At 64.2% G+C, this 56911-nt stretch carries 55 protein-coding genes and 1 pseudogene (1 of these 56 only partly in view); 31 read left to right on the plus strand and 25 right to left on the minus strand.

The genetic code is table 11. The features are described 5' to 3' along the window. The coding region (locus ACIBO2_RS24205; RefSeq protein WP_397299329.1) for a CHAP domain-containing protein at positions 1-797 on the minus strand (797 nt) is incomplete at its 3' end. A gap of 247 nt (positions 798-1044) precedes the next feature. Further along, a complete protein-coding gene (locus ACIBO2_RS24210; protein ID WP_358556620.1) occupies positions 1045-2922 on the minus strand; it encodes a BTAD domain-containing putative transcriptional regulator in 1878 nt (625 codons plus the stop codon). Positions 2923-3391: 469 nt separating this feature from the next. On the opposite strand from ACIBO2_RS24210, the gene ACIBO2_RS24215 reads away from it, so the two are divergent. Beyond that, positions 3392-3805 carry an RNA-binding S4 domain-containing protein gene (locus ACIBO2_RS24215; RefSeq protein ID WP_358556617.1) on the plus strand — a complete coding sequence of 138 codons (414 nt, stop codon included), beginning with the start codon at positions 3392-3394 and terminating at the stop codon, positions 3803-3805. Between the two features lie 330 nt (positions 3806-4135). Here ACIBO2_RS24215 and ACIBO2_RS24220 read toward each other — a convergent pair whose 3' ends face one another. Both ACIBO2_RS24220 and ACIBO2_RS24225 read right to left on the minus strand, forming a co-directional pair. Then, complete coding sequence (locus tag ACIBO2_RS24220; RefSeq protein ID WP_358556614.1) at positions 4136-5512, minus strand: hypothetical protein; 1377 nt, start codon at positions 5510-5512, stop codon at positions 4136-4138. 271 nt (positions 5513-5783) lie between these two features. Continuing rightward, positions 5784-6731, minus strand: a complete 948-nt coding sequence (locus ACIBO2_RS24225) for a TIGR03620 family F420-dependent LLM class oxidoreductase (protein WP_358556611.1) — start codon at positions 6729-6731, stop codon at positions 5784-5786. Between the two features lie 137 nt (positions 6732-6868). Between ACIBO2_RS24225 and ACIBO2_RS24230 the strand changes: the two genes are divergently transcribed. Continuing rightward, the gene (locus ACIBO2_RS24230; RefSeq protein ID WP_397299333.1) at positions 6869-7765 is read left to right on the plus strand and encodes a LysR family transcriptional regulator; all 897 of its coding nucleotides are present in this window, start codon (positions 6869-6871) and stop codon (positions 7763-7765) included. Positions 7766-7911: 146 nt separating this feature from the next. Here ACIBO2_RS24230 and ACIBO2_RS24235 read toward each other — a convergent pair whose 3' ends face one another. After that, positions 7912-8517 (minus strand): PadR family transcriptional regulator, encoded by a 606-nt coding sequence (locus tag ACIBO2_RS24235; protein WP_358178723.1) that lies wholly within the window; start codon positions 8515-8517, stop codon positions 7912-7914. A 65-nt stretch (positions 8518-8582) separates the two neighbouring features. On the opposite strand from ACIBO2_RS24235, the gene ACIBO2_RS24240 reads away from it, so the two are divergent. Further along, positions 8583-9785: an FAD-dependent oxidoreductase gene (locus tag ACIBO2_RS24240; protein ID WP_397299335.1), complete on the plus strand. Its 1203-nt coding sequence runs from the start codon at positions 8583-8585 to the stop codon at positions 9783-9785. Positions 9786-9829: 44 nt separating this feature from the next. On the opposite strand, the gene ACIBO2_RS24245 is transcribed toward ACIBO2_RS24240, so the two are convergent. Genes ACIBO2_RS24245 through ACIBO2_RS24255 form a run of 3 tightly spaced genes read right to left on the minus strand, consistent with a single transcriptional unit; the run spans position 9830 to position 13486 of the window. Beyond that, on the minus strand, positions 9830-11056 hold the full coding sequence (locus ACIBO2_RS24245; RefSeq protein WP_397299338.1) for a hypothetical protein: 1227 nt from the start codon (positions 11054-11056) through the stop codon (positions 9830-9832). Positions 11057-11114: 58 nt separating this feature from the next. Next, positions 11115-12557 carry a sulfotransferase gene (locus ACIBO2_RS24250; protein WP_397299340.1) on the minus strand — a complete coding sequence of 481 codons (1443 nt, stop codon included), beginning with the start codon at positions 12555-12557 and terminating at the stop codon, positions 11115-11117. Next, the gene (locus ACIBO2_RS24255) at positions 12554-13486 is read right to left on the minus strand and encodes a hypothetical protein (protein ID WP_397299342.1); all 933 of its coding nucleotides are present in this window, start codon (positions 13484-13486) and stop codon (positions 12554-12556) included. The genes ACIBO2_RS24250 and ACIBO2_RS24255 overlap by 4 nt, the downstream gene beginning before the upstream one ends. 143 nt (positions 13487-13629) lie before the next feature. On the opposite strand from ACIBO2_RS24255, the gene ACIBO2_RS24260 reads away from it, so the two are divergent. Then, positions 13630-14358 (plus strand): class I SAM-dependent methyltransferase, encoded by a 729-nt coding sequence (locus tag ACIBO2_RS24260; protein ID WP_397299345.1) that lies wholly within the window; start codon positions 13630-13632, stop codon positions 14356-14358. On the opposite strand, the gene ACIBO2_RS24265 is transcribed toward ACIBO2_RS24260, so the two are convergent. Further along, complete coding sequence (locus ACIBO2_RS24265; protein ID WP_397299348.1) at positions 14355-15023, minus strand: HIT family protein; 669 nt, start codon at positions 15021-15023, stop codon at positions 14355-14357. The genes ACIBO2_RS24260 and ACIBO2_RS24265 overlap by 4 nt on opposite strands. A gap of 335 nt (positions 15024-15358) precedes the next feature. Here ACIBO2_RS24265 and ACIBO2_RS24270 point away from each other — a divergent pair, with 335 nt between their 5' ends. From ACIBO2_RS24270 to ACIBO2_RS24280, 3 genes are all read left to right on the plus strand, one after another. Beyond that, on the plus strand, positions 15359-15595 hold the full coding sequence (locus ACIBO2_RS24270) for a S4 domain-containing protein (RefSeq protein WP_397299351.1): 237 nt from the start codon (positions 15359-15361) through the stop codon (positions 15593-15595). Positions 15596-15606: 11 nt separating this feature from the next. Then, on the plus strand, positions 15607-16053 hold the full coding sequence (locus ACIBO2_RS24275) for a nitroreductase family deazaflavin-dependent oxidoreductase (RefSeq protein WP_397299354.1): 447 nt from the start codon (positions 15607-15609) through the stop codon (positions 16051-16053). 291 nt (positions 16054-16344) lie between these two features. Then, on the plus strand, positions 16345-17499 hold the full coding sequence (locus tag ACIBO2_RS24280; protein ID WP_397299357.1) for an HNH endonuclease: 1155 nt from the start codon (positions 16345-16347) through the stop codon (positions 17497-17499). A gap of 444 nt (positions 17500-17943) precedes the next feature. Here the strand turns inward: ACIBO2_RS24280 and ACIBO2_RS24285 are convergent, their stop codons facing one another. Next, positions 17944-18627 (minus strand): ATP-binding protein, encoded by a 684-nt coding sequence (locus ACIBO2_RS24285; RefSeq protein WP_397299360.1) that lies wholly within the window; start codon positions 18625-18627, stop codon positions 17944-17946. A 200-nt stretch (positions 18628-18827) separates the two neighbouring features. Between ACIBO2_RS24285 and ACIBO2_RS24290 the strand changes: the two genes are divergently transcribed. Both ACIBO2_RS24290 and ACIBO2_RS24295 read left to right on the plus strand, forming a co-directional pair. Continuing rightward, entirely contained in the window at positions 18828-19643 is an 816-nt protein-coding gene (locus tag ACIBO2_RS24290) for a helix-turn-helix domain-containing protein (RefSeq protein WP_397299363.1), read from the plus strand. Further along, positions 19631-19837 (plus strand): DUF397 domain-containing protein, encoded by a 207-nt coding sequence (locus ACIBO2_RS24295; RefSeq protein ID WP_397299366.1) that lies wholly within the window; start codon positions 19631-19633, stop codon positions 19835-19837. Before ACIBO2_RS24290 ends, ACIBO2_RS24295 begins: the two co-directional genes overlap by 13 nt. A 248-nt stretch (positions 19838-20085) precedes the next feature. On the opposite strand, the pseudogene ACIBO2_RS24300 reads toward ACIBO2_RS24295, so the two are convergent. From ACIBO2_RS24300 to ACIBO2_RS24315, 4 genes and pseudogenes are all read right to left on the minus strand, one after another. Beyond that, positions 20086-20533 (minus strand): annotated as a pseudogene (locus ACIBO2_RS24300) (nitroreductase family deazaflavin-dependent oxidoreductase). Positions 20534-20652: 119 nt separating this feature from the next. Next, positions 20653-20844 (minus strand): hypothetical protein, encoded by a 192-nt coding sequence (locus ACIBO2_RS24305; RefSeq protein ID WP_397299369.1) that lies wholly within the window; start codon positions 20842-20844, stop codon positions 20653-20655. After that, the gene (locus ACIBO2_RS24310; protein WP_397299371.1) at positions 20841-21995 is read right to left on the minus strand and encodes a hypothetical protein; all 1155 of its coding nucleotides are present in this window, start codon (positions 21993-21995) and stop codon (positions 20841-20843) included. The genes ACIBO2_RS24305 and ACIBO2_RS24310 overlap by 4 nt, the downstream gene beginning before the upstream one ends. Positions 21996-22096: 101 nt before the next feature. Then, positions 22097-22420 (minus strand): PadR family transcriptional regulator, encoded by a 324-nt coding sequence (locus tag ACIBO2_RS24315; RefSeq protein WP_397299374.1) that lies wholly within the window; start codon positions 22418-22420, stop codon positions 22097-22099. Positions 22421-22745: 325 nt separating this feature from the next. On the opposite strand from ACIBO2_RS24315, the gene ACIBO2_RS24320 reads away from it, so the two are divergent. The 6 genes from ACIBO2_RS24320 to ACIBO2_RS24345 all read left to right on the plus strand — a co-directional run bounded on the left by ACIBO2_RS24320 (position 22746) and on the right by ACIBO2_RS24345 (position 27665). Continuing rightward, positions 22746-23270 carry a hypothetical protein gene (locus ACIBO2_RS24320; RefSeq protein WP_397299377.1) on the plus strand — a complete coding sequence of 175 codons (525 nt, stop codon included), beginning with the start codon at positions 22746-22748 and terminating at the stop codon, positions 23268-23270. A gap of 358 nt (positions 23271-23628) precedes the next feature. Then, positions 23629-25569, plus strand: a complete 1941-nt coding sequence (locus ACIBO2_RS24325) for a hypothetical protein (protein ID WP_397299380.1) — start codon at positions 23629-23631, stop codon at positions 25567-25569. A 26-nt stretch (positions 25570-25595) separates the two neighbouring features. After that, a complete protein-coding gene (locus tag ACIBO2_RS24330; protein ID WP_397299382.1) occupies positions 25596-26144 on the plus strand; it encodes a hypothetical protein in 549 nt (182 codons plus the stop codon). Positions 26145-26147: 3 nt separating this feature from the next. After that, a complete protein-coding gene (locus ACIBO2_RS24335) occupies positions 26148-26447 on the plus strand; it encodes a hypothetical protein (RefSeq protein ID WP_393481175.1) in 300 nt (99 codons plus the stop codon). A gap of 291 nt (positions 26448-26738) precedes the next feature. Next, positions 26739-27476, plus strand: a complete 738-nt coding sequence (locus ACIBO2_RS24340) for a MerR family transcriptional regulator (RefSeq protein ID WP_397299385.1) — start codon at positions 26739-26741, stop codon at positions 27474-27476. Positions 27477-27479: 3 nt separating this feature from the next. Beyond that, positions 27480-27665 carry a hypothetical protein gene (locus ACIBO2_RS24345; protein ID WP_397299388.1) on the plus strand — a complete coding sequence of 62 codons (186 nt, stop codon included), beginning with the start codon at positions 27480-27482 and terminating at the stop codon, positions 27663-27665. Positions 27666-28168: 503 nt separating this feature from the next. Here ACIBO2_RS24345 and ACIBO2_RS24350 read toward each other — a convergent pair. Further along, positions 28169-28387, minus strand: coding sequence for a hypothetical protein (locus tag ACIBO2_RS24350; RefSeq protein WP_397299391.1), 219 nt, complete (start codon positions 28385-28387; stop codon positions 28169-28171). Between the two features lie 96 nt (positions 28388-28483). Here ACIBO2_RS24350 and ACIBO2_RS24355 point away from each other — a divergent pair, with 96 nt between their 5' ends. The 3 genes from ACIBO2_RS24355 to ACIBO2_RS24365 all read left to right on the plus strand — a co-directional run bounded on the left by ACIBO2_RS24355 (position 28484) and on the right by ACIBO2_RS24365 (position 31000). Next, positions 28484-28756, plus strand: coding sequence for a GntR family transcriptional regulator (locus ACIBO2_RS24355; protein ID WP_397299393.1), 273 nt, complete (start codon positions 28484-28486; stop codon positions 28754-28756). Positions 28757-29009: 253 nt separating this feature from the next. Continuing rightward, a complete protein-coding gene (locus tag ACIBO2_RS24360; protein WP_397299396.1) occupies positions 29010-29219 on the plus strand; it encodes a hypothetical protein in 210 nt (69 codons plus the stop codon). Positions 29220-29596: 377 nt separating this feature from the next. Then, the gene (locus ACIBO2_RS24365) at positions 29597-31000 is read left to right on the plus strand and encodes a hypothetical protein (RefSeq protein WP_397299399.1); all 1404 of its coding nucleotides are present in this window, start codon (positions 29597-29599) and stop codon (positions 30998-31000) included. A 200-nt stretch (positions 31001-31200) separates the two neighbouring features. On the opposite strand, the gene ACIBO2_RS24370 is transcribed toward ACIBO2_RS24365, so the two are convergent. The 4 genes from ACIBO2_RS24370 to ACIBO2_RS24385 all read right to left on the minus strand — a co-directional run bounded on the left by ACIBO2_RS24370 (position 31201) and on the right by ACIBO2_RS24385 (position 32356). Then, complete coding sequence (locus tag ACIBO2_RS24370) at positions 31201-31530, minus strand: hypothetical protein (RefSeq protein ID WP_397299402.1); 330 nt, start codon at positions 31528-31530, stop codon at positions 31201-31203. A gap of 69 nt (positions 31531-31599) precedes the next feature. Further along, positions 31600-31782, minus strand: coding sequence for a hypothetical protein (locus tag ACIBO2_RS24375; RefSeq protein ID WP_397299405.1), 183 nt, complete (start codon positions 31780-31782; stop codon positions 31600-31602). A 12-nt stretch (positions 31783-31794) separates the two neighbouring features. Beyond that, positions 31795-32046 (minus strand): hypothetical protein, encoded by a 252-nt coding sequence (locus ACIBO2_RS24380; RefSeq protein ID WP_397299408.1) that lies wholly within the window; start codon positions 32044-32046, stop codon positions 31795-31797. After that, entirely contained in the window at positions 32015-32356 is a 342-nt protein-coding gene (locus ACIBO2_RS24385) for a multiprotein-bridging factor 1 family protein (protein WP_397299411.1), read from the minus strand. The genes ACIBO2_RS24380 and ACIBO2_RS24385 overlap by 32 nt, the downstream gene beginning before the upstream one ends. Here ACIBO2_RS24385 and ACIBO2_RS24390 point away from each other — a divergent pair. The 3 genes from ACIBO2_RS24390 to ACIBO2_RS24400 all read left to right on the plus strand — a co-directional run bounded on the left by ACIBO2_RS24390 (position 32291) and on the right by ACIBO2_RS24400 (position 37700). Then, positions 32291-32788 carry a hypothetical protein gene (locus ACIBO2_RS24390; protein ID WP_397299914.1) on the plus strand — a complete coding sequence of 166 codons (498 nt, stop codon included), beginning with the start codon at positions 32291-32293 and terminating at the stop codon, positions 32786-32788. The genes ACIBO2_RS24385 and ACIBO2_RS24390 overlap by 66 nt on opposite strands. Positions 32789-33084: 296 nt before the next feature. Then, complete coding sequence (locus tag ACIBO2_RS24395; RefSeq protein ID WP_397299413.1) at positions 33085-35106, plus strand: site-specific DNA-methyltransferase; 2022 nt, start codon at positions 33085-33087, stop codon at positions 35104-35106. Further along, positions 35103-37700: a DEAD/DEAH box helicase gene (locus ACIBO2_RS24400; RefSeq protein ID WP_397299416.1), complete on the plus strand. Its 2598-nt coding sequence runs from the start codon at positions 35103-35105 to the stop codon at positions 37698-37700. The genes ACIBO2_RS24395 and ACIBO2_RS24400 overlap by 4 nt, the downstream gene beginning before the upstream one ends. A 687-nt stretch (positions 37701-38387) precedes the next feature. Here ACIBO2_RS24400 and ACIBO2_RS24405 read toward each other — a convergent pair. Beyond that, entirely contained in the window at positions 38388-38747 is a 360-nt protein-coding gene (locus ACIBO2_RS24405) for a transposase (RefSeq protein ID WP_397299418.1), read from the minus strand. Positions 38748-38940: 193 nt separating this feature from the next. Between ACIBO2_RS24405 and ACIBO2_RS24410 the strand changes: the two genes are divergently transcribed. The 8 genes from ACIBO2_RS24410 (at position 38941) to ACIBO2_RS24445 (ending at position 52498) form a co-directional block, all read left to right on the plus strand. Beyond that, the gene (locus tag ACIBO2_RS24410; RefSeq protein ID WP_397299421.1) at positions 38941-40077 is read left to right on the plus strand and encodes a hypothetical protein; all 1137 of its coding nucleotides are present in this window, start codon (positions 38941-38943) and stop codon (positions 40075-40077) included. Beyond that, positions 40074-41903, plus strand: a complete 1830-nt coding sequence (locus tag ACIBO2_RS24415; RefSeq protein ID WP_397299424.1) for an ATP-binding protein — start codon at positions 40074-40076, stop codon at positions 41901-41903. The genes ACIBO2_RS24410 and ACIBO2_RS24415 overlap by 4 nt, the downstream gene beginning before the upstream one ends. A gap of 284 nt (positions 41904-42187) precedes the next feature. After that, positions 42188-43312 (plus strand): hypothetical protein, encoded by a 1125-nt coding sequence (locus tag ACIBO2_RS24420; protein ID WP_397299426.1) that lies wholly within the window; start codon positions 42188-42190, stop codon positions 43310-43312. Between the two features lie 522 nt (positions 43313-43834). Beyond that, positions 43835-45037: a histidine kinase gene (locus ACIBO2_RS24425; RefSeq protein ID WP_397299428.1), complete on the plus strand. Its 1203-nt coding sequence runs from the start codon at positions 43835-43837 to the stop codon at positions 45035-45037. Continuing rightward, entirely contained in the window at positions 45034-45705 is a 672-nt protein-coding gene (locus tag ACIBO2_RS24430) for a response regulator (protein WP_397299431.1), read from the plus strand. Before ACIBO2_RS24425 ends, ACIBO2_RS24430 begins: the two co-directional genes overlap by 4 nt. Positions 45706-45961: 256 nt before the next feature. Continuing rightward, on the plus strand, positions 45962-49180 hold the full coding sequence (locus ACIBO2_RS24435; RefSeq protein WP_397299433.1) for an efflux RND transporter permease subunit: 3219 nt from the start codon (positions 45962-45964) through the stop codon (positions 49178-49180). Next, on the plus strand, positions 49177-50421 hold the full coding sequence (locus ACIBO2_RS24440; protein ID WP_397299436.1) for a glycosyltransferase: 1245 nt from the start codon (positions 49177-49179) through the stop codon (positions 50419-50421). The genes ACIBO2_RS24435 and ACIBO2_RS24440 overlap by 4 nt, the downstream gene beginning before the upstream one ends. Before the next feature lie 25 nt (positions 50422-50446). Continuing rightward, the gene (locus ACIBO2_RS24445) at positions 50447-52498 is read left to right on the plus strand and encodes an ArnT family glycosyltransferase (protein WP_397299439.1); all 2052 of its coding nucleotides are present in this window, start codon (positions 50447-50449) and stop codon (positions 52496-52498) included. An 87-nt stretch (positions 52499-52585) separates the two neighbouring features. On the opposite strand, the gene ACIBO2_RS24450 is transcribed toward ACIBO2_RS24445, so the two are convergent. Together ACIBO2_RS24450 and ACIBO2_RS24455 are read right to left on the minus strand one after the other, a co-directional pair. Next, a complete protein-coding gene (locus ACIBO2_RS24450) occupies positions 52586-53206 on the minus strand; it encodes a TMEM175 family protein (RefSeq protein WP_397299441.1) in 621 nt (206 codons plus the stop codon). Between the two features lie 121 nt (positions 53207-53327). Beyond that, on the minus strand, positions 53328-54275 hold the full coding sequence (locus ACIBO2_RS24455) for a helix-turn-helix domain-containing protein (RefSeq protein ID WP_358545339.1): 948 nt from the start codon (positions 54273-54275) through the stop codon (positions 53328-53330). A 101-nt stretch (positions 54276-54376) separates the two neighbouring features. On the opposite strand from ACIBO2_RS24455, the gene ACIBO2_RS24460 reads away from it, so the two are divergent. Continuing rightward, positions 54377-55420, plus strand: coding sequence for a saccharopine dehydrogenase NADP-binding domain-containing protein (locus tag ACIBO2_RS24460; RefSeq protein WP_358545341.1), 1044 nt, complete (start codon positions 54377-54379; stop codon positions 55418-55420). 46 nt (positions 55421-55466) lie between these two features. On the opposite strand, the gene ACIBO2_RS24465 is transcribed toward ACIBO2_RS24460, so the two are convergent. Beyond that, positions 55467-55817 (minus strand): hypothetical protein, encoded by a 351-nt coding sequence (locus tag ACIBO2_RS24465; protein WP_397299445.1) that lies wholly within the window; start codon positions 55815-55817, stop codon positions 55467-55469. 80 nt (positions 55818-55897) lie between these two features. On the opposite strand from ACIBO2_RS24465, the gene ACIBO2_RS24470 reads away from it, so the two are divergent. Continuing rightward, positions 55898-56041, plus strand: coding sequence for a hypothetical protein (locus tag ACIBO2_RS24470; RefSeq protein ID WP_397299448.1), 144 nt, complete (start codon positions 55898-55900; stop codon positions 56039-56041). Between the two features lie 272 nt (positions 56042-56313). Here ACIBO2_RS24470 and ACIBO2_RS24475 read toward each other — a convergent pair whose 3' ends face one another. Continuing rightward, the gene (locus tag ACIBO2_RS24475; protein WP_397299450.1) at positions 56314-56574 is read right to left on the minus strand and encodes a hypothetical protein; all 261 of its coding nucleotides are present in this window, start codon (positions 56572-56574) and stop codon (positions 56314-56316) included. A gap of 160 nt (positions 56575-56734) precedes the next feature. After that, positions 56735-56911, minus strand: the 3' portion of a protein-coding gene (locus tag ACIBO2_RS24480; RefSeq protein WP_358545347.1) for a tyrosine-type recombinase/integrase. Its footprint extends 750 nt past the window's final position; only the last 177 of its 927 coding nucleotides appear in the window; its start codon lies beyond the right edge, outside the window; it ends in the stop codon at positions 56735-56737.

Raw genomic sequence — 56911 nt, forward strand, 5'->3', positions numbered from 1 at the left:
CCAGCGATGGGCTTACTGAAAGCGCCCCAGCCAGGACCGATCTCGGTGGCCGAACCGAAATTGTTCGACCCCTTACCACTCCAGACGGTCAACGTCCCGGTAGCGGCCGAGAAGATATCCCCCACCCCATCGGCGTTGAAATCCCCGCCGTCTTGGTTCGAGGGACCGCTGTTGGCCTCGACCGGGGCGCTGTAGCCGACGATGTCGCTGCTCGACCGGGAGTGCGAGTTGGCCTTGGTCCGGTCGCCGCTGTTGCCCTCGATCGTGTAGATGGTGCTCCCGTCGACGCTCTTCACGATGCCGACGTGGTCGATGTCACCGTTCTGCTCCCAGTCGAAGACGACGGCGTCGCCCGGCTGCGGGGTGTAGCCGCTGCCTCTGGTGTGCCAGGTCCCGTACTTGGTCCCGTAGTCCTTGAACGAGCTGGCCCATCCGGTGAGCACGCCACCCTCTAACTCGGGGACGTCGGCGTGGGGGACACCGGCCTTGCGCCAGACGTACTTGGCGAAGTCCGCACACCAGTTGCTGTCGCGCCACTGCACGCCATCGCTGCTGGGGCAGCCGGCGGAGTCCTTCCACGTACGGAAGACACCGGTGTAGTAGTTACACCCGCTGCCCATGGGACTCTCGTGATCTCGGCTGCTGTTGTTCAGCTCGTCCTGGGCGGCGGAGACGATCGCGGATCGGCTCACCGCGAAGGCCGGGGCGGCCATGACAGCGGTGAGGCCGGTGGCCATGATCGCCATGGAGGCCAGACCCGCTGCGAGCCGCCGGCCTGTTATATGGATTTCACCCATCGTGATCCTCATCTCTTGGATTTGTTTTTTTGCGGATGTGCTTCGGTGATTAATTTGGGCATGCTTCCGCCTCCGCCGAACTCCTTTGGAAGTTCGGCGACGATCCGATTAATAAATTCCCTTCCTGCCGCTTGCGGCGCATCCGCATTAACCGACCTGGCGCAGCCACCCTAGGCGAACGGCATTTCATCTCGTTATCGCAGGGAAATTTCCGGCGATAATCGGCAGAACAAATGACGTTGGGCGCCTAGATCGCGGACGGATAGGGCAGCTTCAACCCCGCCGCCGACAGGTCATGGAAATCGGCGTACTCCCGAGCGTGCAGGGCGAGCAGACTGGGCAGGCGATAGCGGAACAGGCCGTCCGGCCGCCGTCCCCACGTCTCGAGCAGCGCGGCGTCCGCGAGCTGCTCCATGAGGTTCTCCGCGCTCGACAGGTCGATGTTCATCAGCGCCGCGCCACTCCAGACGTCCAGCTCCGGGGTGTCCCAGAGCGAGAGCCGGCGGTACAGGGCGGCGGCATCAGGGCCCAGGCCGTTGTAGCCGCGGTCGAAGCTGTCGCGGATCCCGGGCGGCCCACCGTGGCTCAGCTCGTCGAGCCGGTGCAGCGGGTCGCGCAGCCTGGCCAGCAGATGGGAGACGCTCCAGTGCGCCTTCGCGGTGAGCCGCGCCGCGGCCGCGGACACGGCCAGGGGCAGGTTGTCGCAGTACCTGACCACTTTCCTGGCGGCCGCGGGCTCCCACCGTACGCGGTGATCGGCGACGAGCGCGTCGAGGAGTTCGACGGCCGAGCGGGTGTCCAGCGCGTCCAGCCGCAGGCGTACCCGGGCCGGGCTCGATTGGTTGTACGAGCTGGTCGCGAGCACGCCGCAGGTCCCGGACGCGGGGATCAGCCGTTGAACGCGGCGCAGGTCCCGCACTCCCCTGAGCACGACCAGCACCCGCCGTCCGGCGACCGACCGCTGGAACAGCTCGGCCCGCCCCCGCGGGTCCGCCGGGATCTCGTTCTCCGGTGTCTTCAGGGCGCGCAGGAACCGGGCGAGCACGGCCGAGACAGACTCCTCGCCGTCTCCTGTCCGGGTGAGGTCGGCGAAGAGCCTTCCGTCGGGGAACGACTGCGCCACTCGGTAAGCCCAGCGAATCGCCAAAGCGCTCTTGCCTGTCCCCGCTCCCCCGGTGATGAGCCCGACGGCGGCCGACCCTACGTCGGGGCCGCCCTCCAGCAGAACATCGAGGCTCGCAAGCTCCTCCTCCCGCGAGACGAAGGACGGCACATCCGCAGGCAGCCGCGCCTCGCCGGAGCCGGCGGGAAGGTCGGCGTTAAGGGAGACCGATGCCGTGGAGGTCGACGCTGTGGAGGTCGGCAGGAGCGAGGGATCCTCGCGCAGCATGGCGGCGTGCAGCTCCTGCAGCTCCTTGCCCGGTTCCAGCCCCAGCTCGTCGACGGAGTTCTGGCGAGCCTGGCGGAACAGTCCCAGGGCCTCGGAGCGGCGGCCCAGCCGGTAGTTGGCGAGCATCAGGATCGCTCGGGCATGCTCGCGTAGCGGCTGCTCCTGCACGAGCCCGGACAGCTCGGACACGATCTCGCTGTACCTCTCCAGCTCCAGCTGGAGCTCGGCGTACTGCTCGTACGCGTTGAGCCACTGCTGCTCCAGCAGGCTCGCCTCCTCCTGAAGCCGCGAACTGGAGGTGTCAGCGAACGGAGTCCCCCGCCACAGACTGAGCGCCTCCCTGAGCAGAGAGGCAGCCTCGGCCGTCCGCTGGTCCTGGGCGAGATGCCGAGCAGACTCCACCCGGGCCGCGAACTCGACCGCATCGATGCGGTGGTCCCCGGACACGAGCATGTAGCCGGGAGCCGCGGTCACGATGACGTCCTCGTGGCAGCCCGCCTCCTGGAACACCTTGCGGAGACCGGCGACGCAGATGGCGATCTGGTTGCGGCACGTGGTCGGCGGCGCACCGCTCCACACGGCCTCGACGAGCCGGTCGACCGAGACAACCCGGTCGGGTGTGAGCAGCAGCACGGCCAGGACGGTCCGCTGGCGGAGCCCGGTGATGGTGAAGCGGGCGTTGTTCGCGATGACCTCAAGCGGGCCGAGTATGTGAAAACCGAGTGACGAGGCCACGACTTAGCGGTCTCCGTCGTCGTGGGCCGAGGCGGCCTGACCACCGCTCCGCGAGGGAGCCCGCCCTCCTTCCCCGTATCGCAACCATTCCGCCGCCGCGCGCGGCATTTCGGCCATCAATTCCGTTTTCTCCTGTGACAAGCCTTCGATCCCTTCTCGCGATAGCGAAGCTCCCTGAGCCTGGTGAGCAGAAGTGATGGCACCGTGCGGGCGCTGCGGCGACCGCAGGTGGGCATGGTCAGCCCGATGTATAGCTCCGTCGGCAGGCACACTCGGGCGTGATCGGCGGCGTCGCACCAGGGGCGGGAGAGTGTGCGGATGTGACGGGGACGGTGGCTGTGGCCGGCTTCGATGCGATCACGCGCGGCAGCGTGACAGTCATTTCTGGCAATTCCCTGGCAAAGAGCCGGGGAATGAGAACTGCGAAGCTTGGATGCAGGCGACGCGACGATCTCAGTACAGTGTGGGAGTGGCAGGTGAGCAGCTGAGTGCTCGGGTGGACAGCTGGATCTGGTCGGTGCGGCTGACCAGAACCCGATCGATCGCGTCCGACGCCTGCCGGGGCGGTCACGTCCGGATCAACGGAGTACGAGTCAAGCCCGCGCACGTCGTCCGGGTCGGCGACGAGGTCCGACTGCGGCACGAGGGCCACGAACGCATAGTGGTCGTCTCCCGGATCATCACCAAGCGCGTCGGCGCCCCCGCGGCCGCCGAGTGCTACATCGACAAGAGCCCTCCGCCCCCTCCGCGCGAGGAGGTTGTCACGGTGGCCGTACGGGCTCGTGGCGCGGGCCGTCCCACCAAACGCGAACGCCGCAGCATCGACAAGCTGCTCGGACGCCCGATGGCGGAGGGGCGGGGCGCCGGGCTCGACCCGGAGTGAACGGGCATACCGCATCGAACAGGGATCGGTTTCTCCTCCACCGGATCCGCGCGGATACCCGTGACGCCCTGCCGCGCAGGGCTCGGTCCACTCGTTACCTTCTGGCGCCCGCGCCCGTCATAGGAGCGACGGCCGTGTACGCCCACGGTCGTCGGACCAACAACGAGATCGGAGATCAGGGTGCTGACGAACATCAAGAACCAGCGATCTGCCAAATCTCAAACGAGACTCCGCCGCGAACGTCCTCGCCGACGACCGCACCCCGGGGGAACATTACGTCGCCCCCACACTCGTACTCGGCCCGTCCTCTTAATTGCTGCGCGGAGGGGCTCAGGTGGGCAGCAAGGCCAGCAGGGCGACGGGGAAGTTCGTGAAGTCGTCGGGGCGGATGGCGCGCAGGACGGTCGACGCGAGCACCGGGTCGCGCTGGATCATGAGGATGGCGGTATCGGGCTGGCTGAAGAACTGCACGGTCATGGACAGCAGTTCGGTGTCACCCGAGGTATAGAGCTTGGCGGCATAATACTTTCCGCTTCTCTGCTGTTCCTTCTTCGTGTAGTACGCCTCGAACGCCGGCATGGTGCTGACGTCGAAGGCGGGTTCAGGTTTACTTGCATTGGGATAGATATTGACGAGCTGCGTGCCGTTCATTCGCATTCTGATAATCAGGTGCAGGCGCAGCCATTCGACCGCGGGAAGGTAGAACTCGACCTGGTGCCCGATCTCGTGCACCACCGTCGAGACGTCGTCCATCACCGAAAGGCGCACCTTGTTACCCACCCGTGCGGCGTTTGACCGGAACTGCGTCACCCGGCTACCGAGCCAGAACATGCCAGGCTCGACGGTGTCCTCGGTGACCTCGATGTTCGACACGTGCTTCGCGGGGGGCCTGCGCGACGGCTGCACCAGGGCGGCGTAGATGATCATGCCTGTCGGCGCGTTCTTGTAGAACTGCTCGACGTACCCGCTGAAGTGCTTCTGGGCTTTGCACGCGTTGGTGACCACGATGCTGGGCAGGGTGCCGCTCTCGGCGCCGAAGCCGACGGAGAGCTTGCCCGTATACATGGCCTGAACCACCGGGAGGGCCTCCAGGGCCTGAACCAGCGCGGCGCTCTCGTTCTGGGTGGGATCGTTGGGCGTGTGCACCGCCTGGAGAATCTGGTCGGCGGCCTCCACCAAGGGGTCCTTGACCGAGCCAACGGCGTGGTGCTGGATGAGGAGCTTCAGGTCGGCGGGGACGTCCGCATGGTTCAGGTAGAGCTGCCGCTCGCACGCGACGACGTACGTGTCGATGCGAGCGCGTACTGCCACGCCCACCCGCGCGACCTCATGCTCGTTGGCGGCGACGTTGTTGGCCGACGCGTAGGTGTTGGCCGCCTTGAAGGTGACCATGGACGCGTAGGACACGACCGAGGACTTGGCGGCCATGAGCGAGCACTCGTGCATCGCCGCGTCGATGTGATTGTTCAGTATGCCCAGCGCGGGCGCGCCGAGATTGGCGAGCTGGGGATCCGGAACCGCCGCGAGGAAATCCGTGACCGCGCCGTTGCACACCATGTCCTGCGTGATGCCGGCCTCCTTGACGTGGTCCTCCAGACGCGTCAGCAGCAGCTCGAAGGGGACCGGTGCGGCCGCGCCGGGGTCGCGGTTCGTCTTGGAACGGTCTCCGCGCATGCCACTGTCGGGGGACGGTTGGGCGGGAATCATGGCGGGCCCCTTTCGGGAGAGACGCGGTGGCGAATTGCCGGATCCACGCCGAATTGGGGACGGTATTCAGCAGAAAGGATGGCTTTTGAAGCGTAAGCCGGGCACGTCCTCCCGGCAATTGCCCACCGCCATGTGTCCACATGAGGACACTCAACCAAAAATCAAACTTGACCACGCCATAGAACCTGATAGCCCCGATAATATGATTTACCGGAAAAATCCACGCTACTGATCCGCCGACACCGGCACACTGTCGTTCTACCGGCGTTGGTCAGCCGCCGGCGCGCCGGTCCAGGTGGGCGGTGACGTCACGCAGTGCCGGGGCGAGCCGCTCAAATTGGTCCACGCCGACCGAGAAGTCGGTACCGATCGGCTGCATGAGCGTCACGTGATCCGCGCCGGCGGCCAGGTGCTCGCGTACCTTGGCGGCGATGTCGGCAGGGTCGCCGTGGGCGATGATCGCGTCCACCACCCGGTCACTCACCTCGGCGATCTCCTGGTCCGAGTAGCCGAACCGGGCCAGGGCGGCCGCGTACCAGGTCTGGCGGAGGCTGCCCGACACCCACTCCCGTGCGATCGCCCGCGCCCGGTCGCGGTCGCCGCCCGGGACCACGGAGAGCCCGATGACCAGCAATTTGTCCGGGCCAAGCACCTGACGCACCTGCGCGGTGAACTCGGGAGGCCCTCCGGCGGGCATTGCCCCATCGGCGATCTCGCCGGCCAACGCGAGCATCTTCGGGCCGTTCGCGGCGATGATCCGCGGATAGGTCACGTCGGGTGCGGGTGGCGAGGTCGGGCTGTCCATCCGCTCGCGGTAGTCGCGCATCGTGGTCAGCGGGCTGCCGAACTCCCGACCGGTGTCGGCTGCCTGCTGCGGATATCCGACCCCCAGCCCGAGCACGAACCGACCGGGATACGCCTGGGCCAGCACGGCCGCCGCACCATGCATGGTCTGCGGTGACCGGGCCCAGACGTTGGCGATGCCGGTGCCGAACACCATCCGCCGCGTGGCGGCCAGCAGCACTGCCAGCTGTACGAGGGCGTCCTTTCCGCCGACGACCTCGTTGGTCCAGACGGCGTGGTAGCCGGCGCGTTCCAGCCGCTCGACGGCCTCGCGCTGCAGGTCGATGGACAGGGCGCTGGTGAACGAGACCGGCAGCGTCAAGCCGACCGGCCCCAACGCCTGGCGGGCCGCGTCGACCACAGTGGTGGTCCTCATGAGAATGCTCCTTGGGCTGCTCAACTTGCGTCATCAGCTTGGGACCGCAGCCCATTCAGGGTCCAATGAATGTTTCGCAAGGCGCATCCCGATTCGCGCATCACCGCAGCTAGAGAGGTGAGAGCTACGCTGGGCGCATGGCCGACTCGCCACTCCCTCCGGTGGACCTGGACCTGCGGCTGGTGCGCTCGTTCACCACCGTCGCCGAGCACCGGCACTTCGGTCGCGCGGCCGCCGCCCTCCATCTCACCCAGTCCTCGCTGAGCCGGCAGATCGCCCGGCTCGAACAGCAGGTGGGCGCCCGCCTGCTGGACCGCACCCCGCAGGGCAACCGGCTCACGGACGCCGGAGAGGTCTTCCTCCCGCTCGCCCTCGCGCTGCTGCGCTCCGCCACCCGCGCCGCCGCGCGCGCCCGGGCCGCCGCCCAGCCCAGCCGGATCGCGATCGGCTACATCGGCAACCTCGTCGTCACCCCGGCCGTACGCGAGCTACGCCAGCGGCATCCCGGCGCCGAGGTACGGATCATCCACCTGGACTGGGACGAACCACGCGCCGCGCTCCTCGACCACCGGGTGGACGCGGCGGTGGCCCGGCTGCCGTTCCCCACCGACGGGCTGCACGTCACGGTGCTCTATGACGAACCCCGGGCGCTGCTGGTGCCCGTGGATCATCATCTGGCGGGCAAGGAATCAGTCACCCTCGACGACATCGCCGACGAGCCCCTGCCCCGGGCGCTCGACCCAGTCTGGAACGCCTTCTGGCGCGCCGACCCCCGGCCCGACGGAACCCGGGCGCCCGACGGTCCCCTCATAGAGGCGGGCGAGGACAAGCTCGAACTCGTCGCCGGCGGGCAGGCCGTTGCCATCGTCCCCGCCACCGCCCGCATCGGTGACCTGCGCCCCGACCTCACCACGATCCCCCTGGAGGGCATCGAGCCCAGCCACGTCGTACTGGCCACCCGAGCCGACGACCGCAGCCGCCTCGTCACGGCCTTCCGCAAATACGCCGAAGCCCATTTCACCGGGCCAGGGTGACCCAGCACCCGGCTCCGTGCAGCGTGTCTGCGCCAGATAGCAGCCCTGCGAAACAGGTGCCCGGGCCGTGCCGGGCACCCGTTCTGCCGTTCATCGAAAGGCCCTCATGCCTCACCCAACCGACCTGTACGGTCTGCTGCCCGTACCTATTGCGAGTCGGCTTGCGGGTCGGCGAAGTCGGCTGGGGACCAGGTCAGCCGGCCGGAGCGGAGGTCGTCGATCAGGCCGGTCAGCCAGCGCTCCTCGGCGACGGCCACCGCGTGCAGGTATTCGAGTTCGAGCAGGCTGGCCCGGTGCAGACCCCCCTCGGCCTGACCGGTCAGCGCGGTCTGCAGTTCCGCCACCGACGCCGTGACGGCCGTCCGCCTGTGCTCCAGTAGGTCGGGGATCTCCTCGGGCGAAAGCAGCAGCAGGTGGGACAGCGCCGCCGGAAACTGCGGGAACTCCCGTTTCGGAACCGTGAGCAGGTCCACCAGCCATTCACGGGCGGCCTCACGGCCCGCGTCGGTGACCTCGTAGACGGTCCGCTCGGGGTAGGCGTGGTCCCGCTCGGTGTCCAGCACCGCCACCAGGCCGGCCTCCGCGAGCCGGTCGATCGTCCGGTAGAGGCTCGTCCGCTGCTCGACGTTGACGACCAGATCCTTCCCCCAGTCCTTGATCAGCCGCTGGATCCCGTACGGATGCAGGGGCTTGTAGTGCAGCAGCGCCAGGACGGTGAGGGCCAGCGGCGAACCCCGGAACGCAGTACTCATGTCACCGACACTACTCCGAAAACTACTAGTTGACGAGAGACTAGTTGCAATGCAACTATCCCATCATGCAGCAGAACACCGTGAAGACAGCACACGTCATCGGCGGCGGGATCGCCGGGCCGGTCACCGCGATGGCCCTGCAGAAGGCGGGCATCGACGCCGCCGTCTACGAGGCGTACGAGAAGACCGCCGACGGGGTCGGCGGTGGTATGAGCATCGCCCCCAACGGAGTCGACGCGCTGGACGCGATCGACTGCGCCGACCTGATCCGGCCGCTCGGCGCGCCGATGACCGGCATCGTGCTCCAGGACTGGAAGGGCCGTCCGCTCGCCGAGTTCGGGAACCCGCCCGGGATCCGGTCGATGCAGTTCGTCTGGCGCGACGAGCTCTACCGGGCGCTGCACGACGAGGCCGCGCGGCGCGGCGTCAGAACCGAGCACGGCAAGCGCCTCGTCCGGGCGGAGGAGACCGCCGACGGCGTGACCGCGCACTTCGCGGACGGCACCCAGGCCACCGCCGACATCCTCATCGGCTGCGACGGCATCCGCTCGACCGTCCGCTCCCTCATCGACCCGGCGGCCCCAGGACCGCAGTACGCGGGTCTGATCAGCTTCGGCGCCCGCGTCCGGGCCCCGGGGATCCCCTCGACCGAGGGCAAGATGCCGATGACCTTCGGCAAGAAGGCATTCTTCGGTTACCAGGTCTTCGGCGCCGACGACGCCGTCTGGTTCGTGAACCTCCCGCACCCCGAGCCGATGACCGCCGCCGAGGTCCAGGCGACCCCGGCCGCCGAGTGGCTGCCGATCTTGGCGGAGAAGTTCGCCGCCGACGGCACCCCGGCACGGGACCTGATCGAACGGACCGACCCATCGGACGTGGTGATCGTCGGCCCGATGGAGAACATGCCACCCACAACCGTCACGTGGAGCCGGGGCCGAATCGTGCTGGTCGGCGACGCGGTGCACGCGCCGTCGTCCAGTTCGGGGCAGGGCGCGTCCCTGTCGATCGAGAGCGCGATCCAGCTCGCCCGCTGCCTACGCGACCTCCCCTACGGCGAGGCGTTCGCCGCCTATGAGGCCGAGCGCCGTCCCCGGGTCGAGCGGGTCATCAAGGAGACGACCCGCAAGAACGCCAGCAAGGCGGCGGGGCCGGTCGGCCGCGTCGTCAACGCCTACGCGATCCGGATCTTCGGCAAGCTGGGGAAGCCCGAGAAGATGACCTGGATCTTCGACTACCGGATCAACTGGGACGCCAAGGTGACCGGATGATGGCAAGGGCTTGTCATGGGCTGTTCACGAGTGCCCTCGACGGCTTAGCGACGATACTTCGCCCGCCTCACCTGGAGCTCGAGCCTCGCAGCGATGATGAGCATGACCTCGGCCAGCAGATTGGGCGCCAGGTCACCGATGAAGCGGTGAGGGCTGTTGAGCCACTCGACCAGCGATCCGGCCGCAACGGTGACGAGCAGCAGATACGTGAGTACCCCGACGAGCCGACTGGACAGCAGACGCGTTGCCCCGCTCACCGTGCGGACGACGACGCGTGGAATAGGCTGCCTGAAGTTGAAGGCTAAGATCTCCTCCATCGCCTGCCAAACGCACGCATAGGTGCGCGTGGAGAGATAGCAACCTGACGCTTCGTACTTGAACCCGGTCGGAGCGCAGATCTGCTGAACCACATCCAGCATCTTCCGCTGGATCGTGAACCCGTTGAATCTCGTCAGAGGGAACAGCTTGGCACACGATTGGACCAGGTAGATCTGCCAGGGTATCCGGACATAGTCTTGCGCGCCGGACCGGGTGTACTCGTGGTTCGCCTCCGACTGGCCGCCGAACGCAGCTGAAAGCGCCGAGAAGAGATCCTTCCAGGAGACCTGCAGCTGCCTCCGCTCCATCTGGGAGTCATAGGCAGTGAGCACGAGAAGCACGAAGCAGCGAACGAAGTCATTGTCACCGCTACTCAGGTACTCGCGAAGATAGCGCCAGTCCTCTGGCCTGATGGGCAGATTATTCGCCGCCAGACAGCGCACGGCATGCGCCGTGGCCAGCGGATCCGGTTCTCCGCCTTCGTTACCCACCGCATATCCCGCCGGGTCGGCCTGTGCGCCCTCGAAAGCTTTCTGCACCAGCGTCAGCGCCTCGGATTTCAGCGCGATGGCGGGGCTCACGTAGGAGAGGGCGAAGCCGATATCGGCCATCCGAAAGATGTCCGACTTCTGCAGCCGGATTCTGCGCGCAACCAGGTCCCGGTACACGGCAGAGCTTACCGAGGCCTTTTCCACCTGGCTGCGGTTGACGACGTAATAGATCAACCTCGCCACCTGCTCCTTGACGGCGGGGTCCGTTGTGGCGCGACGGGCGAGGACGTGGATCGTGGCCGCTGTGCCGTAGAGCCCGCGCTGTTCGTAGCGAGGATGGTCGAGATACTGCCCCGAAGCCAGGGCGTAGCCCGGCAGCCGCCCGGCCTCGACTTGTAGACGCAACTCGATCCGCCGCTCGATCTCTAACTGAGCGTCCCTCAGGATCTGGCGCGTCAGCAACTAGCTCGTCCTTGATTCACACACGCTCGTAGGCGCTTCATCCGTTTGAACAGAATTGCTAGAGGTTTGCGAGAACCGTCTCGATGGGGCCTCTGGCGCTTGGAATGAGATCTAGATCGAGGACCTCGTCTCTCTCGAACCAGCCGTACTTCTCGATGAAATCATCCTCGTCGTTCCGGCTCATGTCCACATCCCCAGTACTCGTCTCACAGAGCCGGGCCACGGCGATGACCGTCGGTGCATCCTGTTCGTTGCCCAGCCGCCATGACCACAGAGCCAGCGGACGCCCAGGCGACACATCCAACCCAACCTCCTCGCGTACCTCGCGAACAAGCGCGTCATCCGGCGATTCATCAGGCTTCATGCGCCCGCCCGGCAACTCCCATCTCCCTGGCTGGTGCGGGTCATCCTGACCCTTCCTGATCAGGAGCAGCCTTCCTTGCCACTCGATCACGGCTTTCTGTGCGAACTGCACGTACATCAGATCCTCCGCAAAACCCATGGGTGGTCTCGTGGCCTTGAGGTCCTCCAGGAAACTCACCCTCCTGAGGTGCACGGCCTCTGCCTCCGGATCGCGAGCGGCCGCCAATTCTGCACGCATCTCACGATCACGATTCAGAATGTCCTCGTTCTCGCTGGCGCTGATTCCGGTCGGCACCGATATATATTCAGCGGCATAGTCAAATGCGGACATCAGATCACACGTGATGCCCTCGACAGCCGTCACCAGCTCGATATTCATCGATCTCTTGTACGCGGCCACGCGATCGCGCCGAATCGGTCGGTCGAGATTGTTCCACAGCTCAGATATCGACGCAGCCGATCGGGCCTCTTCTCGGCGGTGAAACTCGAGAGCAGTAGTCGACCATCTCAATTCTGCTCGATCGCACAGCGGCGCCAGAGCAGCCTCCGGATCCGTGACCAGATCTTCGTAACGCAAGGTAAGCCAACAGTCTTCGCCGACCATCTCGCGAGCTGCCATGGCCGCTTCCTGGTCCTCCAACCAGCGCAAAGCGATCGCTCTTGGCTCCTTCGGACCTATGGGGGCCCGAGAAAACGAGGCGGCCACGTCGCGTGGATCTCTTACGAGATGCAGATAAAGAATGGGCAGGCCGGTGTCGATGAGCTGATCAATGAAGTGGACATTCTCCAGACACTTGCTGACCCATACCTGTTTGCCAAAATATCGGGCATGAGCATCGTAAAACGCTAAAACTGCGTGAGCCAGTGTAGACCCGCTCATCTCTGCTAAAACAGCCCGTCTCCGATCCGGTATACGTGGCCACGCGAGAGCATTCATATCGACAAGCCGGCCCATGTCCTCAGCCAGGCGTCCCTGGTTCGAGGGCACGTGCAATGAGCCGTACCGGCTGGTCAGGCTTTGGAAGTCCCTCAGCTTGTGCGCCGAAGGCGGCGCGAAGACGCCCGGGAGTGACCCCAACAGCAGGCGAAGCAGGTTGGATCCGGAGCGCTGGGTCCCGACGATCTGGACACGCCTCATATCGGGCACCTCCGTACGTCCGGCAACACCTCGCGGAGAATCCCGGCAGCGACCTCCGGAAGAAGCGGGTTGAGGTAGATCCCCAGGCCCAACTCCATGCCACCCGGCCGCTTGAGCGTTCTCTCGTCCTTGTGCAGCGGGACGAGCTCCACCCGCAGGTGGTGTGAGGTGTCGCCCTTGGGGGCCTGCATCACGTTGATCAGATATGGCGGCATCTCGCCATCGTGGGTCAACCGACACAGCTGCAGGCCGGTGTGCAGGCAGTCGGCCATCGACGTGATCTCCTTGATGGACAGCGACGCGAGATCCGGCCGGTGCAGCCTCGGCATAATGATCATCTCGAAGGGCAGCCGCGACCACGGAGGCACCTGAACGAGGACATGGTTCGTGATCATCACCGTCAGGTCTCGCCTAGTGACGGATTCGCACACAGCACACGAATCAGCGGCCGGCGCGAGAGTCAGGCGCCTCGGAACGAAAGGGAGTCCGATGAGCTGACCGTGCGGATGAGCGACCGTCGGACCGAAGTGGTCCCCCACGGACTCGAAAGCGAAGACCGCCTTCACCGAAGAACGGTCAAAAAGCCGCGAGGTCTTGATGGAGATCAGCTCCAGGAACTCCCGGGTGACCTCGGCCGGGAGATCGCCCAGCCTCTGGGAATGGGAGTTGCCGTACACGAGCACCCAATGCAACTGCTCCTGCTCAGGGGAATGCGGCTCTTCCAGGGCAATCATGGGATGCTTGCTCGGCAGCAGGCGGGGGCCGCTCGCCATTGCCACGTCTTCCCCGCTGGGGCAGAATGGACATTTGGCATTTAAGTCGGCATGGGGGCGGATATCGGCCTGCGGCTCCAGATTGCGACGGCCTGGCACGCGAAACAGCCACTCATGCTCGACGGGACTCCACATCGCCGTTGGTTCGCTAGACATGCGTCGCCCTCAGCCTTCACGCCTCACGACCAGCCTGCGGCACATTCAGCCTTGAGTGTAGCAACCGACCGGTATGTGTAAAGCGGAACAGAAAATCAACGCCCAGCCTCGCTTGGACTTGGCTCGCCTTGATATGGTCAGTTATGGCCTACCTGATCAAGGACCAAGCGGCAGGCATTCAGGGCATCGACGACATCGTCGCATCGAATGGGACACCAGTCTCATCGGTTGATGATGTCGATCAGTTGCAACTGTGGAATGGGCATCATCGTAAATACTGGAACAACGATGAACGAATGAGTCCGGCTCCGCTCGCCCGCCTCCTCGCCGACAGCATTGGCCGCGGCCAGCGGATTCTCGAACTGGGGTGTGGCAGCGGGAGAGATGCCGTCTTCCTGCAGGAACAGGGGCACACGGTCACCGCGACAGACTTCTCAGAGTTCGCCATCGAGGAGAACATGCGCTTTCAGGAAGCGTCCGGAGTCAGCTTTTTCGTCCAAGACCTGCAAGCGCCCTTGGCTTTTCCGGACAGTGCGTTTGACGCGGTCTACGCACGACTTTCCTTGCATTATTTCTCCGACACGGTCACCCGGAACATCTTCCGCGAGATACACCGTGTGCTACGCCCGGACGGAAGAATTCTGTTCACCTGCAGGTCCACCGACGACCCGCTCTACGGCGAAGGCGATGAACTCGGCCCTGACCTCTTTCGAAGCGAGGGCCAGGTCAGGCATTTCTTCAGCGAAGAATACACCCGGCGCGTCCTGGCCGAGGAGAGCTTCACGATTGACAGCCTCATGCTACGCGACGAGCTCATCTACAATCATCGCGCCAGCGTCGTGCAAGGCTTCGCACGCCGCTCGCAAGGCTAAGAACGCAGTTTTTTCCTGGCATTGAGCAATTGGTCCCGGACCGAGAGGGCATCGGCCCAACGAACGGAATCACGCCAGTTCCATACAGCCTTGGACCCGGCCACTTGGGAGACCAAACGTCGGAGGTATTGCGTGACGCAGGCGGGGGCGTGGGCTCCATAAGCCGGACCCGCATCCCGGCCGAACATGAGGTAGGCACGGCCGGCCAGGCTTTCGAGCGCGTCTTCATATGAAGTGAACGACTCGACATTCGGGTAGTCGTGAGCGACGAGTGGGAAGATGTCGACGCCTCCCGGGACCAGGTGCAGGTGGGCGTGGTCGATGCACGCTCCCGCATGCCGCGCGAAACTCTCCGCGCCATGCTCGAAGTAGGTGATCGGACCGTACACATCCCTGAGTTTCGATTCAGCGTCACGTTTGACCACTTGGAGTTCGTCGCGTTCGGCTTGCGAGAGGCCCGCAAGTGAGGGCATATGGCGATCGGTGACGATGAGCAGGTGTCCTTCCGCGAGCGGCGCGGTGTCGAGAACGACTGAGAACGATTCGCTTCGGAAGATGACCTCATCGCCATTTTCGGCGTGAAACAAATGCTCCCAAACGGGCGATCGTCCCTCCGCCGACAGGACGCAGAAAGGGCAATCGAGAGTCCTGTTATAGATGACCATGTGACACCACCCTAAATGAGGATATCGGCCGTCCGACTTCGATCTTCACTTGTCGATAGTTACTCTGATACGGGGCGATGCGATCTCAGGAATAGTACTCGGATTGCCACCTTGAGATGGCTCGGGGGCTATATTTATGACTTCCCCGGCAGCTGAATTGCGACGGCGCACATGCTGGCAACGCCGGCGGACGGCGATGGCCTGATGCCGACCAAGGCCGCTATCAGGCCGTCCACAAGGATAAATAAGCCGCTACAGCACTTCGGGTAAGCATTCACATCGTCCGCACGGGGCAGGGCCGAAGCGTTCTCATGTTGTAAGACCGTGAGCTGGGCGTGTGTGATCCGCGGCCTGCCTGGAGGGGCAGGGCGCGCATCACTCGTTCGATCGCGTCCGACGCCTGCCGGAGTGGACACGTCCGGGTCAACGGGGTACGCGTCAGACTCTCGCACGCCGTCCGGGTCGGTGACGAGGCCCGCCTGCGGTACGAGGGGCACGAACGTTTTGCGACCGTGGATGAAACCCGCGCAGTGCGGGCGTTGAACCCTTCGCACGCGAGTCGGCCGACCTAGGGACGGATGACATGCCTCTTGAGGGTGAATACGAACCCAGCACCGCGCAGTGGGTGCGTGAGCAAGTGGAGCTGTACGAGAGCTCCGGCGGTACCAAGGGCACGACCTTGATGGACACGGGATTGCCCGTCGTTGTGCTGACCAACCTGGGCGCCGCGAGCGGCAAGATCCGGAAGACGCCACTGATGCGTGTGGAGCATGAAGGCCGATACGCCGTGGTCGCCTCGCAGGGCGGCGCTCCCAAGCACCCCGTCTGGTACTTCAACCTCAAGGCCGAGCCCCGTGTGGAGCTTCAGGACGGCCCGGTCAAGCAGGACATGAGGGCCCGTGAAGTGACTGGCACGGAGAAGGCCGAGTGGTGGGAGCGTGCGGTGGCGGCCTATCCGCCGTATGCCGACTACCAGAAGAAGACGGATCGGGAGATCCCGGTGTTCGTGCTGGAGCCGGTCGAAGTCTGACCGCGGGGAAAGCCTGCCCCACTGGACGCGTGCCACCGCGTCCACCAGCACCTGTGAGTCCCGCCGCGCTCGTCCTCGCGGCGGGACTCGTGCGTGCCTCTTGCGGCGGGCTCTCACAGGCGGCGCCACCTTGGTGATCGCTCCGTTCGACGCCCTTTGATTAACCGGGTACAAGCCTGAACCGGCTAATTGGCGCCGCGTCCGGTGGCACGCCAGTCCAGCCCGTGCTCAAGGGCCAGAGGGAGGCCCAGCATCCACTCGGCTGTCAGTCCCCGGACATATCGTGATCCAATGGCTTTATCCGATCTCGACCGCGAGATGGTCCTGGCGGCTATCGAGGAGTACGACCGACTAGGCCGCGACGCCTTCCTGGAGCGGTACGGCTACCGAGAAGCACGCGACTACTTCATCATTCGCAGCGGCCGCCGCTACGACTCCAAGGCCATCGCCGGCGTGGCACACCGCGGTGTCGACGGGCACCCGCTTCGCGCTTCGGAGTTCTCCGGAGGAGCCGCAACGGTCGGCAGGGCCCTCGGCCACCTGGGATTCCTCGTCACTTCGCGCGAAGACGCGTCGCCTGCTGCGGCATTCCTCGAAATGCTCAGAAATCTCGACACCGCCGTCTCGAACGGCCGCCCTAAACGGCACCAGCCGCTCACCTTGCTGTGGGCCCTCGGCCGCGCCGCACGCCGAGCGGAACGCCTTGTTCCTTGGAATGCCACACGCGCCGAGATCAGCGCACTCATCAGAGAGTTCGGCCTGCCTGGCGACCGCCCCACTCCTGAATACCCGGTCTTGAAGCTCACGCACTTCGGGTTATGGACGCTGCCCGACCACCCGGAACCGCCTCGCCCTAGCGGTAGCCCACCCCTAGCGTGGACGAACCGAAACCAGCCGGTCTCCGGTCTACGCGAGTGGGTGTACGAGCTGGTGGCGGAGGACCAGGCGGTACGGTCTCAAGCGAGCGCGTACCTCTTGAGCGCGTACTTCCCAGACGTGGATCAGAACGCGTTGCTCGTACGCGTCGGTCTGAGCGACCTCGACAATGAGCCGCTCCCGCCGCACGACGATGTCCGTACACCGGAACGTCGCCCGACCACGGTCAAGCGGATCGTCCGGGACAGCGCGCTCTCACTGCTGATCAAGACCCTGCACGATCACACCTGCCAGATATGCGGGGTCCGGCTGCTGCTCCCTAACGGACCGTACGCCGAGGGTGCGCATATCCGCCCGCTCGGCAGCCCGCACGACGGCTACGACGTGACGGGCAATCTCCTCTGCCTGTGTCCCAACGACCACGTGCTCTTCGACCAGGGCGCGATCATCGTCAAGGACGATCTGACAGTGATCAATCGGCTCACCGGCGAGTCGAGGGGCCACTTGCGCACCGTTCCCGGGCACGACGTCGATCCGCAGTATCTGACGTACCACCGCAGTTTGTACTGACTCATAACACGTGCTCAGCCGACGATCGGAGTTGTCGGATCTCTCAGCCACGAGCCTCCTGCGACGAACCCAACGGTCTCGGCCGAGGTGAGACACGTACATAAGCTGGCCTCGCCCGAGATGATCAACACCCACATACGTTCGGCCACCTCGCGGCGCCACGGGCCGGTGTATGACTCACAAGGAGACGACGCCTGGTCCCTGCGGCGGATTCGATAGATGCCGCCGCAGGCCAGGAGCTCGTAAACGACCGTGCTGCACGAGCAGGTGTATTCAAGGATCCGGCTGCGGGACGGCTTGTCCGTGGTCCACTCCAGGAGAGTCTTCGAACCGTCTGTCCGGTGGGTCGGGTGCGGAGCGAGTCCAGGGCACGGCCATGTCTTCGTCACCAGACTCGTGGATGGGGCCAGGACGTCAGCCGCTCGCTTCGAGTCCGTCATGGCCTCAACGCGCCTCATCCAGTCCTCCAGGCTGCTGCCCGATCTTCAGCAGGGCCCAGACGATCTTCCCGCCCGTGCTCAGCCATCGACAACCCCACTCCGCGGCTGTCTTGTCGACTACCTGCAGCCCTCGTCCGCCCACCTCCGCGACGCTGGGATGGCCGATTCTTGGCGGCTTAAGGCTGGGATCCCACACCTCTATGACCACGTCATTGGCCGTCCGCTGGAGGGCGATCCACACGTGTCGATCACACTCGGCGAGCATCCCGAACGTCTCGTTTTCTGCTTCCGGAGCAATTTCGCATAGCTCGATGGCCTTTATGCCATTGGTCACCAGCTCGCTGCCGATGAGCCGGGCGTCGTCGATCAGCTCCTCGCATCCCCAGCTCTCCAGTACCAGCGCGACATACCTACGCGCGATCGACACAGATACCGGAAAAGCTGGCAGCTCAATGCAGTTGTGTTGATTCGCCCCTTTCTTCGCCGCCCCATTAATATCGTGACCTCGACAACGGCCGCGTGAATCCACACCCGCTGAGGCCGGCGATGCCTGCATGTCCCGTTCATGCCCCGCACCGCCTTCCGCCTGCCGATCAAGCTCCGGATGTACGAACTGGGCAACCTCTCCACGAGCTGAGCAATGTGCGTCCACCTCGCCGACCACCTCCACAAGGGCCTGGAGATCCATTTACCGCACGCGGCGAAAGCCCTGTCTTTCGCTGCTGCGTGGAACCCAAGCATGAGCAATATCGGCGACCGAAAGTGCCCCTACCTCGCGAAACTGGACGACAAAAGAAGACGCAAAGCCTGTATTATTTGTCACACATCTGTCGTTCAACGACTGCGGCCATGGATACTTCAGGTGAGGCACGACGACCGGAGGGCAGCGTGGACACCGAAAACAGCGATCACGTGTCTCCGCGGGCTCACTTCGCCTCCGACCTGGAGCACTACCGCAAGAAGATGAAGCTTTCTCAAATATCACTAAGCGTCCGGATGCGGTGCCATACCTCCCTCATCAGCCATGTCGAAAGAGGGCGCCGGACGCCGACACTCGAGTTCGCCGAGGCAGCCGATCAGGCTTTCGAGCTTGATGGCCATTTCGTAAGGCTATATCGGCAAATCACCCATTCACCCGCCCTCGGCTGGTTTGCACGCTGGGTGGAGGAGATAGAGCCGCAGGCGGTCATCCTTCAGTCGTGGGACCCGCTCCTGGTTCCAGGGCTGCTCCAGACCCCGGAGTACGCCCGAGCGATCTTCTCCACGACGGCCTCTCCTGAGCAGGCGGAGGAGCGGGTTCAAGCGCGAACGCGACGCATGCAGATCTTCAAGGGGCCGACGCCTCCAACGTTCCTGGCCCTGGTCGACGAGAGTGTGCTCGATCGCCCCGTCGGCGGGTCGGCAGTCCTCCTGAACCAGCTCCGCTACCTGCATGAACTGACGCAGCACCCGCGGATAACCATCCAATTGGTGCCGACCGCAGCAGGCTGTGTGGTTGGCATGGTGAGCGCTTTCGCCCTGGCACGCCTCCGCGATGGAACCGAGGTGGTGTCGGCGGACTCGCTCCTGTCCGGCCACGTCACCGGAGATCACGACACGGTAGCGCAACTCAAGGTGAGATATGACACCATCAGAGCGGACGCTAACTCGCAAACAGTGTCACAACAGGCAATAGGGGATGCGATAAGAAAATGGTCGAAATGAACCTAGAGCAAGCGGAGTGGCGCAAGGCAACCGCCAGCGGCGATACCGGCCAGTGCGTCGAGGTAGCTACCAATCTCCCGAACGTCGTAGCTGTGCGCGACAGCAAGAACCCAACCGGGCCTGCCTTGATCTTCACGCGCGATGAGTGGACGGCGTTCCTGCACGGAGCGACCCACGGCGAGTTCGACCTCTGATCTTTAGAAGGCCCTCACAGGTTCACGGTTTGTTGCGCGGAGGCGGTATCGGCCTAGCGGGGCGCTGCCCGACGGTTGCGGCCGTTGGGTCAGCGCTGCTCAGGGCTTGTCGGCCATTACCTGGCACGCGGCGTACGGGCCGCTGCTCTTCGCCTCCCGAACCACCTGGCCGTCGATCTTTATATGGCGGGTGCCGACGCTATACACCCACAGGTACAGGTACGGCCGGCCCCCTTCCTAGTAGCCGATCAGTCCCCGGCCGCCGTCTCCAGCACGAAGACGGGGATCACCCGATCGGTCTTCTCCTGGTATTCGGCGTACGGCGGATACGCGGCGACCGCGCGCTCCCACCACTCGGCCTTCTCGTCCCCGGTGATCTCACGGGCCGTCATGTCCTGGCGTACGGACCCGTCCTGGAGTTCCACGTGCGGGTCGGCCTTGATGTTGAAATACCAGACCGGATGATTCGGGAAACCGCCCTTCGAGGCCACGGCCGCGTACCGTCCCTCGTGCTCCACACATCAGCGGGATCTTGCGGATCTTGCCGCTCTTCGCGCCGCGCGTCGTGAGAATGACGACGGGCAGTCCTGTGTCCCAGAGCGTCGTCCCCTGCGTGCCGTCCGAGCTCTCATACAGCTCGACCTGTTCGCGCACCCACTGCGCCGGACTCGGCTCGTACTCGCCCTCAAGAGGCATCGCGCCCATCCCATCGCCGCCTACGGATGATGTTGCGCAGTCCAACACCGCCACCGCGCGGATTCATCCTCATCACACCGCCAGCAAGCGTCCCGCCCGGCTTGCCCAAGAAACAGCCCTTAGCTGCGGAACATACGCAGAGAGCGGATGAGCATGGCCAGGTGGGAGGAGCGGTGACGATCGGCGACGATCCAGCACAGGGCGACGATCGCCACCACCGCGGTAAGGAGGAGGACGGTCAGGACTGAGCTGCCGGCCATAGCCAGAGTGGCGATGGCCGCCAGGCCGCCTGCCGTCTTGGTCTTGGTCATGAGCTGGCCCTCTCGCGGCTGGAGGAACGCAGTTCGGCGTGCAGGCGACCTGCGCGGATGAGGATGCGCAGGGAGTACGCGAGCAGGTGCCGCCAGCGGGCACCGTCGTGGGCGAGGTCGTGCAGCTCGACGCTGAACTCCTCGGCGTAGCGCTCCCGGTACGGGCCGGGCAACAGCGCCGCCGCGACCGCCACGAGGTGTCCCGGCATGCGTTCCAGGGCGACGCCGAACCGCTCCACGGACACGACCCACCGACGATAGGCGACCACCCGAACGGCGGCGACCACCAGGACCACGGGAGTCGCCACAACGACGGCGACAGCGAAGAGAGCGAAGTACACCAGGGTGAGCGCGCCGGCGATCAGGAGGGCCAGGCACAGCTCGCAGGCGTAGACCAGCGCTCTGATCAGCGCAGCGGCCAGCACGCAGGCGAGCACACCCAGGGCGACCAGCAACGGGTCGCGGCCCACCGCGTTGGATAGAAGGGTGAGATCGACGCCGGGCAGGTCTCGCACGCCATCGATGACGTACTGCGTGAGGGTGCCCAAGTCCATCCCGGCCAGCGGACGTGCGCGCAAGCGCCCGTCGGCGACGACCAGGAGAACGGCCAACCCGGCAGCGAGGAGCACGACACGGACCAGTGCTCTTTCCAGCCTGGTGCAGGTCTGGACGAAGCCGCTGCGGTCAGTACGGGTGAACCGGTAGGCAACGATGAGGTCCCATGCCTGCTTCAGGCTCCTGGCCAGGGCGAGTCCCAGCGCACAGGCGAACAGGCAGTGGGCGACCAGCCACTGGTCACGGCCCGCCGCGCCGGGCAGAAGGGTGAGATCGACGCCGGGCAGGTCTCGCACGCCATCGATGACGTACTGCGTGAGGGTGCCCAAGTCCATCCCGGCCAGCGGACGTGCGCGCAAGCGCCCGTCGGCGACGACCAGGAGAACGACCAATCCGGTCGCGAGGAGCACGACACGGACCAAGGCTCTTAACCTGGTGAGGCCGGTGAACCATCGGCGGTGGGGATCACGTGCGACGATGCGCTCGAGCACGCTGTCACTCAGGTCCCGCAGCCGCCCAAGAATTTCGTCGATACCGGCGAAGGCGTCACCGAAGAGGGCGCCGAGCTCGACCCGCCCTTCCGGCCCCCGGTCCACGCGTGAGGGCGGCGAATAGCGAGGCCTGCGGGAGCCGCGTCGCGCAGGCCGACGGCGAGAGTACGGGCGCTTGGCGAGAGGCCGCCCACTCCTTCCCAGGCTCACCCGTGACCACCCGCCGGTCCCGGCCGCAGCAGCGGCGAAGGCAGAGCCATCCTGCCGACCGGGCTGCGGGCCGCGGCGAGAGCGATGCGCGACCGCTCGGCCCCGTCAGCGGTGAGCCGATAGTAACGCCGTCGGGGCCGGCCCTCCTGCCGAGGGTCGGTCTCCTCCCACCACGACTCGACCCAGCCGTAACCCTCCAGCCTGGCCAAGATGGGATGGATCGTGCCGCTCGGCAGGTCGGATGCCGAGCAGATCTCGAGCCCGTAGCGCTCACGCTCCGGGTCTTCCAGCAGCACCCGCAGCACGAGCTGCGTCGGCATAGTCATTCTAGGAGCTGAACCCACACTCGTACTCTACCTAGCCCATGGTAGAGGTCAACCCATCATGGCGAACAAGTTGGACGGAAGCCGGCGCCGAACGGCCGGGCAAGGGCGGGGCGCCTTCTCCGCAGGCCAGGGCAGGGAAGGATCAGGGGCAAGACGATCAGTGTGGCGTCGTGACCGCCTGGGTTAGACGCTACGGAGCAGCGATGGTGGATACACGGGGGTGACGTGAAGCGTCTGGAGCGCGAGTCCTTCGACAGGCCATTTCGCGGCTAGGCACGGCAGGCGTCGAGCGAACGCGCCGACATTACCAGGAGGTCGTGTGGACAGCACGGTGTGGGTTTCGATCTTGACAGGTGGGACGGCGATCCTAGCGGGATGGGTGACCAGCCTGGGGAACGCTCGCGCAGCACGAATCCAAGCCGAAGCGTCCGCTAAGGCTCAGCATCATGCCCAGATTCGTGAAGCACGTCGGACGGCCTACCTCGAGTTCTTGGAGCAGGCCCACATCACGGGCGAGCTCTACTACAGGCTCGGCGACGTCTACATTCAACTGACGCAGCAGGACAAGCAGTTAGAGAAGATTCAAGACTTACGTACTGCCCTGCGGGACGCCTATGATCCGCTGGCACGATGCGCCAGGGTGGTTCTCCTCGAAGGGCCAGAAGCCGTCGCCGCAAAGGCAGAAGCCGTCATACAGGCGACCACGGATGCCAACGGAGCGCTGTGGTATATCGCGCAAGGCGCCCCCGAAGGACGTTCCCGCTTCGACAGCGCCCACCAAGTGTTCCGTGATCGGCTGCAGAGCTTCATCGAAACGGCCCGAGCAACCATAGGTACCCCGTAGCGGTTTGCCGGGGCACTCTTCTCCACCAAACCTTTCGTACGCTGACCTGCGATTTCTTAGCCTCCAACGTTGGCCTTCCATGCCTTTGATAGGTCGCATACGGCATCCTGTTCACCTGTAGGACCATGACCACGGGATATCGACCAGCCTTCGAGCACGAAACACTCCATTGACCGACTGCCTGGGGTGGGGTGAATCTCAGGTAACTCGCACCCGGAAGGTCCTACCGGGTTGAACCGCTCTCAGGACGGCGTGCGTACATCTCGTCGAACCCCATATCCGTCGGGCAGGAAGCCTCCGGGTGGATCCGGATGAGAGATAGCCTGCGCATGTCCTCTGAAGATGCCGGAGGCCGGTCATGACCGAGCCACCCCTTGAGCTGCAACCCAAGCCGTTTGACAGCCAATACTCCGGAATTAACCCGGACGTGATGGATCGGTTCGAGCCCCTGTTCTCCCAGGCAGGTGACCTGCTGCGGCGGAACGAGCCCGTGGTGCGGCGAGCCCTGGAGAAGCTGGAAGTGGACGTCTCGGGGTTGAGCGCGATGCGGGAGGCGGAGATCTGGATCCGCGGCAAGCAGGGCGAGCTGCGGCGGCGCAATGACACGATCAAGGCGATGAACGACACGTGGATGGTGTCGTCCGGGACCGGTCTGATCGCGTTTGACGAGGAGTTGCACAGGAAGGTCTCCTCCGACCCGGATGCATACGCGGCGGCGCTCTACCTGCGCGAGAGCGCGAAGAGTTCCGAGGTGAACAAGCAGGCCCTCGCCCAACTGGAGAAACACGCCAAGGATCCGCAGTTCGCTCTCAAACTCCTGAACGCGCTGGGGCCGGAGAAGTTCAACGAAGTGGCGGCCGCAGTCGTACTCAATGAGGGCGACAAAGACGTACAACGCCTGCTGGCCGCCCTCGGCACGGCGCTGGGTGCAGCCAGCGCACAACTCAGCCCCGACTGGCGGCAACGGCTCACCGCGAACCTCCAGCTGGGCCCGCATCGGGGACTCGCCCGGGTCCTCACCCATGGGACCTACAACAGCGCGTTCCTGCTGGAGGTGGCCAAGAAGCTGGATGCCGCCGAACGGGGTGCACTTCACTCAGCCGCTCACCGGCGGCACCCGATGGCGGACGTAATGGAGGCGCTGAGGAAGAACCCACAAGCGGCCCAGGACTTTTTCAACGGCGGCGACACGCTGAAGTACTACACGACCGTACACGAGCTGGGCGACGGCGGCGTCGCGGTGGGCAAGGCATTGGAGGCGGCCACGATCACGTTCCGAGACCACAGCGGGTCAGAGGCCCGCCCGTCCTCGGGATACGTGTCGGCCAAGCTGGCCTCATATGTCATTCACCTCGAATATGAGCGGATCAAGGCAGGCACCCTCGAAAAATCGCTGGTGGCGCCCCTTTCCGTCGGACGCATCCTGGGGGCCTACATCCCCGACGTCGCCCGAGTGGCAGCGATGCCGGGCATCGAGAAGCCGGGCGTGTACATGGAGGACAATCCCAGCCTGCCCGGCCGGGAGGAGTGGGGTGCGCAGTTCTCCAAGGAAGAACTACGCAGCGTTATGAGGGAAGCGTTCAAGGCCGACGACAAGGCTCTCGCGCTCGTCACGGCAGCTCAGACAGCCTGGGCATCCAGACTGCTCGACAACGGTGTCGGCGTGCTGGCAGCAAAGCAGGGCACCGGAGGTCTGAGCAACGCGGCCCAAGAGGCCGGCGCCGGCTTCGGCCTCATCATGGACGCGGGCAACATCGCCAAAATTGACCTGGCCAAGGATATGGACGAGAGCCAGAAGCGCAACGTGAAAGCCCTTTTGGCCGTCGTCAACACCGGACTCGCCTTCCCACAAAGTGCGAGTTGGCCGATCGGGGCGGGAGTCCTCGGAGCCTGGAGCGGCATGATCGAGGATAGTGTCAAGGGCACCGCAGAGAAAGCCGCCGTGTTCGAGGCAAACACCACCCTCGAGCAGACTCGAGCACTCCTCCATCAGCTCGGTGCCCAGGCCATGCTCAACCACGGCCTGTTCGGCTCCTCCAACCCTCCCGCCAAAACTCATCCGTGGGCCTCGCTCAGCGATCTCAAACCCGGAGATGACCCGCTGAAGGCTCCAAACAATTTCCTCACGAAGGATGGCCAGCTGATGACCCCTGATGAGATGAGTGAAGGCACCGGGAAACGGTTAAACGCCTATCAGACCTGGCTTTACCGGCAGACGAAGAACAACCCATGGCTGGAGCTAGGGGTCCAGAGCCGACTCAACGAAGGTTACAATCTCGGCATATCGGCATACAGGTAATCATGAGGAGCTTAGTCTTCCGGACGATGATGGCCGTGGTCGCGGTGATCGGGATGAGCGCCTGCGCTGGGAAACCCCCCGAGAAGGTCGACGCCTCCCCGCTTTCGACGGCGTACGCCGCGCCCTTCATCTGCAACTACGTCCCCAAGGCTGCCGTAGAGCAAATGACCGGCGTACGAGACCCGCTGGCAACCGGCTCCCTGAATCTGGCAGCGAAGGGCCAATCTGCCATCGGCGCCTGCTCCATCTTCCAGAACAGCGGCGACAAGCCTTCCATCCTCCGCATCATGCTCGATACCGCAGGCTCACGTGGGCAGATCGACGAACAACTCCGGGACGGTTCGAAACCGCTGCCCTCGATAGTTCCCGACGGATTCGGTTACTACGTGAAGGACACCGATATGGAGACCCGGGTGGGTTCCGTGCTGGTGCGCGGCAAGGTGCGGCTAGGCATCGAACTCGTACGCGGTGCCAAGGGCCGCGACAACGAGGCGGACGTGGTGGCGTTGATGAAACTGATCGCCCCCAAACTCATCATGGGCACAGGCACTCCTCCTCCCGACACGAAGGATTGAGCCATGGCCGACATGGTCCCCAACCCCCTGCTGCCCGCTTTAAAGGACGCGCTGCGTACGATCGAGCCGCTGATCCACGACATGCAGCAGGCGCTCACCAATCGCGCCAAGGACTTCCACTCCGGCCGCATCTGGACCGGCCCGGTAGCCAAGGACTTCGATGGTGAACTCGACCGGCAGACAGGACGGGTCATACATGCCGGCGAGACCATCCTGAACGACCTCCGCCTGCAGATCACCCGCACCGCAGAAATGGTCACCGAGCAAGACGCCTTGCGCCTGATCCGCCGATACGACCTGTGATGACGTGCTTGGCCTCGCGTCCAGGGCTCTGCTTGTCTGTGTTGCGACGGCGTTGAGGGTCATCTGGGTTCATGCCGTACTTGTCGGGCCGAGGCCACCGCATGCGATGGCCCAGTGACATGGAGCAGGTTTGTAGATCTCGGGGTCAGATCCACCCCGGATGAGCTGGGCGGACTACAGATGCTCAACCAGGCGGCGAGGATCGCGCGGCGGCGGCCCGGGGAACGGCCGCGATCACGAATCGTCCCGTTGGGTTGACTCTCGGGTTACCCGAGGTCCGAGGGTGGTGTGGTGGACGACGACGAGTTGATGACAATCGGCCGGTTCGCCCGGCTGACCGGGTTATCGGTCGGCACGCTGCGGCACTACGACGAGGTCGGCCTGCTGTCGCCGGCATCAGTGGACCCCGCCACCGGGTACCGCCGGTACCGCATGGCGCAGGCCGAGCGCGCCCGGCAGATCCGCATGCTGCGATGGGACGATCTGCCGATCGAGGAGATCCGTCAGGTCATCGACGACCAAACCGGAGCCACGACCCGCCAAGTCCTGGCCCGGCACCAGCGCCGCCTACAACGTCAGCAAGACCTGCTGACCGCCAGGATCGGCGACACCATCCGCTTCCTGCAGGAAGGAATCACGATGCCCAAGGTCCTGGCCGGTTGCCGGCCCATCCAACTCAAGATCGCCGTTGACGACCTCGACGCCGCGATCGCGTTCTACGTCAAGGCGTTCGACTTCCGCTACGACGTGGCTCGGCGTACCCAGGAAGCGGACTACTCCGCGTTCCTGTTCGGCACATACGGCCAGGACGACTTCTTCCTGGTACATCTCATCGCCGGCCAGGAGCGCATGGATCAGCCCGGCACGTCGACGTTCGGGCTGCTGACCGAGGACATCGACACGTACCACGCCCGCGCCATCGACGCCGGCGCAACCGAGGCCGTTGCCCCGCACGATGCCGAAGGAATGCCCCGCTGCTCGGCGATCCGTGACCCCAGCGGCAACTGGATCTGGCTCTACCAGGCCTGACCCATGGGGTCAGCCTCCTGCCTCGAAGCGTCGGGGACGGGCGGGCTGCTGATCGAATCCCGCCGCTATGGAAACTCCTACGCGAGCGACGGTCACCGCACCGACCGGCTCACCGTGGCCGGGCAGGTGCCGATTGTCCACCTGGGCGCCATCGCAGACATCTGCCGCTCCAACCAGCCCGGCTTGTGACTCATCGTCCTGCTCTGGATCCCTCGCCAAGGGCTGCGAGCAACGCTCCCGCCAACGCCGCGACCGCGACACCTCCAGGCATGGGATGAGACGCTTGCCAACCTGAACGCCCACGAGGAGGGCCTGTTCTTCTGCCGCTTCCGCACGGATCAGGCCGCCCCACATGAGATCGCCGAGCAAACTGTCAACACCAACAGCGCGGCCACCCCATAGTTACCGTGCCTGACCGGTAAGGATCTGCATCCACAGCGTCCGCGCAGCGCAAGCGGACATCCACGCACTTTCCAGGATGTCCGCAGGCTCATCGAACGGATAATGCCGAACGAACCACAGGCCGCCGGCCGTGCAGAGCTCGAACATCGGATACCTACACGCGCACGTATGATCGCGAACCCGAAACCGATCAGCGCGAGGCAGGACCGGCACCCACTCCACACGAACGGCCCCTGCCTGCGGAGCCGCCACATGCGGACCGTGATAGTCGAACTGCGGAGGCAGACAACTCACGACCTCACCGCCATCCGAGCCTGATCCTGGAGCAACGACACGAAGGTCTCCGCGTCGTCCGCACTCACGGTCTGCCGCAGGCCCTTGTCGATATCGGCGTCCCTGAGGCGGACACCGCGCAAGGTCGCGTAGAACACGCCCGCATCGCTACAGAACAGCGACCAGGCCGGGAACGCCGCACGAAGAACGTCAAGGTCATAGCTGGGCATCGCCATGGCGCCACTCTAACGAGCCCTGTACAAGCCTGTCCATGCCATGACAAGACATGGGTCGGAACAATCTGTATGTGCAGGTATTTCTATGGTTAGAGAGTGATTGAGTTCGAGCCCGATCGCTTCAGGTGGGAGCAGATCGCCGACACCCTCCGCCAGCGCATCAGCGACGGCACCTACCGGCCCAAGCACCTACTGTCCGAGGTGCAGCTCATGCAGGAGTTCGGGGTAGCCCGCGGCACCCTCCGCAAAGCCATGCAGCGACTACGCGACGAAAAGCTCATCTACACAATCCCCAACCTGGGCAGCTTCGTCGGCCAACGCAACGTACCCAACACCACTAACGACAAGCCCGCCAGCGACAAACCTTGATCAGGCAGGGGTTCGGTCAGCGACGGACGCCCTTAGGACCAAAGTCTCCATGACGCGCCGTTGTATCCATGCAGCGTTACTCGCTTCGCATAGGTCCCGCGTAGCAGGAGATCATCAATCCAGGGCAGCGACACCGATGAGCTGAAGGGCCAGCCCTCAGAAAGTAGACCCTGGGGCCGGCGAGCCAGAGGATCGACTACTACAACGAACCGAACGCGCACGCCGTCAACAGCTCGCCCCATCCGTAAACGTCGTGGTCACGAACAACGCCGGCAAACTGCTGATGCGCCGGTCCGACAACGGCAACTCGGGCGGCCACGTCCTCGGCGAGTCCATCCCGCAAGCGACCTCCGTCCCGTCATCCTCTACACCCGAGGTCCCGCAGGAGATCTCCAGAGTCCACACAGCCCAGGCGGTCAGCAGCCGACCGATTCCCAGCACGGAGTCACGAGAAGTGCTGTGAATCCCTCAGGACGAACGCGGCAACTACGGCACGCCCCGCTCATTCGACTGAAGATCAACCCCTACCTCCGAGGCAACGGCCTACACATCGACTGAGCCAGTCAGCGATGTCAAGTATCAATCGCAATGAATGCCATGGCCTCTGGGCGAGATAACCGCAGATCAGAGGCATGATCCTTCATCGGATGAGCCTTTTCTACGGTTTCAGGGGCCCCGCCGCCTTCGGCGTCCCGGCTACGCGTCGGGCGGTCACGTGACCGCGCTGCGGCTCTTCGGCTGGTCGAGGCCAGCACCGCCCACGCGATCCTTTTCAGCCGTAGACTTCCAGCTACCTGGACAGACATCAACGCCAGTAGCACCGTCATTGATTGGATCCGTATGGCGTATCAAGTGTTGCGGGAGTTTCTGGGGCCTGACTCTACCCCGGTCCGCCTGCTAAATACTCCTCAAGGGTGCAGCTTGGAAGTTAGCGGCGATCGAACTCCCGTTACAGCAGGGCTGGCCCAAGTAATTATTGGCACCCATTCGAACACTCTCGCAAGAGGTTTCGAGACGTTCGGCCCTGGCAAAAGCTCTGTTCCTGCATGGCTGAAGGAACAAGTAGATCCAGATGGCCTATCTGTAATGCTCGACCTAACCACGGCAAGGGATAGTCTTAATTCACTTGATGCGCCCGATGTATTCACGCTACTCGACCTAAGTGCGATCGCCGCTGCTGCAGCTTTCTATGATGAAATAATCCTCCAGCCCTCTAGCCACGAATGGGATGCACCATCTGAATTGGGTTTTAAGGTTTTGACCTACGATAGCAAGGTGGGCGTACCCGCCGAGCTGCACTCTATATATGCAAAGCAGGTTAATCAACTCGGCCACGAGCACTTCCGCAAGAGCATCGAAGATGCCTGGAGCGAGTTTTATGGCAGACGAGAAACTATCTATCCTAACGCCTGTAGCAGCTACCAGAGCTCTCCGCCATATTGGGACGGCATTGTGGCTTCCTACTTTAAAGAAAGCATAGAGACGCGTGATTCGACTTTCCTGGCCATCCAAACAGTTAGGACAATGTTCAATTCGCAACTTGCATCCGAACTAGGATTGCCTTATATTGCATCATCGATGCGCACGCCGATAGTCGAAGTTATTGCAAATATGTCCAGGCGCCTTGAGCTGCTAGTGCTTGACGTACTTTTGCCGAAAATGCAGCCCTCAACGAATTCGACGCCATCTAATTCTGGTGCCGTCGCACGCGAATGGCGCTCGCCATTTATTTTCGGGCTGGTCCTTAATCGAATGAAGCGCCCGGAAGATTTCCTTCCTGTAGTGCGCGACCTCCGGGCTGAATTTGCCCCCGTGCGTAAGCGATTGAGAAAAGACCGAGAAAAGTGGGTTGGCAACGCTGCAAACTATGCCGAACGGGTGCTGCGAGAACTCGACAGAGATATTGCAAAGGCAATCACTGCTGGAGCAGATCAGTCGCTGGATCAGAGTGTTAGGTTTCAATCAGCTAATCTGAATACCATCACCCCCGCTCTAACTCCAGTTGCCTTTGTCGTCGCAGCGGTTGCAAAAAGCACGTGGTCGCCTATTAGAGAGCATGCGTTTCGTCGTTGGCTACGTCCAGAGCTCTTTATACTCGGGCGTGCACGTCGACAAGCGATGCAGCTACTTAGTCTTAACAATAGAATTAAGTCTATCTGGAGATCTGATATCTCAAATGGCCAGCTTGCCGCTTTGGAGAAACTTGCGATATCCCTTCCGCGCGAGGGACTTAGGCCATCATGATATCGGCACCCCAGAGACGGACGCTGCCCAGAGTCGCGTAGAACACGCCCGCATCGCTACAGAACAGCGACCAAGCCGGGAACGCCGCACGAAGAACGTCAAGGTCATAGCGCTCGTGTGAACCCTGTTCAGGTGACATGCGACGACCCTAGAAGCCGTAGCGTAAGCGAAGGGACACACTCTGTATCCCTTCGCTCCTGTCAGATCATCAAGCCGAGATGGTCCGCGAGTTCCCGCGCCTGCGGCCGCAGAGCGGCAGGGCCCGTCTCGCATAGGTCGAGGGTCATCCGGCGCGCATAGCCGTTGTAGCGGATGGTCTCCGGTGCAGCTTGGTGCGCGAGCTGCAGCGTACCGAGGACCGCCGCGTGGTCTCGCTGCAGCAAGTGGGCACGGGCCACCTCGATCAGATGCCGGCCGCGTCGCGGACGGGACGGAATAGGTACGGACTCGGCGTGGTTGCTCTGGCGCGCCGACTCCCCACCCTGATGGAGCTCAACCGCGATGGTGACGGCGTGCGGACGCATGATCACCCGCGAGAACGAGGTCCACGGCTGGTAATAATCGCCAGGGAGCCGATCCGCGACCCGCGCCGCCTCATCTCAATGCCGCCACGCATCACCGATGTCGCCGGTACGTGCCGCGGTGAACGCCAGCTCGAACAACAACGCCCCCCACATGGCGAGCAGGTCCGTACCCGGGTCATCCATGTGCGACTCGATGGCCGCCATCCCCTGCCTGTTGATCTCATGCGCGGCGTCGAAGTCAGCGGCCTCCCGATGCACCTGAACGAGGAACTACACCGCACACGACAACGCCAGCGGATCCTCTGACTCCTGCGCGGCGGCCAGCGCCCGGTCGGCCGCCCGCCACAACAGGTCCGGCGCGGGCTGGTAAGCGACGAACATCTGAGTCAGGCCATAGGTCTCCGCGAGCAGCGCTTGGGCGGTGCGCCGATGATCGCCTCGGTACATCCAGGCGGCCAGCTGAGCATCGCGAATCAGGTCGGGCAGCAGATCACCGAGGGCAGTGCGGTGATCGGGAGGCATGCCTGATCCGCCACGCCGCATCGAGTCGTACCCGAAGGCTGGTGAGCGGCTGCACGGTGCCGCGCGGCTGGAGCGGTACGGCGTTGACAGCCTCTCGGACAGCGCTCAGCGCCGGATGGCCGGAACCGGTGAACATCCGCACAGGTATGGACTGGTCGCCAGTGAGCTCGCTTAGGTCGCGAACGCGCAAGGCCTCAGCGAGTTGCAGCAGGATCGGTAGCCGGGGATTCTGCTGACGGCGGCCGTGCTCGACGGCCTTCAGCAAACTCTCGGACTTACCGACCAGGCCGGCGAGGACTTCACGGGTCATGCCGCGACGCTCACGCAGGTGCTGAACGCGCTGGCCAATAGTGCGTACCGGTGCCGGACGGTGGTCTCCAGCGCCACCTTCAACGCGCTGGCCGACTACTGGGCCAGACGGCGACGTAGGCACACGCCCCCACTCAGCGAGCGCATCGTGCGACTGCTTCGCAAGCCAGACGCACGCTGCCCGCTCTGCGGAGACCACCTCCTGGTCGCCGATCACGAACCAGCGCACCCACACGAGTGGGAGCAATGGCACCGAACCGTCCGCAAAGCGATCACCAAGCACACCCTGGAGACCGCCGACACCGGACGGGCCGGCCCACCGGACAAGGACCGGATCCACCTCATCAACACCCACTGCCGCCGCCAACTCCCACCCGCGGGAGGCAGCCAACAAGCACTTCTGCCCACCACGCCGCCCTCGCGGCTTGCTTGAGCCGTGTGCGGGGACGACCCGCACGCATGGTTCTGAGGGGGCCGTGGTGCAGCAATGCACCGGGGCTACCCGCCCCCCACGCGCCGATCGGTCGCACAACGGCTTGCGTCAATGCCAGCAGCGCACTACTTGTAGCGGCCAGGGTTATGCCGTATCAAGCCCAGTCCCAGGCGGTTTGGGCGTAACCTCTGTGGGTGGCTTCAACCCCGCTCCCTAGTTCTTGCGGTGTTGAGCCTGCCCGTTACTCGGGACAGATGAGAACATGCCAGACTGGCTATTGAGTAGAGGGAGAGCGAGTGTCAAGGCTGACCGATCTGATCCGCCAGGCAAAGAGAATAGACCCCCAGCTCGGCGCCGACCTCGAAGCCGAGGTGGGAGTACTCTCCCGCCGTCGACCCTTCGGGCTGAATTTCGAACGCCATCAACCTGAGGCTGTGGAGCTACACCAGCGCCCCGTTCGAAAGAGTGACAAGGTGCGAATTCTGCCTCCCCGCGGAGAGACAAAGCGGGTCAGCCAGCAGCTCTGGCGAGTTGAGAGCGTCGACACTGTAGATGGAATTAAGGTCGGCCAGCTGACTCTCATTGACGCCAAGGAGCCAGAGACGCGAATTGTTCCAATCGAGGACCTGGTCGTCGTCGCTGAGTTCCGCGACCGGATCTACCCTGGCCTGCGCTCGACCGGCGTGATAGCTAGCGGCGGCAATCAACCGTGGCACGCGATCATAAATGGAGAGAATTTCCATGCGCTGGAATTGCTGCTCTATACGCATGAGGGTCAGATTGATTGCATTTATATCGACCCACCATATAACACGGGTAAAGATGAATGGATTTACAACGACCGACACGTGGACGGCGATGACCTATACCGCCACTCCAAGTGGCTGGCGTTTATGGAGCGACGCCTTGTCCTTGCCAAGGAACTTCTGAAGGACACTGGCATCATCATCGTAGCAATCGGAGATGACCAACATCATCGCCTGCGAATGCTTATGGATCAAATTTTTCACGAGCAGAATTTCATCTCAGACCTGGTATGGCAGGGCGGTCGCAAGAACGACTCTCGCTATGTCTCAAACGGCGCGGACTACATGTTGGTCTATGCCAAGGATGAGACAGCTCTTGCGGAGCGTGGTGTCCGATGGCGTGAGCCACGACCAGGGCTTGAGGAGATCGCTCAAGCCGCAGCACGTGCTTGGGAGGAATCAGCCCACGATCAGACAGAAGCCACACGCCTCATGAAGGCGTGGATTTCCGATCTGCCTGAGGGGCACGTAGCTAAAGAGAACAACCGTTTCTATGACTTTGACCCCGACGGTCGCGTGTTTCGAAAGCGGGATATCTCATGGCCCGGAGGCGGTGGACCGCGATACGACGTACTACACCCCATAACACGTCAACCGGTTCGCGTGCCAACTGGAGGATGGCGCTTCTCCACGCCAGAACGGATGCAGGAAGTAATCAATGCCGGCCTAATTATCTGGGGTAAGGATCACACCGAGTTCATCAACCAGAAAACCTATCTAGACTCAGACAAAGGCATGGTGCCTATATCCGTTTTCGAACAGAAAAGAACCTCTGCATCCAAACGCATGCAGATACTCTTCGGCGACCGCCGATTCCCGTTCGCCAAGGACCATACGGTCCTGATGCGCTGGCTTGACCTTGCGGCGCCGAGAGACGGCATAATTCTCGATTTCTTCGGCGGATCCGGCTCAACAATGGAGGCAGTAATGCGCCTCAATGCCCAGGACGGCGGGTCCCGTCAATGCATTCTCGTGACAAATAATGAGGTCGGCTCAAAGGCGACGCGGACGATGCTAAAGGCGGGTTTGCGTCGAGGCGATCAAGAGTGGGAAAAGAACGGCGTCTTCGAATATGTGACGAAGCCTCGCATTTCTACCGTAGTGTCAGGTCAGCGCCCAGACGGCTCCGCATATGAAGACAATGTAGATGCTAATGTCGAATTCTTTGAATTGACTTACGAATCTCTCTGGCGCGTTGCCCAGAACCGTGCTTTCAAGGCGATTTCTCCTATCCTGTGGCTTCGCGCTGGTGCCAAGGGGCGTCGCATTGACTCTCTCGCAGATGGCTGGGATGTAGCGGATACATTCGGCGTGCTCCAAGATTTGGATAGGAGCGCCACATTTGTAGAGAAAATAGTGAACTCTCCCAACGTGAGGGTCGCCTTCATCATTACCAATGATGATCGTCGCTTTCAGATGATCTGTGCCGATCTTCCGGAACATGTGGAGCCAGTAAGACTGTACGAGTCCTACCTGAAAAACTTCGAGATCAACGCAGGAGCACAAGCATGAAGTTCACGCTAAAGGACTATCAGAGCGATGCTGTGGCTGAGGCCTTGAGCAATCTAGCCGATGCGCGAGACTTCTTTCATCGTGACAAGCCTCGGGTGTCCTCCTTTGCGCTTACTGCGACGACCGGCGCCGGCAAGACCGTAATGGCGGCAGCCGTGATCGAGGCCCTGTTCGGAGGCAATGACGATTTGGATTTCGAGCCCGACTCAACGGCTGTTGTCCTGTGGTTTAGTGACGATCCGAGCCTGAATGAGCAGACACGCTTTCGCCTCCTCGAAGCTTCCGACCGGATCGGATACTCGAACCTGGTTGTGGTCGAGCATCCGTTTTATGCGGAGAAATTCAAGGCAGGCAAAGTATATTTCCTCAATACTGCGAAGTTGTCGAAGACGTCGCTGCTCACTAGAGGGCATATTGATGAGAACGAAGATCATATCCCCGGATTGGCGATCGGCAGTGGTCCGGATCTTCAGGCCTATACAGTCTGGGAGACCATTAAAAACACTATTGAAGACCCCAATCTAACCCTCTATATGGTCCTCGATGAGGCCCATCGAGGGATGGGCACATCGAAGGTTTCAAAAGATAAGCCGACCATCGTCAAACGCCTCATAAATGGCCACGCAGGCTTTCCGCCAATGCCGGTTGTATGGGGCATCTCTGCGACTGTAGAGCGCTTCGAAGCAGCTATGAAGGCTGCTGAAGTTTCAGGAAGTCGGATGACTCTACCTCGAGTATCGGTGGACTCCAGGAAGGTACAGGAATCAGGGCTCTTGAAGGATGACATCATCCTTGATTTCCCCACAGAGTCTGGCGCGTTCGACACTGTGCTACTTCGACGAGCGACTCGCAAGATTGTGGATTCCACCAAGGCGTGGTCGCAGTACGCTGCTGAGCAGGGCGACACTGATCCCGTGGTCCCGCTCATGGTCCTCCAGTCTCCCAACACTCCGGATCCACACATGCTAAAGCAGGCGCTAGATGTGATCTTCGAAGAGTGGGGCGATCTAACTTCTGACGCTGTAGCACACGTCTTCGGTGAGCACGTTACAAAGGAGTATGGTCCGTGGGTCGTGCCCCACATTAGTCCGGAGCGGGTACAGGACGCGAAGCACATTCGAGTTCTCATCGCCAAAGATGCTATCTCTACCGGTTGGGACTGCCCGCGATCCGAGGTCATGATTTCATTCCGGCCCGCCAAGGATGCCACACACATCACGCAACTGCTGGGTCGTATGGTCAGAACCCCACTTGCACGCCGAGTTCCAGGAAATGAAAAATTGAACGCGGTGGAGTGCATTCTACCTTTCTTTGATCGGAAGACAGCTAGTGACGTAGTCGACGTTCTCATGGGAGTCTCAGATGGACTGCCTGACCCCGACAAGGGGCGCCGCATCTTGATCAGAGCTGAAGAGATGCTGCCTAACGCCAGCATCAGCGAAGAAGTGTGGGAAGCCTTGGAGGCGATTCCGAGTGAATCTCAACCGAAGAGGACAGCTAAACCCGTCAAGCGACTCACCGCGCTCGCGCAGGCCCTCGCACGGGATGGCCTACGCCTTGATGCAGGAAAGGAAGCTCACGCAGAACTACACGCGGTACTAGATGGTCTTGCAGCGCGCTATAAGCCAGCGTTCCAAGAAGCCATCGACGACATACTAACCATGGAAGGTGGAACTGTCGCGGGCCACAGGCGCCTCGGAAAACGCGAAGATCTTACGTTCTCCGAACACGCGGATGATCTTGCTATTCAAGCCTCTTTCCGTGCTGCAGCACGGGTGTTTACCGCAGATGTCGCCAGGACCTATGTGGACCATCTCGCTCCTGAGGATCCTGATGCCGAGGATGATGGTCTCCGTGATGCTTATGTGCACGTAGCAGCACTGGCAAAGCTGCCGAATGCTCTTGAGGATTTGGACTCGGAGGCTGAAAGAGTGACGCGCGCCTGGCTCGACCAGTACCGGGTCGCAATCAAGGGCCTTTCTGATGAGCGCCAACAGATCTACAATGACATCCGAGCTATGAGCACCGCTCCTCAACGGATTAGCCTCATCCGCCCACAGAATCGCATGGAGGAGACTAAGAGAAAGGACGCGAACAACAACGAGGTCGCTCTACCTTATCGAACCAAGCACTTGCTGTCGGATTCTCATGGCAACTTCCCTGTTGCTTCACTGAACGAATGGGAGTTGAGTGTACTCGATATCGAGATGACCCGGTCGGACACGCTGGCTTGGTACCGAAATCCCTCCCGATCTTCTGCGGATTCATTGGGCATAGCGTTCTATGATGTGCAGGGTGCGTGGCGTACTATGCGCCCAGACTTTCTCTTCTTCTCCGTGCATAGCGGACAGGTCAAGGTCAGTATCGTCGACCCTCACGGTCATCACTTCTCCGATGCTCTCCCGAAGCTGAAGGGCCTGGCCAGATTCGCTGCTGAGTACGGCCCTGAGTTTCATCGGATAGAAGCCGTGGCTAAGGTCAATAACAAGCTCCGAGTACTCGATTTGACTAACGAGAAAGTTCGTCAGGCAATCGAGGGCGCCGATTCTGCCGAGGCGCTCTACTCGGGTCCGTCTGCTCACAGTTACACGTAGCAGTCAGAATCTCGTGGTGGTGTTGCGCGAGCTGTGCTTATTATGCGCTCAAAATCCGGACGTCGGTTGGCGGATGCCGGTACGATCGCGGACTTCGGTACCGCGGCTCATGGCTGGGGCGGTCGCGGCTGGCCACCTTCAAGACCGCGCTGAAGAACGCGCTGCGGGCCGCGGCGGGTGCTGCAGCACAACGGGGCTCCGGGCCGCATCGCCGCCGACGACGACGATCGATTGCTGTATGTCTACATCGCCCGCGCCGACTGGCTGGTCTGGTTCGGCGCCGCTGGCAACTGCGAGCCATGCGGCGCTGGACGGCTTCGGCATCCTGCCCTGCTATTGCGGCATCCTGGTCCGCAACGACTACGCGGCCTATGCCTAGCCTCAATGATTTACGGGTTTAGGTGGCTCCGCCCAGCGTGACGGCTTGAGTGATTTGTTGATCTTTGCTTTGGTCTCTGGGCAGGGTGGTGGACCGGCGGTCACGCCGGGGGTGCCGAGTCCACGAGCCGGTGGGGTCGTTCCGGTCGGAGTGTCAGGGGCCAGCGCTGGTGTTCAGGTGGGAGCGGGCAGCGTCAGAACGGATGCGATCGCGTGTCGCAGGTGGTGAGCCCAGGGCCAGGTGTGGGGGATTTTGATGGTGCGTCGCCGTTGACTGCGGACCAGGCGGGCGCTGGTGTGCAGCAGCGTCTAGCACAGGGTGGACGGTTCGGCGATCGCCAGTTCGGCCTCGCAGCACAGCAGGCTAAACCAGGCCAGCAGGTCGCAGCCGATCGCGGCGGCGATGCACCACGTCTGGTTGATGGCCAACGACCAGGAAGGCAGGCTGGCCCGTCTCCACGGTTTGGGGGGATTGATAGGCAGCAGCCGCCGGGCACAGCCCGGCCGCACCCAGTACGCCAGCGCGTTCATGATCTTCCGGCGCTCATGGACGATAGGCCGACCGCCTGGCTTGGGAGCAGGAATCAGCGGGGCGAGCAGTTCCCATTCAGCATCGGACAGATCGGTTGGGTACGGACGCCGAGGGACCATCGCATGCCTCCAGGCCATGTCCCCGACACCCTGCCAGCATGACTCGCTCGATCCTTTTCAGACACCCTCTAGCCGTGTGTTCGTGCTGAGAAGAATCCAACGAATGGCAATCGCATCCGAATAGACCCTGGCCTTTACGTCTCGCGTTGATTTATTCTGTGAAAGAAGGTCGTGATCGACTACGAAGTGTCACTGGCCACAGGGAGAGTCGGTGGAAGTCCCTTCAAGGCAACCCGACGTCCGCAGCCTTGCTGACATCTTGTCGGTCGCACCGTGGGTCGAACTCGAGCAGCACATCGATCATCTACGTGAGCGGGTTGACGCATCCGTTTTGGCCTCACATGAGCGTCGCGAACAGCTTCGTACCGAGATCTTGACGGATACCCCGGGTTTGAGATCGCAAATTAGACGGCCTCCGCCGGAGAAGATGGTCTGGGCCAAAGGCTTACTCCAATCGGGGATCGTTGCGGCCTCCGACGGGACTGTGGCTGCCGTGCCGCTGCTGAGCGGAACGAAGATCCAGGTAGGCGTGGTGATCGTCACCAACACGGGCGAATCCGTCCGCCTTGTGACAAGGGTTTTCGAGCATGAGCTGACCACAACCGGAGACACAGCCCGTGAGTTCTTTGAGAACCTCCGGAAGGTTCACGGGAGCTCGAATCTGGCCAGTCGTGCCCTCATGCTGTTTGGTGAGCGTCAGATCCTTTTCGCGCAGGAGGCAGACTGGAGAATGATTCACGGCGAACTCATTCCCTACGAATTGCGCACGGGTGTCGGCAAGCCGACTGAAAACCTGCCGCCCGTTTTCGATCTCGCTCGCCGGTACATCCAGGACCAGCAGTTCATCGCCGTCAGCGAGAGCCCCGAGGATCTGGATGTGCTCAATGCCGGCATCGTCTTGGAGCCAGGAGAGTTCGTCGAGCTCCGTACCTTGGGCGATGATCTCACCAGGTTCCTGGAGGGTGACGAGGACTCGGGAACGACTAGAGCGGGCTTCAATCGTATTGACCGAGACACGTTCCGAAAGTTCATCGCGGAGGTTGGTCCTGAGGTCGCCATACTACTGATGAAGGCCGGGCATCGACCTTTTCTCCTGGAGTGCCATCGCGAACGCGTGGAGGAAGCCGCTGCCCTGTTCCTGGCTGACGCGCTCTGGACTCGCGGCCTACCCGATGAAGGAGCGGCAGCGACAGCACGAGGGTTTCCGTTCCACATCGACCTCGCCGACAACGTGGCCCGCACAATGTTCAAGGGCGGAGAATTTCGCACCTTCATCGAGACTCGTCTGATGGAACTTGGGGTTGAGCAAGGACTGACCGATCTGGATCCACGGAGGACTCGAGGATGAGCTCAGAGGCTGATATCCGGACGGACACCGGTAGCACCGAGCCAGTGGATGATCCAGAGGAGCAGGCCGAGCAGGTAGAGGAGAGTGACGCCGTCGAGCCAAGCCGACCCGATGCCGAGCAGGACATCTCCGCAGGAGATCTCGAGGCGGCCGAGGCCAGTCTTGCCCGATCTCTCATCACTCTTGGCTTCGTCGCCTTCGACGGGCAGGGAACAGACAACACCAGCAGCAACGTCATGGTGTCCGAACAGCTGCGTCGGCACTTCCGGCGCGACGCCTACGTGGGCATTAGGGACACTGAACAGGGCATTACGTTCCTTGGCAGAGTCGTAGAGGGCCCGTTCCACAGTCCACATGAGATCGGGTCCGATTCGGCCATCAGCCGCACTACGCTGCTTCATCCCGAGCGCACCCAGTTTCGGCCCACCTACTATGCCTCCGGCACTATCGAGATCCTCGGCGAAATTACGGACACCGAAACTGTTCTCCCCACATCGACGCGGCCTCGGCCGTACTCCCAGGCGTTCATCTACCCCAGCGACCGGCTTCGGCGGATGCTTGGTATCGAGGGTGACATGCAACTGGGCTCGTTGCTTGGCTACGACGGCGTCCGAGTCGATGCTGACTCGACGAACAAGAGTTTCCTTCCGCGTAATGTCGGCATCTTCGGAACCGTGGGATCGGGCAAGTCCAACACCACCCAGGTACTGATGGAAGAAGCCATACGCGCTGGGTGGGCGGTGGTGGTGATCGATGTCGAAGGCGAGTACGTCCGGATGGACCAAGGCAACGATGAACACCATCTTGCGCGGATTCTGGAGGAAAGGTTCGACGAGCGCCTTCCGCGCGGCATACCGGACTGTCGGGTCTACGTGCCAAACGCGGGAATGACGGATGCGCCCAGGCCGATTCCATTCAAGGTCCCGATCGCCGACGTGCCTGAGGAAATCGTCGCCGACATCCTCGATCTCACCGAACCCCAGGTTCGCATGTGGGGAGCTATCACATCCCACGCCCGGCGCCAGGCGGAGTCGGCCTCACGCCCTAACAGGATGGGTACCCTTGCTCCATCAACCTCACCTCGTCCCGACCGCCCATACACCCTTAGCCACCTCATCGATGGCTTGCAAGAGGACCAGTCGGGTGCCCTTCCCTTGTTTCCTGGGAAGCCCAGCCAAGCAGAGAAGGCCACGGCGTCAACGCTGAAGAACAAACTGTACAAACTCGGTAGATCCGAGATGCTTGATTGGGGCCCCACCCGAAACACCCCGTACTTGGACGTCGATGAACTCCTCGCTGCCAAACGACTGAGCATCTTCGATGTGAGCGAGACCAACGATACGGCGCGTAACATCGCCATCTCCTTCCTCTTGCAGGCGTTGTTTGACCGAGTGATCGCGGTGCCTCGCGATCAGCCTCTCGGCAAGGACAAGCCGCCTCGTCCACCCGTGCTCGTGGTTATCGAGGAGGTCCACACATTCGTCTCTCGCGCCAGCGCTGGCAGGATGCGCGCGGTACTGGATCAGTTGCAGGTCATCAGCCGCCGCGGCCGTAAGCGCTGGATGGGACTCGCTCTGGTCTCACAGCAGCCTGGACACGTCCCTGAGGAACTGTTCGAACTGGCGAACACGCGCTTCATCCATCAGCTGAAGTCCGCCGGCAATCTCGCGCCCGTACGTGCCACCACAGGCGGCGTCCATGAAGCGCTCTGGTCGACAGTCCCCGCCCTGGGGCAAGGCCAATGCCTCCTAACCGGCTCCGTCTTCCGCAACCCCGTCTTCGTCCAGATACGCCCGGCACGCTCTCGGCGAATGCACACCGCTTGATCACGCTGTCCCCTAGGGTTTCGTGACCGGCGCCGCGTAGGAGTTCCTACGCGGCGCCGCGATTCGGATGCTGAAGAAAGGTGACATGTTCGGTGGCAGCAACCTCCGCTGACGCGACCGACCCCTCATGGCAGTGGGAATTTGGTGAACAGCCGGCGTTTACACCTCGGCATGCATCGGTTCCAGTCCTGGCGCTCGAACGCCTCCGTCGTTCCCGACAGCATGTTGTCCTTGGGTGGTTTCACCGATATCCGGCGCGATTCGCGGCCGACGTTGTGACCAGCATGCTCGCGCAAGTGGTCACTGAAGCCCAGCGGCCCGTCGCGCATGTGCTCGATCCGTTCTGCGGGACAGCTTCCGTCGTGACCGCCAGTCGCCAACTCGGTCTCTCCGCGGTTGGGCTTGAGCTGACGACGCTCGGGGTCACCGTTGGCCGACTCAGACTGGATCCTCCGGTCAATGTGTGGGAAGCGGCGGCATTCTGCGAGCGCCTCGCACGGGTCGGACCGACTGAGACATCGGGACTAGACACTGAACTCGATGGGTGGCTCGGTGACAGGAACGCTCGATTGCTCACGGCTTGGATGCCGATTGTGGAGGATGTCGACGATGCGCGCCTCCAGCGGTTCGTCACTGTTGCGCTCTCACAGTCGCTGCGCCCGTCCTCGCGCTGGTTAGCGGGCTCGGTAAAGGTGACTGCCGATCCCAACCGGGACCCCATCCCACTCGAGCACAGCCTGCGGCGTTGGGCACGTCAGCTTGCTCGAGATTGTGAGACCGAGCAAGATGCGCTTGCTGATGTCAACGACATCTTCGGTCAGCGCCGTCCTCCGGCTGCCGTCACTCGCGGTGACGCGCGGAAAATACCCATGGCATCCGACAGCGTCGACGCGATAGTGACGTCCCCGCCCTACTTCGTCACTTATGACTACTTCGAGATCCAGCGGCTCACCTATCTGGCCTTTGGCTGGCCGGTGAAACGCAATGATCAAATCGGCGCCAAGTACGGGCATCAACCTCTCGATCGCCAGGTTGGCCTTCCATCAACATTCCAGAACTGGTACGAGTCCGAGTTTCAGGGCGAGAAGACAGCACTCGGCCGGGCACTGCGTGCCTACGTTGAGGACCTTCGTGTACATCTTGCCGAGGCGGCTCGCGTCGTAGCTCCAGGTGGGCTCGTGGCGTACTCCGTCGCCAACTCCGTTCGTGCGGGGAGGATCTTCGACCTAGTAGGTGGCTTCGAACAGCTGTTGAATGAGGCAGGCTTTACTGAAGTCCGCGCTATCCCACGGATGCAAGCGGGTCGACGCATCCTCCCCCCAGGGCGAGATCCCAAGAGCGGACGATTCTCAAGCAACGTGCAGAAGGCAGGTGTTCGGGAATACATCGTGCTTGGGCAGCGACCATGAGCGGTGTTGAAAAATTGACGCTTCACCTCGTACTACAGCTCTGGTTAAAGAGGGCCACGGTCTGTTCAGCGGGTTCGGCAACCTCGAGGTAGACACTCATATAGGTGCCGTGCTCCTTGCGGTCGTGCGGGGTGGATATTCGCCGTTCGGCCACGGCGGCGGCCTGGTGAGTGTCGATGAAGCGCCGCATCTGGGCGCCCCGCCCCGCAGAGCCGCGGGCAGGTCGCCGGGGTGGCGCTGCAGCATGGTGCTCAGCAGTTCGGCGCCGGCGATGCCGGTGGAGGCGCCCACGCCGGAATAGGGAGTAGAGGGTCAGGCATCAGGCGGCGTCGCCGATCAGGACTACGCGGCCGCGCTGGCTCCGCCGGGCCGGTTCGTCTTTCGGGAGCTTGGGCGCAGGTCCCGAATCGTCTGCCTTCGTCGAATCCCGACTCGGCCGTACTGCGGGCGCAGTAGAGCCGATGGGTACCACGGGATGAGGGAATTCGCCCAGGTCAGACCTACTGTTTAGGGGTGCGTACCGTGACCTGGCTGCGACGGGAGCTCCTTTCCCGCCCCTATGTGGCCGACACGATCCTGGCCGTGTGCGTGTATGCGATGACGCTGCTGGCGCCGGGCCCGCCCCCGCCGTCTGGGGCGGAGTGGCGCGGCCAAATGCAGCCCCTCACTGCTTACGACATCGCGCTGGCTTCGGTCGTCTGTGGTGCTCTGATCTTTCGGCGGCGGTGGCCCCGGACCGTTCTCGCCGTCACCGTCGCCGGGTTCGTCGTCTACGCCGTGATCGATGGCGGGCGGAGTCTGTTGAACTTGGGGTCGGCGATCGCGGTGTACACGGTGGCCTCGCGAGTCCCGCGCCGACACGCGTGGGCCTATGGAGGGCTTGCCGCGCTCGTAGTTACCGTGGCCAGGGTGGTGTTCAGCGGGAGTGCGTGGCTGACGCCCGAGATGTTGGCGCCGATCGCATCGATCGGCATGGCCACCGCGGTCGGGGACTCGCTGCGTAGCCGCCGGGCCTATGTGGCTGCCATCGAGGAGCGGGCGCGCCGGGCCGAGGAGACGCGTGAGGAGGAGGCCGAACGGCGGGTGATGGAGGAACGGCTGTACATCGCGCGGGAGTTGCATGATGTTCTCGCCCATCACATCGCGCTGATCAACGTACAGGCGCAGGTTGCCGCGCATTTGCTGGCGACCGAGCCCGAGCAGGCTCGTACGGCGCTGGGGCATGTCCGGGAAGCGGGCAAGGAGGCGTTGGACGAGTTGCGGACGACAGTGGGGTTGCTGCGTCGTCCGGGTAGCCGCGAGGAGCTGCTGACCGAGCCTGCGCCGGGGCTGGATCGGCTGCCTGAGCTGGTCGACTCCTTCACTGCGGCCGGGCTGAAACTGGGTTGGCTCATCTACGGCGATCCGAGGCCGTTGCCGGCTCCTGTGGATCTCGCCGCGTTCCGGATTGTTCAGGAGGCGCTGACCAACGTAAGCAAGCATGCGCCGCAGGCGACCGCGACTGTGCGGATCGACTACACGGCCGACGAGGTGATCGTCGATGTGGCCGACGACGGTCGGAGTGATGCGGGTGGGGTCTCCTCCGGGAACGGGACTGGTCACGGGCTGATCGGTATGCGGGAGCGGGCCTTGTCGGTCGATGGGACCTTTCTCGCTGGGCCCGTGGACGGCGGTGGGTTTCGAGTGCACGCCGTGCTCCCCGTCTCAAGGAAGAACAGGCCATGACCGTCAAAGTGGTGCTGGCGGACGACCAGGCGCTGGTCCGTGCCGGGTTTCGGGTGCTGATCGACTCTGCCCCCGACCTGACGGTGGTCGGCGAGGCCGCCAACGGTCATGACGCCGTACGGCTGGCGCGGGAGACCATGGCTGACGTGGTGCTGATGGACGTTCGCATGCCCGGAATGGATGGTCTGGCCGCGACGAGGGAGATCACCTGTGATGAGGCCACGGCCGGAGTACGGGTGCTGGTCCTGACTACGTTCGAGATCGACGAGTACGTCTTCGCCGCGCTGCAGGCGGGCGCCAGTGGTTTCCTCGGCAAGAGTGTGGAGGCCGGCGAACTGCAGGAGGCCATCAGGGTGGTGGCCAGGGGGGAGGCGCTGCTGTCGCCGTTGGCGACCAGACGTCTGATCACCCGGTTCCTGGACGGCCGTGGCGTCCAAGCCCAGCACGTGCCCGAGGACCTGGCTGTGCTCACCGAGCGCGAACGTGAAGTGATGATTCTCGTGGCCCACGGGCGTACCAACGACGAGATCGCCGATCTGCTGGGGATCAGCCGGGTGACCGCAAAGACGCACGTCAACCGGGCCATGACCAAGCTGAAGGCGCACGACCGCGCCCAGCTGGTGATCATCGCGTACGAGACCGGTCTGGTCCGTCCCCAGACCCGCTGACTACCCCATCAAGAGACGACACGCGCGGGCCACTGCGCCCCCCGACTCACAAAAGCGGGCCTGCTGATCGCCCACGAACCGCGGACGCAGTAGCCCGCGCCCGCGTCTACTGCGATCGCCGCAGATCAGAACCCTCCCCCAGGCGGACGTCCGCCCAAAGCCACGCCCCGAGGCTTGAAGTGGTGACCCAAGTGGTCCGGCTCGCCCGTTCCCGCGCACCGTGCGATCTGACCCCCATGCAAAGAGAAGTGGAAAGATGTCGTTTCTGGCTAGATTGAGCCTTGCCCAACGGGGGCTCATCGCGCTCATCACGGTCGTGGTGCTTGCGTTCGGCGTTTACGTCACCCCAGCGCTGCAACAGCAACTCCTGCCCTCCCTGTCTTTCCCCCAGGTATCGGTGATGGCGACATACGCCGGCGCCGCTCCGGAGATCGTCGAGGACCGGGTCACGGTGCCGCTGGAAGAGGGGGTACGCGGGGTCACCGGCGTCACCGGGGTGAACTCGACCTCGCGGGAGTCCAGCGCGACGGTTCAGGTGGCGTTCGACTTCGGGACCGACATCGACGATGCGCAGAGCAAGATCCAGCAGGTGGTCAGCGGGCTGGCTGACCGGCTGCCGGACGGGGTTGAGCCGAAGGTGGTCGTGGGGAGTACCGACGACCTGCCGGTCATCCAGCTCGCCGCCGCTTCCGACAAGTCGCAGCAGCGGCTCGCCGAGCAGTTGACCACCCACGTGGTCCCGACGCTCACTGGCATCGAGGGGGTCAAGGAGGCCTCCGTCACGGGTACCCGTGATCAGGTCATCACCATCACCCCCGACGCCGATGAGCTGAGGAAGAAGGGGCTGGACACCAGCGCGATCTCCGCCGCTATCCAGGGCGCGGGCCAGCCGATTCCCGCCGGATCCCTCACGCATGCGGACACGACGCTGAGCGTCCAGGTCGGCGGCAGGTTCGAGTCGATCAAGGACCTCAAGGACCTCTACCTCGCCCCCGCCGCGCAGGCATCCCAGCCCCAGGCCCAGGCCCAGGCCCAGCCCGCAGGCCAGGATCAGCGGCCGGGCTCCCCACAGGCAACCCCAACAAAAGAGAAGCCAAAGCCCGTACGCCTGGGCGACGTGGCCACCGTGAAGCTGGGCCTGGCCGAATCGACCACGCTCACCCGAACAGACGGCAAGCCCAGCCTGGGCGTCTCCATCACCATGAAGCCCGGCGGCAACGCGGTCTCGATCTCCGAGGACGTACGAGCCAAGCTGCCCACCCTAGCCACCGCCCTAGGCACCGACGCCGCCCTCACCATCGTCTACGACCAGGCACCCCAGGTGGAGAAGTCGATCGAGAGCCTGACCACCGAGGGACTGCTGGGCCTGGCCATGGCCGTGCTGATCATCCTGGTCTTCCTGTTCTCGCTACGCTCCACGCTCGTCACCGCCGTCTCCATCCCCCTGTCAGTGCTGATCGCGCTGATCGCCCTGTGGGCCTGGGACTACTCGCTCAACATGCTCACCCTCGGCGCCCTCACCATCGCAATCGGCCGCGTCGTCGACGACTCGATCGTGGTCCTGGAGAACATCAAACGCCACCTCTCCTACGGCGAGCCCAAACGGCAGGCGATCGAGAACGGCGTACGCGAGGTCGCGGGCGCAGTGACCGCCTCCACCCTCACCACCGTCGCGGTGTTCCTGCCGATCGCCTTCGTCGGCGGTTTCGTGGGTGAGCTGTTCGGCCCGTTCTCCATCACGGTCACAGTGGCGCTGCTCGCGTCGCTGCTGGTGTCGCTGACCGTCGTACCGGTGCTGAGCTACTGGTTCCTCAAGCCGCCCAAGAACGGTGACCGGCTCAAGGCGGAGGAGAAGGAACGCCGCAGCCTGCTCCAGCGCGCCTACGTCCCGGTGATCCGGTTCGCCACCCGGCACCGGCTCACGACGGTCGCCGGCGCTCTGGCGATCCTTATCGGCACGCTCGCCCTGGTGCCCCGGCTGGAGACCAGCTTCATCGACAACGCGGGGCAGGACACGGTCAACATCACCCAGAACCTGCCCGTCGGTACGTCCCTGGCCGCGGCCGACACGAAGGCCAAGGAGGTCGAGAAGGTTCTGACCGGCCTCGACGCGGTCAAGTCGTACCAGGTCACCGTGGGTGGCGCGAGCGGCGTCGGGTTCGCGGGCGCCGGTCCAGGCGGAGGGGGTGGCGGGGGTACGGCTCGCGCCAGCTACTCGCTCACCCTGCGCGAGAACAGTGACACCGCAGCCGTGGAGAACACCCTGCGCGACCAGCTGGGCAAGCTGCCCGACGCCGGAGAGATCAGCATCGGCGAGACGGGCGGGTTCGGCGGCGACGGGCTCGAAGTCCTGGTCCACGCCAGTGAGCAGGACACATTGAGCGACGCGGCGCGAGTCGTACAGCAGACCATGTCGGCCATCCCCGGCGTCACCGAGGTGACCAGCGGTCTGGCCGAGACCGCGCCGCGCATCGACGTCACCGTCGATCGCAAGGAGGCCGCGGAGCGCGGCCTGACCGAGGCCGCCGTCGGACAGCTGGTCGCCCAGGCGTTCCGTGGCAGTACCGTGACCCAGCTGACCTTCGACGGCACCACCGCCGATGTCGTCGTGGACACCGGCGACGCGCCCGTCTCGCTCGGTGAGCTGCGCAAGCTCGACCTGCCCGGGAAGGGGGACCTCTCCGACGTGGCCGAGGTCAAGCAGGTCAACGGGCCCGTTTCGGTCAGCCGGGTCGACGGGGAGCGTACCGTCACCGTCTCCGGCAAGAGCACCGGCGCCGATCTCGGCGCCATCAGCGCGGACCTGGACAGCCGGCTCGCCAAGCTGACCCTGCCCGCCGGCGCCACCTACTCCGTCGGCGGTGCCAGCGCCGATCAGGACGAAGCCTTCGGCAGCCTCGGGCTGGCCCTGGTGGCGGCCATCGCGCTGGTGTTCTTTGTCATGGTCGCCACCTTCCGCAGCCTCATTCAGCCGCTGCTGCTCCTGGTATCGATCCCGTTCGCCGCCACGGGGGCGATCGGGCTGCTGCTCATCACCGGTACCTCGCTCGGGCTGGCGGCAATGATCGGGCTGCTGATGCTGGTCGGCATCGTGGTCACCAACGCCATCGTGCTGCTGGACCTGATCAACCAGTACCGCGGTCAGGGGATGCCGCTGCACGAGGCCGTCGTGGAAGGCGGGCGCAACAGGCTCCGTCCCATCCTGATGACAGCGCTGGCCACGATCTTCGCGCTGCTGCCGATGGCTCTGGGCATCACCGGCGGGGGCGGGTTCATCTCCAAGCCGCTCGCCATCGTGGTCATCGGCGGGCTGATCAGTTCGACGTTGCTCACGCTGATCCTGGTCCCAACCCTGTACACCATGGTCGAGAGCCGGAAGGAGAAGATCCGGGCCAGACGCGCGCCGCGATCCGCCGTACCGCCCATCGCCGAGACCCCTGGGGAGCCGGCAGTTGTTTCCGGAGGACGTCGATGACCAACACGACCCGCGGCCGGGGCGTCCTCCGGGATTTCCAGCCCTCGAAGCTACCGAATCCCACGATCGAGATCGTCATCCCCGTCTACAACGAGGAGCGGGCGCTCCCAGGATGTCTGCGTACCCTTCACGCACACCTCAGTCAGTGGATGCCTTTCCCCTGGCGCCTCACCGTGGCGGACAACGCGAGCGTTGACCGGACGCTGGAGGTGGCCCGGGAACTGGCCGCCGAGCTGCCCGGAACGAACGTGGTCCACCTCGACAGGAAAGGGCGCGGGCTCGCGCTGCGTACGGTGTGGGGCGCGAGCGAGGCCGACATCGTCGTCTACATGGATGTCGACCTGTCCACGCGCCTGGACGCGCTGATGCCGCTGATCGCCCCGCTCGCCAGCGGCCACTCCGATCTCGCCATTGGCAGTCGACTGGCTCCCGGGGCGCGTACCGTGCGCGGGCCGCGCCGCGAGCTGATCTCCCGCTGCTACAACGCGATCATCCGGCTCACTCACGGAGCCCGGTTCAGCGACGCGCAGTGCGGCTTCAAGGCCGCCCGTACGGCCGTGCTCGGCCCGCTGCTCGAACGAACGCGGGACGACGCCTGGTTCTTCGACACCGAGCTGCTGCTGCTCGCCGAACACAACGGGCTGCGCATCCACGAGGTCCCGGTCGACTGGGTCGAGGATGTGGACACGCGGGTCGACGTCGTCAGCACCGCCACGGACGATCTGCGTGGGCTGTGGCGGGTGGCCCGCATGAAGGCCTCGGGCGCCGCGCGGGCTCCGTTGCCGAGGCGCCCTGCCCCAGCCGCCGAGCATCCCGACGCCGTACTGGCCCCCAGCAGGGCGCGCTCCCGGATCACCTGGGAGGTCGGCTGCTTCGTGGCCATCGGCGTGCTCTCGACGGCCGGTCAGGCCCTGCTCTATTGGCTGCTGCGCGCCTGGTGGCCGCCCGCGCTCGCGAACCTGGTGTCGCTGCTGGTCCTCACCGTGCTCAACACCGAGGCCAACCGCCGCCTCACCTTCCGCTGGTCCGGTACGGGGGCCGGCCGGGCGCACCTGGGAGCCGGCGCCCTGTTCCTGCTCGGGTACGTCGTCACCTCCGCCGCCGTGCTGCTGTTCCGCGAGGTCCAGCCCGAGGCGTCGGCCGCGGCCGAGACGCTGGTGCTCACCGCCTCGTCCGTGCTGGTCACCGTCGTCCGCTTCGTGGTGCTGCGGCTGGCCGTCTTCCGCCGCACCACCCCCTGATCCTTTCCAGAGAGTGACGTACGAGATGACTCCGCCATCCACCCCCCGCCCGCTCCCCAGACGGGTGGCGCTCGCGGTGATCCTGATCCTGGCCGCCGGACTGTACGGCTGGGCGCTGGGTTCGCTCGGCTGGGGCAACAGCTACTACTCCGCCGCTGTGAAATCGATGGGCCAGAGCTGGACGAATTTCCTGTTCGGTGCGTACGACCCGGCGGGGGTGATCACCGTCGACAAGCCGCCGGCGGCGTTGTGGCCGCAGGTGCTCAGTACCAAGATCTTCGGTCTGCACGGCTGGGCGATGATTCTGCCTCAGGTGCTGGAGGGCGTCGCCACGGTGTTCCTCCTGCACCGGACTGTACGGCTGTGGGCGGGCGAGGCGGCGGGGCTGTTGGCCGCGCTGGTTCTGACGCTGACCCCGATCACGGTGGCGATCAACCGCGACAACAACCCTGACACGCTGCTGGTGCTGACGCTGGTGGCGGCGGCATACTTTTTGACCCGCGCCTTGCAGACGGCTTCCGGTCGGGCCGGCCTGCGGTGGTTGTGCGCCGCCGGGTTCCTGATCGGCCTCGGCTTCATGACCAAGATGCTCGCCGCTTGGATGGTGATCCCGGCGTTCGCGGTGGCCTGGTTGGTCGGCGCGCGCGGCCCTTTGCTCGGGCGGCTCGGCAAGCTGCTGATCGGCGGCGTCGTTCTTGTGGTGTCCTCTCTGTGGTGGGTCGCCGTGATCGCGTTCTGGCCGGGGAATCGGCCGTACATCGGCGGCAGCACTGACGGCAGCGCCTGGGACCTGGTCGTCGGCTACAACGGCCTCGGGCGGATCTTTGGTGGCGAGGGCGGGTTCAGCATCTCCTTCGGTGGAGCGGCTGGTCTGGGACGGCTCTTCAACGACCAGGTCGGTGGGCAGATCAGCTGGCTGCTGCCGTTGTGCGGGGTGGCGCTGGTGCTGGCCGTGGCTGGCGCTGTGCTGCGCTGGCGCGGAGTCGTGATGCCCGGTGAGCCGCTCGCCGCGGCTGGGTGGGTGCTGTGGGGTACCTGGCTGGTGGTCTGCGGTCTGGTGTTCGCCACCCAGAAGGGGACCTTTCACCCGTACTACACGACTCAGCTGGCCCCGGCGGTCGCCGCCGTGACCGCCGGCTTCGTCACGACGCTGGCCCGCGCCCACCGGGCGGGGGCTCGCTGGGCGCTCCCGCTGGGCGCCGGGGCCGTCGCGGTGACCACGGTCTGGGCCTATGTCGTGATCGGGCGGGTCCCGTCCTGGAACGGCTGGGTGGCGTGGCTTGTGGGCGCGGCCGGGGTGGCGGGGATCGTCCTGCTCCTGCTGTCGGGTCGGCGGCGGCTGCTGCCCGCCGGGCGGCCACAGCTGCTGCCCGCCGCCGTCGGCGTCGCGGTCCTGGCGGTGCTTTCGGGACCTGCGGCTTGGGCGATCAGCGTCCCCGGCTCCACGTCGGCGATGGGCGGCGCCAACCCCACCGCGGGGCCGCCGACCATGCCGTTCGGCCGCGGAGCAGGCGGGGGCGGCGCGGCTCCGGGCGGGTTCGAACTCCCGGAAGGAATGCAACTCCCACCAGGCACGAAGCTCCCGGAAGGCATGGAGCTCCCGCCAGACATGGAGCTCCCCCAAGGATTTCCTGCCGGGTTCTCCGGAGGCTTCCCTGGCTCTGGCGCCGAGCTCACCCCCGACCAGCGCAAGATCCTGGACTATGCCGTCAAGCAGTCCGGCCCCGCCCGCATCAAACTCGCCACCGAAGGCGGCGCCATGTCCGCCTCCACTTTCATCCTGAACAGTGACGCCAACGTCATCGGCATGGGCGGCTTCATCGGCATCGACGACGCCCCGACCGTCCAGCAACTGAAGGACTGGACGAGTTCGGGGCAACTACGCTTCGTCCTGGGATCCGGTTTCGGCGGCTTCGGCGCCATGATGGGCGGCGCGAGCACACACCGCTCGCAATGGCTGAAAGAGAACTGCACCGAAGTCCCCGCCGCCGCGTATGGGGGAACTCCCTCCAAACCGAGCAGCAGCCCAACGATGGGAGGCGGCACCACCCTCTACGACTGCGCCACCAAGCACTGACGCACAGCGCCGCCCGTACAGCAAGGGCTCAGAAAATGGGCCCACGGGGCGGGCTGGCGCAGCGCGGCGACCAGGCGAAACGCGGTGCTACATGGCCTTTCGCCTGGGGCGCATGTCGAACATGTAGAAGACGAGCAGCAACACGTAGAACACGAGCGCGCCTACCGCGCTGAACGCGCCGATGACGGTCGCGACGAGATAGAGCACCGGCCCCATTCCCCAGCGAAATCGCAGCGAGCGGGCCTCCGCCGGGGAGATGTGCGCGCCGAGGTGGCGGTGTCCTAAGGAGGAGTACCACCACACGGCGTTGTAGAAAATGCCGCCGATCACCAGCACGATGCCATAGAAGACGACGGCCATCTGGGTGCCGTGTTCGGAGCGCAACGCCTCGGCCAGCACGTGCGTGGGAAACGGCAGAAAGGCGACATCCATCAGGAGAAGCACATTGAGGGTGAGCAGTATGCCGTCAGTCCTGTAGATGAAGTGGAACATCCGATGGTGGTTCATCCAGACCAACCCCACCAACAGGAACGTCACCACGTAGGCGAGGTAGGACGGCCACAGCCCTATCAGCGCGCCCCCGAGGTCCTCTTCCCAGCCTTCGGGCAGCCGGATCTCGAGCACCAGCAGGGTGATCGCGATGGCGAACACGCCGTCGCTGAACGCCTCCAGGCGCCCGGTGCTCATTGCAGAAGGGTCATCGCTCACGCCGGGCATAGTAGCGAGAGGACCGAGTTCACGCTGATGAGGTCCAGAGTTGTGGGGAAGGGCCGAGACCCCATGGTGCCGGCACCTGCTTCTCAAGGAGATCAATGACCTCGACCAGGCCTCACGCCCGGAACGTGCGCCGGTAGGCATCCGGCGGTACGCCGATCGCGCGGTGGAAGTGGCGGCGCAGTGTCGTCGCGGTGCCCATGCCCGCCGCCGAGGCGATGGTGTCGACGCTGTCGTCCGTGATCTCCAGCAGCTCCTGCGCGCGGCGGATCCGCTGCGTCAGCAGCCACTGCAGCGGCGTGGTTCCGGTTACTGAGCGGAAGTGGCGGGCCAGGTGGCGCGAGCTCATGTTCGCCTGGCGAGCCAGGTCCTCCACGGTGAGGGGCTGGTCCAGCCGCTGCATCACCCAGGTGAGCAGCTCGGCCAGGGGATGGCCGTCCTGGTCGGGCACGGGTGTGGTGACGAACTGGGCCTGGCCACCGGCCCGGTGGGGCGGCACGACCAGGCGGCGGGCGACCACGTTGGCGATCACCGAACCGTGGTCGCGGCGGACCAGATGCAGGCACAGGTCCATCGCTGCGGCCTTGCCCGCGGACGTCAGCACGCTGCCGTTGTCGACGTAGAGCACGTCCGGGTCGACCTCCACCCGGGGATAGCGGGCCGCCAGTACGTCGGTGTGGGCCCAGTGCGTGGTCGCGCGCAGCCCGTCCAGCAGGCCAGCGGCGGCCAGCACGAACACGCCCGTACACAGGGAGACCACCCGCGCGCCCGCCTCGTGGGCCGCGCGTACCGCCTCGACCAGGTCGGCCGGCGGGTCCTCGTCGACGTCCGCCAAGGCGGGAACGATCACGGTGTCGGCGTGCGCCAGCCGGTCGAGCCCGCAGTCCGGCTCCACCGAGAACCGGCCGACCCGGACGGCGTGCGTGCCGCAGATCCGGACGTCGTACCAGGGACCCGGTACGGCGTCCGGGGCGGAGCCGAAGACCTCGTAGGCCAGGGCCAGCTCGAAGTGCAGCATCCCGTCGGTAGCGGCGACCGCGACGGAGCGCGGGAAAGAGCTCATGTCGGGAATTGTACGGGTCGTGTCGTTTCGGACGCTGGCACCAATGGGGCAACCCAGACAGGATTTCCGCAGCGGATCACTTCGAGCACGAAGGAACAGATATGGGATCGGGTCGGAATGTGGCGGTGTACGGCGCCTATGGGCATACCGGGCGGTTCGTGGTCGCGGAGTTGCGCGAGCGCGGATACGTTCCGCTGCTCCTCGGCCGCGACCAGGACAAGCTGCAGGCTCTGGTACAGGACCAACCGGGGCTTGAGGCGCGGCAGGCGTCGGTCGACGATCCGGCCTCGCTCGACCGCGCGCTGAACGGCGCCGACATCGTGATCAACTGCGCCGGGCCCTTCGCCACGACCGCCGCCCCGCTGGTCGAGGCGGCGCTGCGCGCGGGCATCCCGTATGTCGACGTGGCGGCCGAGATCGAGGCGAACGCCGACACGTTCGCGCACTTCGCGGAGCGTGCCCGCGAGGCGGGCGCCGTGGTGGTCCCGGCGATGGCCTTCTACGGCGGCCTCGGCGACCTGTTGGTCACCACCGCTATGGGCGACTGGACGGCGGCGGACGAGGTACACGTCGCCTACGGCCTGAGCAGCTGGCACCCCACTGCCGGAACGCTCGCCGCAGGCGTGGTCTCGGGGCAGCGGCGGAGTGGCCGCCGTGTCCGCTTCACCGGCGGACAGCTGGAGTACCACGAGGACGCTCTGCCGACCCTGGAGTGGACCTTCCCGGCTCCGCTCGGCTCCCAGAGCGTCATTGGAGAGTTCACCATGGCCGACGTCGTCACCGTTCCTAGTCACCTGTCCGTACCGGAGGTGCGTACCTACATGACCGCCAAGGCGGCCGCGGACCTGTCCGCTCCTGACGCCTCGGCACCGACCGCCGTCGACGAGCGCGGCCGCTCCGCGCAGACCTTCGTCGTCGACGTCCTCGTCCGCTCCGGAGGTACGGAACGCCGCGTGGTCGTCTCCGGCCAGGACATCTACGCCATCACCGCGCCGCTCGCGGTGGAGGCCGTCGACCGTATCCTCACCGGCCGGACCAGGACCACTGGCGTCGTCTCCGCGGGCGCGGTCTTCGACGCCCCGGACTTCCTCCGCGCCCTGTCGGCGCATCTCTCGCTGCATGTCCCGCTCGACGCACGCGGCTGACCGTGCTGGGGATCCGGACCGTGGTCAGGCAGGTGCCGTCAGCGGGTCACGGGGCGAGGGCGGTTCCACCAGAGGGAGAGGGACAGGGCCGCAGCAATGAGGATGCGGTGTCGACTCGCTGGTGGATGACGGTGAAGCTGCTGGGAAGGGCGTTGAGGGCGGTTTGGAGTTGGTCGGCGTTCTCGGCGCCGTGGTAGGAGCCGCCGGTGGTCTGGGCTATCTGCTTGAGCGCGGGCTCGTCGATGGTGCGGGGGTTACGGCCTCTGTCGAATCCGCCGCGGCCGCCGAAGCCGCCGCCCCAGCCGCCGAAGCCGCCGTCGAACTGTGTGTTGTCGCAGACCATCGGGGTCGGGTTCGTGGTGCCGAAACCGATGGGGAAGACCCGGACGCGGCGCACGGCCGCCTCCTGCGCGGCGATCTGCGGGTCTCACCCCGCGGCTGGGACAGCTGTTTCGCTGCGGACGGCAAATCCATCACATGCAGTACTTCTCGAGCGTCGACGAAGCACTGGACGCCGAGAAACGGGTGCGCGAGGACGGGCTCCAAGCCCTCGTCGGCAATGACAACATTCAGGTCTCAGCTGTTGTGAGCGCGCTCGAACTCGACGCAGCGACATCATAAGGCGTTAGTTCAGAGAAGGCACGTAAGGCAAGTGTCCCTTAATCTGCGGGCGGTCGTCGTAGGACGGGTCGTGTGTTGTTTGGCCGCCGATTTCCGTCTCAGCGAGCCGAGATCGTTGCCTCCTCGGCTCGCTGAGACGGGAGGTTTAGTGGCTGCTGGTGAGTGGTGGGTGGCCTGCTCGGGCGGGTCGTCGCCCGTCACGCTGCCCATCATCTCGTGGTTGTGAACGAGTTCGGCGGGTCCAGGTCAGGGTGCGTTGGGGCAGCCCGCCGCTACAGGTACTGGCCCGCTTCGGCTCTGTCTGTCTTCGACACCCGCACCGACACCACGTTGGCGAGGTTGATGACCACGCCGTTCACGTCGGTCTCACGGTCATATCTTGCCCGCATCAGCACCAGGCTGCGCCGCTCGTCCAGAGCACGAGCGATCGCCGCCACCGCCTCTTCCTCCCCGTCGAAGTCTCCGCTCATCACGGAGACGTCTTCGCCGCCCATCAGGTGGAATCGAAGGATAATTGCGACTTTTTCAGGCACGGCCGGCTCCTTCGGAGAGAATCCGCAAAGGGTATCTGCCCAGCCTCGAACGCTGTAGGCAACTGCACTGCACGTTCGCCTCCGCGCGGGCGCACGCGACGCCCTCCAAGCTGGATACAGGCAGTAACAATCGTGTATCCGTCCCGAACCGGATTTGTGGTCAATGGTCGGTGATGAGGGCGTCCAGAGCAGCGGCCTTGTCGGCTTCGGTGGGCAGGGCGTAACGGCGGGTGGTGTCCAACGAGCCGTGACCGAGGAGTTCGGCGACCAGGATGGGGTCTTTGCCGTCGCGGATGAGCTGCGTGGCGAAAGTGTGGCGCAGGACGTGCGGGCTGAA

The sequence above is a fragment of the Nonomuraea sp. NPDC050022 genome, from assembly GCF_044460705.1.
Lineage (GTDB): Bacteria > Actinomycetota > Actinomycetes > Streptosporangiales > Streptosporangiaceae > Nonomuraea.

Bases quoted from the DNA above. Each gene is read 5' to 3' on its own strand.
- ACIBO2_RS24435 (WP_397299433.1), top strand. From the start codon at position 45,962: ATGTCGTTTCTGGCTAGATTGAGCCTTGCCCAACGGGGGCTCATCGCG.
- ACIBO2_RS24265 (WP_397299348.1), bottom strand. From the start codon at position 15,023: ATGGTCATCTATAACAGGACTCTCGATTGCCCTTTCTGCGTCCTGTCG.
- ACIBO2_RS24415 (WP_397299424.1), top strand. From the start codon at position 40,074: ATGAGCTCAGAGGCTGATATCCGGACGGACACCGGTAGCACCGAGCCA.
- ACIBO2_RS24350 (WP_397299391.1), bottom strand. From the start codon at position 28,387: ATGGCGATGCCCAGCTATGACCTTGACGTTCTTCGTGCGGCGTTCCCG.
- ACIBO2_RS24430 (WP_397299431.1), top strand. From the start codon at position 45,034: ATGACCGTCAAAGTGGTGCTGGCGGACGACCAGGCGCTGGTCCGTGCC.
- ACIBO2_RS24275 (WP_397299354.1), top strand. From the start codon at position 15,607: ATGCCTCTTGAGGGTGAATACGAACCCAGCACCGCGCAGTGGGTGCGT.
- ACIBO2_RS24240 (WP_397299335.1), top strand. From the start codon at position 8,583: ATGCAGCAGAACACCGTGAAGACAGCACACGTCATCGGCGGCGGGATC.
- ACIBO2_RS24365 (WP_397299399.1), top strand. From the start codon at position 29,597: ATGGCGTATCAAGTGTTGCGGGAGTTTCTGGGGCCTGACTCTACCCCG.
- ACIBO2_RS24440 (WP_397299436.1), top strand. From the start codon at position 49,177: ATGACCAACACGACCCGCGGCCGGGGCGTCCTCCGGGATTTCCAGCCC.
- ACIBO2_RS24295 (WP_397299366.1), top strand. From the start codon at position 19,631: ATGGTCGAAATGAACCTAGAGCAAGCGGAGTGGCGCAAGGCAACCGCC.
- ACIBO2_RS24455 (WP_358545339.1), bottom strand. From the start codon at position 54,275: ATGAGCTCTTTCCCGCGCTCCGTCGCGGTCGCCGCTACCGACGGGATG.
- ACIBO2_RS24305 (WP_397299369.1), bottom strand. From the start codon at position 20,844: ATGACCAAGACCAAGACGGCAGGCGGCCTGGCGGCCATCGCCACTCTG.
- ACIBO2_RS24385 (WP_397299411.1), bottom strand. From the start codon at position 32,356: ATGACCCGTGAAGTCCTCGCCGGCCTGGTCGGTAAGTCCGAGAGTTTG.
- ACIBO2_RS24420 (WP_397299426.1), top strand. From the start codon at position 42,188: ATGCTCGCGCAAGTGGTCACTGAAGCCCAGCGGCCCGTCGCGCATGTG.
- ACIBO2_RS24405 (WP_397299418.1), bottom strand. From the start codon at position 38,747: ATGGCCTGGAGGCATGCGATGGTCCCTCGGCGTCCGTACCCAACCGAT.
- ACIBO2_RS24380 (WP_397299408.1), bottom strand. From the start codon at position 32,046: ATGCCTCCCGATCACCGCACTGCCCTCGGTGATCTGCTGCCCGACCTG.
- ACIBO2_RS24220 (WP_358556614.1), bottom strand. From the start codon at position 5,512: ATGATTCCCGCCCAACCGTCCCCCGACAGTGGCATGCGCGGAGACCGT.
- ACIBO2_RS24345 (WP_397299388.1), top strand. From the start codon at position 27,480: ATGGGGTCAGCCTCCTGCCTCGAAGCGTCGGGGACGGGCGGGCTGCTG.
- ACIBO2_RS24315 (WP_397299374.1), bottom strand. From the start codon at position 22,420: ATGCCGACGCAGCTCGTGCTGCGGGTGCTGCTGGAAGACCCGGAGCGT.
- ACIBO2_RS24330 (WP_397299382.1), top strand. From the start codon at position 25,596: ATGATGGCCGTGGTCGCGGTGATCGGGATGAGCGCCTGCGCTGGGAAA.
- ACIBO2_RS24335 (WP_393481175.1), top strand. From the start codon at position 26,148: ATGGCCGACATGGTCCCCAACCCCCTGCTGCCCGCTTTAAAGGACGCG.
- ACIBO2_RS24235 (WP_358178723.1), bottom strand. From the start codon at position 8,517: ATGAGTACTGCGTTCCGGGGTTCGCCGCTGGCCCTCACCGTCCTGGCG.
- ACIBO2_RS24325 (WP_397299380.1), top strand. From the start codon at position 23,629: ATGACCGAGCCACCCCTTGAGCTGCAACCCAAGCCGTTTGACAGCCAA.
- ACIBO2_RS24225 (WP_358556611.1), bottom strand. From the start codon at position 6,731: ATGAGGACCACCACTGTGGTCGACGCGGCCCGCCAGGCGTTGGGGCCG.
- ACIBO2_RS24280 (WP_397299357.1), top strand. From the start codon at position 16,345: ATGGCTTTATCCGATCTCGACCGCGAGATGGTCCTGGCGGCTATCGAG.
- ACIBO2_RS24400 (WP_397299416.1), top strand. From the start codon at position 35,103: ATGAAGTTCACGCTAAAGGACTATCAGAGCGATGCTGTGGCTGAGGCC.
- ACIBO2_RS24445 (WP_397299439.1), top strand. From the start codon at position 50,447: ATGACTCCGCCATCCACCCCCCGCCCGCTCCCCAGACGGGTGGCGCTC.
- ACIBO2_RS24260 (WP_397299345.1), top strand. From the start codon at position 13,630: ATGGCCTACCTGATCAAGGACCAAGCGGCAGGCATTCAGGGCATCGAC.
- ACIBO2_RS24255 (WP_397299342.1), bottom strand. From the start codon at position 13,486: ATGTCTAGCGAACCAACGGCGATGTGGAGTCCCGTCGAGCATGAGTGG.
- ACIBO2_RS24230 (WP_397299333.1), top strand. From the start codon at position 6,869: ATGGCCGACTCGCCACTCCCTCCGGTGGACCTGGACCTGCGGCTGGTG.
- ACIBO2_RS24285 (WP_397299360.1), bottom strand. From the start codon at position 18,627: ATGGATCTCCAGGCCCTTGTGGAGGTGGTCGGCGAGGTGGACGCACAT.
- ACIBO2_RS24470 (WP_397299448.1), top strand. From the start codon at position 55,898: ATGCAGTACTTCTCGAGCGTCGACGAAGCACTGGACGCCGAGAAACGG.
- ACIBO2_RS24460 (WP_358545341.1), top strand. From the start codon at position 54,377: ATGGGATCGGGTCGGAATGTGGCGGTGTACGGCGCCTATGGGCATACC.
- ACIBO2_RS24250 (WP_397299340.1), bottom strand. From the start codon at position 12,557: ATGAGGCGTGTCCAGATCGTCGGGACCCAGCGCTCCGGATCCAACCTG.